The sequence below is a fragment of the Pseudomonas sp. GW821-FHT09C09 genome (genome assembly GCF_059418105.1).
Genome location: NZ_JBWKPF010000003.1, coordinates 283383 through 340093, shown reverse-complemented (window position 1 = coordinate 340093; position 56711 = coordinate 283383). Strand labels below are relative to the sequence as shown.

Genomic DNA, 56711 nt, shown 5'->3' with positions numbered 1-56711 from the left:
ACCACCACCACTTCAAACCCGGCACGGGCCAGATAGTAAGCACTGGCGGTACCGATGACGCCGCTACCCAAGACCATAACGCGCATTTTTGTATCCCTCTCGCGGCGTGCCGCGTACGTCTGTTGTTAGAGCAATGATGCGCGCAGTGTAAAAAAGATTCGCCAGTGCTTTTCACTGTATAAGCGCCTATATTTGGCGACAATTCTCGGCAAAAACCCTTTTCACGGAGGCGCATCCCCTATGCGTACCAACACTCAGACCAAACGTGAGCTGGACAAGATCGACCGCAACATCTTGCGGATCCTGCAGGCGGACGGGCGGATTTCATTCACTGAACTGGGCGAGAAGGTCGGGCTCTCCACCACGCCGTGCACCGAGCGGGTGCGGCGCCTGGAGCGCGAGGGGATCATCATGGGCTACAACGCCCGGCTGAATCCGCAGCACTTGAAGGGCAGCCTGCTGGTGTTCGTCGAGATCAGCCTCGACTACAAATCCGGCGACACGTTCGAAGAGTTCCGACGCGCCGTGCTGAAACTGCCCCACGTGCTGGAGTGCCACCTGGTGTCAGGGGATTTCGACTATCTGGTGAAGGCGCGGATTTCCGAGATGGCCTCGTACCGCAAGCTGCTGGGCGACATCCTGCTCAAGCTGCCGCACGTGCGCGAATCCAAGAGCTACATCGTGATGGAAGAAGTGAAAGAGAGTCTGAGCCTGCCGATTCCGGACTGATCGCTCAGACCAGCACCTGCCGGTTTTCGGCCATGTACTCGAACACCTGCTTCTCGACCCGTGGGTGAATCAGCTCCACCGGCCGCCGGCCGTTGGGGCACGGCAAGGTCCGGGTGGTGCCGAACAAGCGGCAGATCAGCGGCCGCTCGTCATACACCGTGCAGCCGCTCGGCCCCAGGTGCACGCAGTTGAGTTCTTCCATGGCCGCGTCCTGCTCGGCGCGGGTCTTGCGCGGCAGACGGGCCATCTCTTCGGGCGAGGTGGTCACCGGCCCGCAGCAGTCGTGACAGCCCGGCACGCACTCGAACGTGGGAATCTGCTGACGCAGGGTGCGGATTTTCTGACTGTTGCAGCTCATTGCAGCGGTAACCGGAGCGGAATAGGCGGCAATTGTGCCGCAAAAGCCGCGATCCAGACACCACAGGCCGACCAATGTTGCCCGGCCTCGGGCCTGCGGCTTATGCTCCGTCAAATTTTCTCGACACCCGCTCAGGATGACGCCCATGAATGCCCGCGCCCAAGCCTTCGCGAGCCAACCCCACGTTGCCTCTTATTACGCCGCCAGCAGCCTGCCGCAGCCCGACCATCCGGTGCTGCAAGGCGAACTGATCGCGGACGTGTGCGTGGTCGGCGGTGGTTTCTCCGGGCTGAACACCGCGCTGGAACTGGCCGAGCGCGGCTTGAGCGTCGTGCTGCTGGAAGCGCACCGGATCGGCTGGGGCGCCAGCGGCCGCAATGGCGGGCAGCTGATTCGCGGAGTCGGTCATGGCCTCGATCAGTTCGCCAACGTGATCGGCGCCGACGGCGTGCGTCAGATGAAGCTCATGGGCCTGGAAGCGGTGGAAATCGTCCGACAGCGCGTCGAGAAATTTCAGATCCCCTGCGACCTGACCTGGGGTTACTGCGACCTCGCCAACAAACCTTCCGACCTGGAAGGCTTTGCCGAAGACGCCGAAGAATTGCGCGGCCTCGGTTACCGCTACGAAACCCGCCTGCTGCAGGCCAACGAGATGCACACCGTCGTCGGCTCCAAACGCTATGTCGGTGGCTTGATCGACATGGGTTCCGGCCATCTGCATCCGCTGAACCTAGCACTCGGGGAAGCCGCGGCTGCTCAGCAACTCGGGGTGAAGCTGTTCGAGCAATCGGCAGTCACCCGCATCGACTACGGCCCCGAAGTCCGGGTACACACGGCGCAAGGCTCGGTGCGGGCGAAGACCCTGGTGCTGGGCTGCAATGCCTATCTCAACAATCTGAATCCACAACTCAGCGGCAAGGTGCTGCCGGCCGGCAGCTACATCATCGCCACCGAACCACTGAGCGAAGAACAGGCCCACGCCCTGCTGCCACAAAACATGGCGGTCTGCGACCAGCGGGTGGCGCTCGATTACTACCGGCTCTCGGCGGACCGTCGTCTGTTGTTTGGCGGCGCCTGCCATTATTCGGGACGTGATCCAAAGGACATCGGCGAGTACATGCGGCCGAAGATGCTGGAGGTGTTCCCGCAGCTCGCCTCGGCGAAGATCGATTATCAGTGGGGCGGGATGATCGGCATCGGTGCCAACCGTCTGCCGCAGATTGGCCGGCTAAGCGATCAGCCGAACGTGTATTACGCTCAGGCCTATTCCGGCCACGGCGTGAATGCCACGCACCTGGCGGGCAAGTTGCTGGCCGAGGCCATCAGCGGCCAGCACAGCGGTGGCTTCGATCTGTTTGCCAAAGTGCCACACATCACCTTCCCCGGCGGCAAGCATCTGCGCTCGCCGTTGCTGGCGTTGGGGATGTTGTGGCATCGGCTCAAAGAGCTGGTCTGATATTTTTGCAGCGCCATTGATGACGCCTTCGCGAGCAGGCTCGCTCCCACTTTGGAATGCATATCCCTGTGGGAGCGAGCCTGCTCGCGAATGGGCTTCATGAGTTCCGAAGATTCAGATCCGCCAGAACGGCTTCAACCCCTCCTCCAGCGCCTGCTCCCGGGTCAGCCCGACATCCTTGAGCTGTTCCGGTGTCAGGCCCAGCAACGCTTTGCGTGTGTGCAGACGATGCCAGAACAGACCCCAGCGGCTCAGGCCGGACGGCGCGTTGCGCAGCATCTCGTTGCGCGCCCTGTCCTGTTGCCCTGCCTCCAGTTCCTGACTGTGTAACGTCAGCCGCACATCGCTCAAGCCGTTCATTTTTGTCGCTCCTGTTTACTTGGGTAGCCAGAGATTCCATGATGCGCGGGCCGACAAAAGCATTACAGATTCAACACATCTGTATTAACTCCATACAGATTTGCTGTCTCCGGGACTGAATTGTCGATTTACGCCGCATCTGTACTGGTTTTTCGAATCACCTGCATCGAGGCAGTGCCATGACCCTGTATGTGAACCTCGCCGAGTTGCTCGGCACCCGCATCGAACAAGGCTTCTACCGTCCTGGTGATCGCCTGCCGTCGGTGCGCGCCTTGAGCGTAGAACATGGGGTCAGCCTGAGCACGGTGCAGCAGGCCTATCGAATGCTGGAAGACAGCGGCCTGGCCACGCCAAAACCCAAATCCGGGTACTTCGTGCCGGTCGGCCGCGAATTGCCGGAGCTGCCGGCCATCGGGCGTCCGGCCCAGCGTCCGGTGGAGATTTCCCAGTGGGATCAGGTGCTGGAGCTGATTCGCGCGGTGCCGCGCAAGGACGTGGTGCAACTCGGTCGCGGCATGCCGGACATCTCGTCGCCGACGATGAAACCGCTGCTGCGCGGACTGGCCCGTATCAGCCGCCGTCAGGACATGCCCGGTCTGTATTACGACAACATCCACGGCACCCTCGAACTGCGCGAACAGATCGCCCGGCTGATGCTCGATTCGGGCTGCCAGTTGAGCGCCAGCGACCTCGTCGTCACCACCGGTTGCCACGAAGCGCTGTCCACCAGCATCCACGCGATCTGCGAGCCGGGTGACATCGTCGCGGTGGACTCGCCAAGCTTTCACGGCGCCATGCAGACCCTCAAGGGGCTGGGCATGAAAGCCCTGGAAATCCCCACCGACCCGCTCACCGGCATCAGCCTCGAAGCCCTGGAACTGGCGCTGGAGCAGTGGCCGATCAAGGTCATCCAGCTCACGCCCAACTGCAACAATCCGCTCGGCTACATCATGCCGGAGTCGCGCAAACGCGCGTTGTTGACGCTGGCCCAGCGCTTCGACGTGGCGATCATCGAGGACGATGTGTATGGCGAACTTGCCTACACCTATCCACGCCCGCGCACGATCAAATCCTTCGACGAGGATGGCCGCGTGTTGCTGTGCAGCTCGTTCTCCAAGACCCTCGCGCCGGGGCTGCGTATCGGCTGGGTCGCGCCGGGTCGATACCTCGAGCGGGTGCTGCACATGAAATACATCAGCACCGGCTCCACCGCGCCACAGCCACAGATCGCCATCGCCGAGTTCCTGAAAGCCGGACACTTCGAACCGCATTTGCGGCGGATGCGCACTCAATATCAGCGCAATCGCGACGTGATGATCGACTGGGTGACCCGTTATTTCCCGGCCGGCACCCGCGCCAGCCGTCCGCAGGGCAGCTTCATGCTCTGGGTCGAACTGCCGGAGGGTTTCGATACGCTGAAACTGAATCGTGCACTGCACGATCAGGGCGTACAGATTGCCGTCGGCAGCATTTTTTCCGCGTCGGGCAAGTACCGCAATTGCCTGCGCATGAACTACGCTGCGAAGCCGACACCGCTCATCGAAGAAGCTGTGCGCAAGGTGGGTGCGGCGGCGATCAAGCTGCTCGCTGAAGCCGACTGACCTTTTTTCAGAGACCCGCGTCCATATGCCGACCCTTGCCGCCAATCGGAACGATCCTACGTGAGCTTCAGACAGCCCCTACTCGCTCTGCTGCTACTCGCCTCGTTCCTGGGCGGTTGCGCGACCCTCGACGTGCCGCGCGAGCCAAGCCAGGCATTGCCGGCCTCTGCATCGAGCTTCGGCCGCTCTATCCAGGCCCAGGCGGCGCCGTATAAAGGCCAGTCCGGCTTTCGCCTGTTGTCCAACAGCACCGAAGCCTTCACCGCCCGCGCCGAATTGATCCGCAACGCCCGGAGCAGCCTCGATTTGCAGTACTACATCGTCCACGACGGCATCAGTACGCGGATGCTGGTGGAAGAAGTGTTGAAAGCTGCCGACCGTGGCGTGCGGGTGCGCATCCTGCTGGACGACACCACCAGCGACGGCCTCGATCTGATCATCGCCACGCTGGCGGCGCATCCGAATATCCAGATCCGCCTGTTCAATCCACTGCACCTGGGCCGCAGCACCGGCGTGACCCGTGCCGCAGGCCGGCTGTTCAACCTGTCGCAGCAACACCGGCGGATGCACAACAAACTGTGGCTGGCGGACAACAGCGCCGCCATCGTCGGCGGACGCAATCTGGGTGACGAGTATTTCGATGCCGAGCCCAACCTGAACTTCACCGACATCGACATGCTCAGCGTCGGGCCGGTCGCCGAACAGCTCGGGCACAGCTTCGATCAGTACTGGAACAGCGCCCTGAGCAAGCCGATCGACGAGTTTCTCTCCAGTAAACCCTCGGCCAAAGACCTGCAGAACACCCGCACGCGCCTGGAAGAATCTCTCGAGGAAACCCGCAAACAGAACCACGCGCTCTATCAGCAGTTGATGACCTTCACCACCCACCCGCGCATGGACATCTGGCGCCGGGAGTTGATCTGGGCATGGAACCAGGCGCTGTGGGACGCCCCGAGCAAAGTGCTGGCGGACGGCGAGCCGGATCCGCAACTGCTGCTGACCACACAACTGGCACCGGAGCTGCGGGGCGTCAGCAAGGAGCTGATGATGATTTCCGCCTACTTCGTGCCGGGCCAGCCAGGGCTGGTTTACTTGACTGGCCGTGCCGATGCGGGCGTTTCGGTGAGCCTGCTGACCAACTCGCTGGAAGCCACCGACGTGCCGGCGGTGCACGGGGGTTACGCGCCCTATCGCAAGGCATTGCTGGAACATGGCGTGAAGTTGTATGAGCTGCGGCGCCAGCCCGGGGATAACTTCGGCAGCGGCCCGCACCTGTTTTACAGCAAATCGTTTCGCGGCTCGGATTCCAGCCTGCACAGCAAGGCGATGATCTTCGACGGAAAAAAAGCGTTCATCGGCTCGTTCAATTTCGACCCGCGCTCGGTGCTGTGGAACACCGAAGTCGGGGTGCTGGTGGACAGTCCCGAACTGGCTGCCCACGTTCGGGAACTGGCCTTGCAGGGCATGGCGCCAGCGCTGAGCTATGAAGCAAAACTTCAGGACGGGAAAGTCGTCTGGGTCACCGAGGACAACGGTCAGATGCACACGTTGACCAAGGAACCCGGCAGCTGGTGGCGGCGCTTCAATGCGTGGTTCAGCACCACGGTGGGACTGGAGCGGATGCTGTAGCCGTCCGCTCCAGCCGGGTCATCAGGCAGGCTCCGGCACCTTGCCGAACGCCCCTTGCCGCGACAGCAGAATCACCAGTCCGAACGCCCCGGCCGCCATGAACCAAGGCAACGCGTGCCCGCTGATCCATTGGCTGCCCGCCCCCGCCGCCAACGGGCCAATCAGGCAACCGACGCCCCACAGCTGCGCGACATGCGCATTGGCGCGCACCAGTGCGTCGTCGCGGTAGCGCTCGCCGATCAGGATCAGCGACAGGGTGAACAGCCCACCGGCACTGGCGCCGAACAGCACCCACAGCGGCCAGATCAGCAGGGTGTCGATCAGCATCGGGATCGCCAGACTCGACAGCATCAGCACCACGGCGCAACCGGCGAACAAGGTTCGCCGCGACAGGTAGTCGGCCAGCGCACCGATGGGCAATTGCAGCAGCGCGTCGCCCACCACCACGGTGCTGACCATCGCCAGCGCTATTTCCGCCGTGAAGCCCTGTTGCAGGCAGTACACCGGCAACAGGGTCAGGATCATCGCCTCGAACGCGGCGAACAACGACACCGCCCAGGCAATTGCCGGCAATTCGCGACTGAACCCCCACAGATCGCCGAAGGTCACGCTGCTGGCTTCACTGCTCGGCGCACCGCTGCGCCCCAGCAACAGAAGTGGCGCAGCGATCAAAAGGCCGACACCTACCCAGAAGCCGTAATCATGCTCGGTGCCAAGTGCGCCCAGCAGCAACGGGCCGGACAGCTGGCTGAGCGCATAACTGCTGCCATACAGCGCCACCAATCGCCCGCGCCACTGCTCGACCACCAGTTGATTGATCCAGCTCTCGCCGAGGATGAAGACAATGGTCAGGATCACCCCGATCATCAGCCGCAGCACCAGCCAGATCGGGTAGCTCGGCAGCAGCGCCAGAAAACCGATGGACAACGCCCCGCCCCAAAGGCACAGGCGCATCAGATTCGCCGTGCCGAAGCGCGCCGCCAGATGACTGGAAACCTTCGCCCCCAGCAACACGCCAATGGCCGGCATCGCCGCCATCACGCCGATGGCGAACGAACCATAACCCCAGCCCTCCAGACGCAACGACACCAGCGGCATGCTGACGCCAAGGGCCAGGCCAACACTCAAGACAGACGCCAACACGGCGAAATACGTCGCCCAACGCATGGTCCACGCTCCTGTGGATATTTTTATTCACTCAAAACCAATGTGGGAGCGAGCCTGCTCGCGATTGCGGTATCACATTCAACATTGATGTCGACTGTCACACCGCAATCGCGAGCAGGCTCGCTCCCACAGGGATCTCTGTTCGATTCGAGAGCCTGATTCACTCAGGCTCCCGTCAACGATTTACAGCTTGATCCAGGTCGCCTTCAGCTCAGTGTATTTGTCGAATGCATGCAGCGACTTGTCACGGCCGTTGCCCGACTGCTTGAAGCCGCCGAACGGCGCGGTCATGTCGCCGCCGTCGTACTGGTTGACCCACACGCTGCCGGCACGCAGGGCCTTGGCGGTGAGGTGCGCCTTGGAAATGTCCTGTGTCCAGACCGCTGCCGCCAGGCCGTAAGGCGTGTCGTTAGCGATGTTGATCGCTTCCTCGGCGGTATCGAATGCAATGACCGACAGCACCGGGCCGAAGATCTCTTCCTGAGCGATCTTCATCGCATTGCTCACGCCGTCGAAAATCGTCGGCTCGACGTAGGTGCCACCAGTTTCCTGAAGGATGCGCTTGCCGCCGGCCACCAGCTTGGCGCCGTCGGTGTGGCCTGACTCGATGTAGGACAGCACGGTGTTCATCTGCTGGGTATCGACCAGCGCACCCACGTTGGTGGCCGGATCCAGCGGGTTGCCCGGTTTCCAGGCTTTCAGCGCCTCGATCACCATCGGCAGGAATTTGTCCTTGATCGAACGCTCGACCAGCAGACGGGAGCCGGCGGTGCAGACTTCGCCCTGGTTGAAGGCGATGGCGCTGGCGGCGGATTCGGCGGCGGCTTGCAGGTCCGGCGCATCGGCAAACACGATGTTCGGGCTCTTGCCGCCGGCTTCCAGCCAGACGCGTTTCATGTTCGATTCGCCGGAGTAGATCATCAGTTGCTTGGCGATCTTGGTCGAACCGGTGAACACCAGGGTGTCGACGTCATTGTGCAGAGCGAGCGCCTTGCCGACGGTGTGGCCGTAACCCGGCAGCACGTTCAGCACACCTTTCGGTATGCCGGCCTCGACCGCCAGTTCGGCGATGCGGATGGCGGTCAGCGGGGATTTTTCCGACGGCTTGAGGATCACCGAGTTACCGGTCGACAGGGCCGGGCCGAGTTTCCAGCAGGCCATCATCAGCGGGAAGTTCCACGGCACGATGGCGCCAACCACGCCCACTGGCTCGCGGGTAACCAGACCCAGTTGGTCGTGCGGGGTGGCGGCGACTTCGTCGTAGATCTTGTCGATCGCTTCACCGCTCCAGCTCAGGGCTTGCGCGGCACCCGGCACGTCGATGTACAGCGAATCGCTGATCGGCTTGCCCATGTCGAGGGTTTCGAGCAGGGCCAGTTCTTCGGCGTGCTGCTTGAGCAGGCCGGCGAAACGGATCATGGTGGCTTTGCGCTTGGTCGGCGCCAGACGCGACCAGACGCCGGAATTGAACGTGGCGCGGGCGTTTTCCACGGCGCGCTGGGCATCGGCGGCGTCACAGCTGGCAATCTTGCCCAGCAGACGGCCATCGACCGGGCTGATGCACTCGAAGGTCTCGCCGGAGACGGCATCGGTGTACTCGCCATTGAGGTAGGCGCGGCCTTCGATCTTCAGGTCGCGGGCGCGTTGTTCCCAGTCGGCACGAGTCAGGGTGGTCATTCGAGTGTCCTCCTCTTGTTGAATACGAGCGCCGCGCGATCTTCGCCGGCGTCCTCAGGAATTCTGCCCGGCCAGCCTGTTTTCGGCCCAAGGCACCCGCCACCCTAAACCAGCGGCCGGGGTTGTTTCAATATATTTGACATAAGGCTTCTATATCGCCTTGCGGCGTTCAATTTAATCAACATAGACTTTGGCCATTTCAAGCCATCGCGCCGTCATCACAGGAGAAAACAACAATGAACATCCAGAACGTCGTCGACATCAGCCTGACCATGGACCAGGCCGATCGCTACCGCCCGGACCCGGCCAAAGTACTCAAGGGCGATCCCGAACAAGCGGTGTTCAATCAGTACGACAGCCCTTGCGGGCAAATGGGCGTCGGCGTGTGGGAAGGTGCGGTGGGTCAGTGGACGGTGAATTACACCGAACACGAATACTGCGAAATCCTCCAGGGCGTTTCGGTGCTGCGTGACGGCGAAGGCAATGCCAAGACTTTGCGTGTCGGCGACCGCTTCGTGATTCCGGCTGGCTTCCGTGGCACCTGGGAAGTGCTGGAGGCATGCCGCAAGGTCTACGTGATCTTCGAACAGAAGGCCTGAAGCCTTTCGCCAGGCAACAAAAAAGGCCCGTATCGTGAGATACGGGCCTTTTTCGTAAGTCGGGAAAAATCAATTACTTGATTTTGCCTTCCTTGTAGATCACGTGCTTGCGAACAACCGGATCATATTTCTTGATCTCGATTTTGTCCGGGGTAGTACGCTTGTTCTTGTCGGTAGTGTAGAAGTGACCAGTACCGGCGCTCGAAATCAAACGAATCAATTCACGCATGATTAGCTCCCTTAAATCTTGCCGTCGCGACGCAGCTCGGCCAGCACAACGCTGATGCCACGCTTGTCGATGATACGCATGCCTTTGGCGGAAACGCGCAGGCGTACGAAACGTTTCTCTTCTTCAACCCAGAAGCGGTGATGCTGCAGGTTCGGCAGGAAACGACGACGGGTTTTGTTGTTTGCGTGGGAAATGTTATTCCCGGTTACCGGACCCTTACCGGTAACTTGACATACTCTAGACATGCCTCAGCCCTCTAAAACCACATGCCCAACCCGGCATGGGTTGGCCGCTTAATCTCTAGTCATTGTGGCGCCAGGCGCCGCGATTCTTTAGAGGTCTTACCGGCTACACCTACAAGCGAAGGAACCGGGCCCCTAGAAAAGAGCGCTGCTTTATACCAGAAAGACCACGGAGCAACAACTTTCCGTGTGCAATGAATGGCCAAAAAGCCGCTTTTTCTGCCTGCAAGCGCCTTGGGCAGAGGCTGGCGGCAATTTTTACCATTCGTCGAAGAAAACCGATCATACCCGCATTCGAGACTTTTCCTGCCGCCACTTCCGACAAATCCTCAGTCTTCAGGCCCCGAAAATGCAAAAAGGGGATAGTCATTTGCAATCGCGACCACTAGGGTAGGCCTTTTCCAGACTGCACTTGCAGATGGGCCTTCGATCTGTAAAGGAAGCCGACCATGCGCCTCGCTGCCCTCCCCCTGCTGCTCGCCCCGCTCTTGCTGAGCCCCCTGGCCCATGCCGCCGCCCTGAGCGTGTGCACTGAGGCCAGCCCTGAAGGGTTCGACGTGGTGCAGTACAACTCGCTGACCACCACCAACGCCTCGGCCGACGTGTTGATGAATCGCCTGGTGGACTTCGATACGGCGACCGGCAAAGTGGTCCCGAGCCTGGCCGACAGCTGGGAAGTCAGCACCGACGGCCTGACTTATATATTCAAACTGCACCCGCAGGTGAAGTTCCACAGCACCGAGTACTTCAAGCCGACCCGTGAGCTGACCGCCGAAGACGTCAAATTCAGCTTCGACCGCATGCTCGACCCGGCCAACCCGTGGCACAAGGTTGCCCAGAGCGGCTTCCCGCACGCCCAGTCGATGCAGTTGCCGAGCCTGATCAAGAAGATCGACGCCCTCGACCCGCTGACCGTGCGCTTCACCCTCGATCATCCGGACTCGACGTTCCTGGCGACCCTGAGCATGGGTTTCGCCTCGATCTACTCCGCCGAATACGCCGACAAGCTGCTGAAGGCCAACGCGACCGACAAGCTCAACAGCCAGCCGATCGGCACCGGCCCGTTCGTGTTCACCCGGTTCCAGAAAGACGCCTCGATCCGCTACAAGGCCAACCCGGACTACTTTGGCGGCAAGCCTGCGGTGGATCCGTTGATCTTCGCCATCACCCCGGACGCCAACGTGCGCCTGCAAAAACTGCGGCGTAACGAGTGTCAGATCGCCCTGTCGCCAAAACCATTGGACGTACAGGCCGCGAAGGAAGAGCCGACGCTGAAAGTCGAAAAGACTGACGCGTTCATGACCGCTTTCGTTGGCATCAACAGTCAGCATCCACCATTGGACAAGCCGGAAGTACGTCAGGCGATCAACCTCGCCTTCGACAAGGCCAACTACCTGAAAGCTGTGTTCGAAGACACCGCCGAACCCGCCAATGGCCCGTACCCGCCGAATACCTGGAGCTATGCGAAGAACCTGCCGGGTTACCCGCACGACGTGGCAAAAGCCAAGGCCTTGCTGGCCAAGGCCGGCCTGAAGGATGGTTTCCAGACCACCATCTGGACGCGTCCGTCCGGCAGCTTGCTCAACCCGAACCCGAGCCTCGGCGCACAACTGCTGCAATCGGACCTGGCGGAAATCGGCATCCAGGCGGAAATCCGCGTGATCGAATGGGGCGAGCTTATCCGTCGTGCCAAGGCTGGCGAGCATGACCTGCTGTTCATGGGCTGGGCCGGTGACAACGGCGATCCGGACAACTTCCTGACCCCGCAGTTTTCCTGCGCGGCGGTGAAGTCCGGCACCAACTTCGCCCGCTACTGCAATGCCGATCTGGACAAACTGATCAGCGCCGGCAAGACCACGAGTGAACAAGGCGTGCGCACCAAACTCTATGAACAGGCGCAGGCGCAGATTCAGCAGCAGGCATTGTGGCTGCCGCTGGCACATCCGACCGCCTATGCACTGACGCGCAAGGACGTGCAGGGTTACTCGGTGAGCCCGTTCGGGCGGCAGGATTACTCCAAGGTCACCCTCAAGTAATCCGCCCCGGCTTGCAGCGACTGCAGTCGCTGCAAGCTACATCCAGCCACACTCCGCCATCGACAACGGCTCCCCATCGCCAACGACGAAGTGATCGAGCACCCGAACGTCGATCAGTTCCAAAGCCTTCTGCAATCGCTTGGTCAATAATCGATCAGCCTGACTGGGATCGGTGTTACCCGACGGATGGTTGTGGCACAGGATCACGGCCGCCGCGTTATTGGCCAGCGAGCGCTTCACCACTTCACGGGGATGCACCGCCGTGTTGTCGATTGAGCCCCGAAACAGCGTTTCAAAGGTCAACACTTGATGTTTGGAGTCCAGAAACAGACAGCCGAAAACCTCGTGCGGCTCATGGCGCAACATGGCCTTGAGGTAATCGCGGACCACCTGTGGATTCTCCAGCGCCGTTTTCTGCCGCATGCGCTCGGCCAGATGTCGCCGCCCCATCTCCAGCACAGCCTGCAGTTGGGCAAACTTCGCCGGCCCCAGGCCCAATTGCTCGCTGAACGCGCCGAGATCTGCCTCCAGCAACGCCCGCAGGCTGCCGAACTGACTCAACAAGTGTCGCGCCAGATCCACCGCGCTTTTACCGGATACGCCGGTGCGTAGAAAAATCGCCAGCAATTCGGCATCGGAAAGACTTCCCGAGCCCTGTTCCAACAGCTTCTCCCGCGGCCTTTCCGCCGCCGGCCAATCGCGAATACTCATACACATTCCTTGTCTGTGGGCGCCGCTGTTCCGTAGCGGTCGCTGTGATATCGTAGCCCATCTTTTTTGCGGGCGAATTCACCCTGGGGAGGGGGTTTCGCCACGCATGTCACCAACGAAATGAAAGGCAGACCTATGCAGCGGCTGTATCGGAAACGCATCGTTCTGGGCGTCGGCGGCGGTATCGCTGCCTACAAGAGCGCCGACCTTGTGCGCCGCCTGATCGATCAGGGCGCCGAAGTGCGCGTGGTCATGACCCGTGGCGGCAGCGAATTCATCACCCCGCTGACCATGCAGGCCCTGTCCGGCCACCCGGTTCACCTGGATCTGCTCGACCCGGCCGCCGAAGCGGCGATGGGCCACATCGAACTGGCCAAATGGGCCGATCTGGTGCTGATCGCCCCGGCCACCGCCGACCTGCTCGCCCGCCTGGCCCAAGGCATCGCCAACGACCTGCTGACCACCCTGGTGCTGGCCACCGACGCCATCGTCGCTGTCGCCCCGGCCATGAACCAGGCCATGTGGCGCGATCCGGCGACCCAGGCCAACCTGCAACTCCTTGAAAGCCGTGGCCTGAAGACCTTCGGCCCGGCCTCCGGCAGCCAGGCCTGCGGCGACGTCGGCATGGGCCGCATGATGGAAGCCACCGATCTGGCCCAGCTCGCGGCGGACTGCTTCCAGCGTCAGGCGCTGACTGGCAAGCACGTGGTGATCACCGCCGGCCCGACCCAGGAAAACATCGACCCGGTGCGCTACATCACCAACCACAGCTCCGGCAAAATGGGCTTCGCCCTGGCGGAAGCGGCGGTGGAAGCCGGCGCCCGCGTCACGCTGATCAGCGGCCCTGTGCACCTGCCGACGCCGGATCGCGTCACGCGTATCGACGTGGTCAGTGCACGCGACATGCTCGCCGCCTGCGAAGCCGCGATCCCTTGCGACATCTTCATCGCCTCGGCGGCGGTCGCGGACTACCGTCCGGAAGTCGTCGCCCCACAAAAATTGAAGAAAGACCCTACGAGCGGTGACGGCTTCGTCCTGCAAATGGTGCGCAACCCGGACATCCTGGCCACCATCGCGACCCGTCCCGACCGTCCGTTCAGTGTCGGCTTCGCCGCCGAGACCGAACACCTGCTCGACTACGCTGCACGCAAGCTGAAGGACAAGAATCTCGATCTGATCGTCGCCAACGACGTCGCCAACCCGAGCATCGGTTTCAACAGCGAAGAAAACGCCTGCAGCGTCATCGACCGTGGGCTGCACGCCACGGTTTTCGCCCAGACCAGCAAGAGCAAGATTGCTCGCCAGCTCGTCACTTTTATCGCCGAACGTCTGAACCAGGTTTAATTTACATGCACGCTTTGCAAGCCAAGATCCTCGACCCACGCATCGGTACCGAATTCCCGCTGCCGCAATACGCCACACCGGGCTCCGCCGGCCTCGACCTGCGCGCCATGCTGCAAGAGGACATCGTGATCAAGCCGGGCGAAACCGTGCTGATTCCGACCGGTCTGTCGGTCTACATCGGCGACCCGAACCTCGCCGCGCTGATCCTGCCGCGCTCGGGCATGGGCCATAAGCACGGCATCGTGCTGGGTAATCTGGTCGGCCTGATCGACTCCGATTACCAGGGCCCGCTGATGGTGTCCTGCTGGAACCGTGGCCAGACCGAATTCACCATGCCGGTCGGCGAACGTCTGGCGCAGCTGGTGCTGGTGCCGGTAGTGCAGGCGCACTTCGAAATGGTCGAAGAGTTTGTCGAAACCGAGCGTGGCGCGGGTGGTTTCGGCCACTCCGGTACCAAGTAATCAGCTAAAAACCTGTCGTGGCGAGTGCGCGTTGCTTGCCACGAAATTCAAAATGTCATCTGCAAGGTTTAGCGCCGAAAATCAAGGCATTGGCAGGCCAAAGCCACGCCGGACAAGGCGTCATGGCCCTTTCACACCACGAACTCTCTGTGAAAACCGCCGTCATACCCTTCAGTTTGAGCCTGCCGCCGAGATGAATCGTCGGTGTGTCCCGCCACTTTCGAGATGGAGCATTTCCGCAGATGAGCACCCCCGCCCAAGTCGCCCCGAAGCTTCCCGACAGCATCTTCCGCGCCTATGACATTCGCGGCACCGTGCCGGAATTCCTCAATGCCGAAACCGCCTACTGGATCGGCCGCGCCATCGGCTCCCAGAGCCTGGCCCAAGGTGAACCGAACGTGTCCGTCGGCCGTGACGGCCGCCTGTCCGGCCCCGAGCTGGTTGCCGAGCTGATCCGCGGCATCGCCGAAAGCGGCTGCCACGTCAGCGACGTCGGCCTGGTACCGACGCCTGCGCTGTACTACGCCGCCAACGTGCTGGCTGGCAAGTCCGGCGTGATGCTCACCGGCAGCCACAACCCGTCGAACTACAACGGCTTCAAGATCGTGATCGCCGGCGACACCCTCGCCAACGAACAGATCCAGGCCCTGCACGAGCGCCTCAAGACCGGCAACCTGAGCAGCGGCAAGGGCAGCGTGACCCAGGTCGAGATCCTCGACCGCTACACCACCGAAATCGTCCAGGACATCAAACTGGCCCGGCGCCTGAAAGTCGTGGTCGACTGCGGCAACGGCGCGGCCGGCGTGATCGCCCCACAGCTGATCGAAGCGCTGAACTGCGAAGTCATCCCGCTGTTCTGCGAAGTCGACGGCAACTTCCCGAACCACCACCCGGATCCGGGCAAGCCTGAAAACCTCGTCGACCTGATCGCCAAGGTCAAGGAAACCAAGGCCGACATCGGCCTGGCCTTCGACGGTGACGGCGACCGCGTCGGCGTGGTGACCAACACCGGCACCATCGTATTCCCGGATCGCCTGTTGATGCTGTTTGCCCGTGACGTGCTGGCCCGCAACCCGGGCGCGGAAATCATCTTCGACGTCAAATGCACCCGTCGCCTGATTCCGTTGATCAAGGAATACGGCGGCCAGTCGCTAATGTGGAAGACCGGTCACTCGTTGATCAAAAAGAAAATGAAACAGTCCGGCGCACTGCTGGCCGGAGAAATGAGCGGGCACATCTTTTTCAAGGAGCGCTGGTTCGGTTTCGACGACGGCATTTACAGCGCCGCACGGCTGCTGGAAATCCTCAGCAAGGAAAAATCCGACGCGGAAACGCTGTTCGCGACCTTCCCGAACGATATTTCCACGCCGGAAATCAATATCCATGTGACCGAAGAGAGCAAATTCAGCATCATTGATGCACTGCACGATGCGCAGTGGGGTCCAGGCGCCGACCTGACCACCATTGACGGCGTGCGGGTCGATTACGCCAAAGGCTGGGGCCTGGTGCGCGCGTCCAACACCACACCGGTGCTGGTGCTGCGCTTCGAGGCCGATGACGAGGCTGAATTGCAGCGCATCAAGGCTGTGTTCCATGCCCAGTTGAAACGCGTTGCACCTGATCTCCAACTACCGTTCTGATTCACCCGGAGCCCTGAATGACCCTCGAACGCGAAGCCGCCGCCCAAACCGCCAAGGTCCTGTCCGAAGCGTTGCCTTACATCCGACGTTATGTCGGCAAGACCCTGGTGATCAAATACGGCGGCAACGCGATGGAAAGCGAGGAGCTGAAAACCGGCTTCGCCCGCGACATCGTCTTGATGAAAGCCGTCGGCATCAACCCGGTCGTGGTTCACGGCGGCGGCCCGCAGATCGGTGATCTGCTCAAGCGCCTGTCGATCGAAAGCCACTTCGTCGACGGCATGCGCGTCACCGACGCGGCGACCATGGACGTGGTGGAAATGGTCCTCGGCGGTCAGGTCAACAAAAGCATCGTCAACCTGATCAACCGCCACGGCGGCAGCGCCATCGGCCTGACCGGCAAAGACGCCGGGCTGATTCGTGCGAAGAAGCTCACCGTCACCCGCCAGACCCCGGAGATGACCCAGCCGGAAATCATCGACATCGGTCAGGTGGGCGAAGTGGTCGGGATCAACACCGAACTGCTGAACCTGCTGGTCAAAGGCAACTTCATCCCGGTGATCGCGCCGATCGGCGTGGGTGAAAACGGCGAGTCGTACAACATCAACGCCGACCTGGTGGCCGGTAAAGTCGCCGAAGCGCTGAAAGCCGAGAAGCTGATGCTGCTGACCAACATTGCCGGCCTGATGGACAAGTCGGGCAAGGTACTGACCGGCCTGAGCACCCAGCAGGTCGACGACCTGATCGCCGACGGCACCATCTACGGCGGCATGCTGCCGAAGATCCGCTGCGCACTGGAAGCGGTTCAGGGCGGCGTAGGCAGCTCGCTGATCATCGACGGTCGTGTACCGAACGCGATCCTGCTGGAAATCTTCACCGACACCGGTGTGGGCACGCTGATCAGCAATCGCAAGCGTCCGTAAGCAATCGCACAAATAAAAAGACCCCGCTCAGCCTGACTGAGCGGGGTCTTTTTTTACCTGGAAGAAGCGATCAGACGCCGAACTGGGCGCGATAGGCTTCAACGGCTGGCAGATGCTGCTTGAGCTGCGGATCGTCAGCCAGGAATTCCAGCACCTGGTTCAGCGACACGATGCTGATGACCGGGATGCCGAAATCACGCTCGACTTCCTGGATTGCCGACAGCTCGCCGTTGCCGCGCTCCTGACGGTTCAGGGCGATCAGCACGCCGGCCGCCTTGGCGCCGTCCTGGGAAGCGATGATCTGCATCACTTCACGGATCGCGGTGCCGGCGGTGATCACGTCGTCGATGATCAGCACTTCACCGGTCAGCGGTGCGCCGACCAGGCTGCCGCCCTCGCCGTGGGCCTTGGCTTCCTTGCGGTTGAAGCACCATGGCAGGTCACGGTTGTGGTGTTCGGCCAGCGCCACGGCAGTGGTTGCCGCCAGCGGGATGCCTTTGTAGGCCGGGCCGAACAGCACGTCGAACGGAATACCGCTCTCGGCGATGGCTGCGGCGTAGAAACGACCCAGCTGCGCCAGTGCAGAACCCGAGTTGAACAGGCCGGCGTTGAAGAAGTAAGGACTGGTGCGTCCGGACTTCAGGGTGAACTCACCGAAGCGCAAAACGCCGCGATCGATGGCAAAACGAATGAAATCGCGCTGATACGCTTGCATGAAAAAAACCCCAAATACCACGGATTTAGCTAATTAGCTTGACGCCGTGTATCATACACGCACGCGATTTTTGGGGCCATTTATGCGGATCATCAGTGTGAACGTCAATGGTATTCAGGCTGCAGTCGAGCGCGGTTTGCTCAGTTGGCTGCAAGCACAGAATGCCGACGTCATCTGCCTGCAGGACACCCGTGCCTCCGCCTTTGAACTGGATGACCCAGCCTTCCAACTGGACGGCTACTTCCTTTATGCCTGCGATGCTGAAGTCCCTGCCCAAGGCGGCGTGGCTTTGTATTCGCGGTTGCAACCGAAGGCTGTCATCAGCGGTCTCGGTTTCGAGACGGCCGACCGCTACGGGCGCTACCTGCAAGCAGATTTCGACAAAGTCAGTATTGCCACCTTGCTGCTTCCTTCGGGGATGAACGGCGATGAGGACTTGAACCAGAAGTTCAAGCTCATGGACGACTTCGGCAAGTACCTGGACAAACAGCGGCGCAAACGTCGCGAGTACATTTATTGTGGCTCGCTGTACGTCGCGCAGCAGAAGCTCGACATCAAGAACTGGCGCGACAGCCAGCAATCTCCGGGCTTCCTGGCGCCAGAACGCGCCTGGATGGACGAGATTGTCGGCAACATGGGCTACGTCGACGCCCTGCGCGAAGTCAGCCGCGAAGGCGACCAGTACAGCTGGTGGCCGGACAACGAACAGGCCGAGATGCTGAACCTTGGCTGGCGCTTCGACTACCAGATCCTGACCCCGGGCCTGCGGCGCTTCGTGCGCAGCGCACGCCTGCCGCGTCAGCCTCGGTTCTCGCAACACGCGCCGCTGATCGTCGACTACGACTGGACGCTGACCATCTAAGCGTCGTTTCGCAGTAGAAAAAATGCCCGTATCGCAGGATACGGGCATTTTTTATGCATCAGCCTCAGTCTGAAATGTGCTTTAGACCGCAGCGAAAAACGGCAGCGCCAGGTACAACTTGATCACGATGACATTGATGATATCGATGAAGAATGCCCCCACCATCGGCACGACCAGAAACGCGATCTGCGAAGGCCCGTAACGCTGCGTCACCGCTTGCATGTTGGCAATGGCGGTCGGCGTCGCACCGAGGCCGAAACCGCAATGGCCGGCCGCCAGCACCGCCGCATCGTAGTTGCGGCCCATCACCCTGAACGTCACGAATACCGCGAACAGCGCCATGACCAGCGTCTGCACGGCCAGAATGATGAAGATCGGCAACGCCAGCGCTGCCAGGTCCCACAGCTTGAGCGACATCAGCGCAATCGCCAGAAACAGCGACAGGCTGACGTTGCCCAGCACCGAAACTTCCCGCTCGAATACCTGATACAGACCAAACGCCGAGAGCCCGTTGCGCAGCACGACGCCCACAAACAAGACACAAACGAATGTCGGCAACTCGAATGCCGTGCCATGCAACAACCCGTTAAGCAGAGTGCCGACCAGCAGACTGACCGCGATCAGTGCCAGGGTTTCGATGAACGAGAATGGCGTGATCGAGCGCTCCTTGTTCGGCTGCTCAAAACCCTTTGGCAGACGCGGCGCCTCCTGCGCGTGGCAACCCGGCACCTCGACACGCTTGATCAGCAGGCGGGCAACCGGACCACCGATCAGACCACCCAGTACCAGACCGAATGTCGCCGAGGCTATCGCCAGCTCGGAGGCCGAAGCCAGACCGTATTTCTCGCTGAATACCGTACCCCACGCGGCGCCGGTTCCGTGACCACCGGCCAGCGTGATGGAGCCAGTCAACAGCCCCATCAGCGGGTCGAGCCCCAGCATTGTGGCGAGTCCGATACCCATGGCGTTCTGCAGTATCAGGAGGCCGGCGACCGCCAATAGAAATATCCCGACTACGCGACCGCCCTTCTTCAGGCTGGCGAAGTCTGCACTCAGGCCGATAGTTGCAAAAAACGCCAGCATCAGCGGCGCCTGCAACGAGGTATCGAACCGGACTTCTATGTCGAGCGCACGCAATACCAGAAGCACCAGAGCAACCAACAGGCCACCCGCGACAGGTTCGGGAATATTGAAATTGCGCAGTACACCAACACGGGTAACAAGACCACGCCCCAGCAGAAGTACAAGGGAAGCGGCCACGAGCGTGCCGTAAAAATCGAGCTGAATCATCTGGATTATTCTTGGCTATATAGTCGGAGGCGAACTTTTCCCTGGATACGCCTCACGAATCGGCTGGCTGTTTCAACACTGGAAACACTGAAATTCAAGAGCCTTCGATGGCCTGAATATATCGAAATATTTCTGAAGGAATATGACGTGCGACAACCTTAACAAGCGCAAAGTCATGCTGCCAATGACCTTTGGCCGTATCAAGGCATTGCAGTTGTGACTAAAAATGTAAGGCTGATGAATATATAAAATTCTTCTGCCATTCATCGCAGGCAGATTATTCCTACGAGGAATTCAGGTTTATTTAGTTGCAAAAAAGCCCTGACAAGTCAGGGCCTTTAAACATGCAGAACTAATTATTCCAACATGCACATTTCGGCTGAAGGCTACTTTATCAAGCGCCAGGTAAACGGATAACGGTACGGAAAACCTTCATTGGCTTTTACGCCACCGATGATCGTCAGTACCAGCGCGCCGATGGCGAGCAGGCCGAACAACACGAACCCGATAATCAGCACCATCAGCAGGAAGCAGATCATCGAAGCAATCGCCACGGTGATCTGAAAATTCAGCGCTTCCTTGCCCTGGGCATCGATAAACGGATCCGTCTCGCGCTTCATCTGCCACAGGATCAAAGGCCCGATCAGCGTGCCGAACGGAACCCAGATCCCCAGCAAGGCGGACAAGTGACAAAACATTGCCCACTGGCGAACCTCGTGGCTCGGCTTGGGCAGCAACTCTTGCTCATCACTCATCGCGTCCTCCTTGCGGGTTACGAACCTGCTCAGTCGGCCAGTGCAGCCGTTTGCAGTTCGAAGATCTCGTTCATGCCTTTCTTGGCCAGTTCCAGCATCGCAGTCAGCTCTTCAGGCTGGAACGGCGCGCCTTCGGCGGTGCCCTGCACTTCGATGAAACCGCCGGTGCTGGTCATCACCACGTTCAGGTCAGTCTCGGCAGCGGAGTCTTCAAGATAGTCCAGATCCAGCACCGGCTCGCCCTGGTACATGCCCACGGAAACGGCACCGATCATTTGCTTGAGCGGGTCGCCGCCTTTCAGGCCACCGCGCTTCTTGATGACTTTCAGGGCATCGACCAGCGCAACCATGGCGCCGGTGATCGACGCGGTGCGGGTTCCGCCGTCAGCCTGGATCACGTCGCAGTCGACGTACAGGGTGACGTCGCCCAGCTTGGACATGTCCAGCGCAGCGCGCAGGGAGCGACCGATCAGACGCTGGATTTCCAGGGTGCGACCGCCCTGCTTGCCACGGCTCGCTTCACGCTGGTTACGCTCGCCGGTGGCGCGCGGCAGCATGCCGTACTCGGCGGTCAGCCAGCCCTGGCCCTGACCTTTGAGGAAGCGCGGCACGCCGTTCTCGACGCTGACGGTGCAGATGACTTTGGTATCGCCGAATTCGACCAGTACCGATCCCTCGGCGTGCTTGGTGTAGTTGCGGGTAATGCGGATCGAGCGGAGCTGATCGGCAGCGCGACCACTTGGACGTTTCATAGGAGATACCTGTACTGGGGACGGAAAACTGCGGAGCATTATAGAGCTGCGCACCGCGCCTGGGCACTGCCTAAAAATTCCGGCCGTCGATCCAGGGCCCTGAAACGCGCTTCGCCGACGGCCTGCAGCCCTTTGTCACACCGTGTGTTTGGGCGCATCTGCCGCACTGCGCTACAATCCTGCGCCTTTGCTGCCAGTCGGCTTAAATTCATTGATATCGAGCTGCGAAGCTTCAATTCGCGCCGATCTGTATCGCGAGGTCACCCCATGGTGCACAGCATGACCGCCTTCGCCCGCGTCGAAAAAGCCGGCGTTCAGGGCACCCTGAGCTGGGAGCTGCGCTCGGTCAACAGCCGCTACCTGGAACCCCACCTGCGCCTGCCGGAATCGTTTCGCGACCTCGAAGGCGCCGTCCGCGAAGCCCTGCGCCAGGGCCTGTCGCGCGGCAAACTGGAATGCACCCTGCGCTTCACCGAGGAAAGCACCGGCAAGCCGCTGCAAGTGGATCGCGAGCGCGCTGCACAATTGGTCGCCACTGCCGAAACCGTCGCCGGCCTGATCAAGAACCCGGCGGCGCTGAACCCGCTGGAAGTGCTGGCCTGGCCGGGCGTGCTGGTCGCCGACGCCACCGACCCGCAAGCGCTGAACGCCGAGGCGCTGGCCCTGTTCAATCAAGGCCTGAAAGACCTCAAGGCCGGCCGCGAGCGCGAAGGCGCGGAGCTGGCACGTCTGATCAACGATCGCCTGACCTCCATCGAGGAAGACGTGGTGACCCTGCGCGAACTGGTTCCGCAGATGCTCGCCACCCAGCGCCAGAAAGTCCTCGACCGCTTCGCCGACATGAAGGCCGAGATGGACCCGCAGCGCCTGGAACAGGAAATGGTCATGCTCGCGCAAAAGAGCGACGTGGCTGAAGAACTGGATCGCCTGAGCACTCACATCATCGAAGTTCGCCGGGTGCTGAAGTCCGGCGGTGCCGCCGGCCGGCGCCTGGACTTCCTGATGCAGGAGCTCAACCGCGAAGCCAACACACTGGGCTCCAAGGCCTTCGACCCGCGCAGCACTCAGGCGGCGGTCAACCTCAAGGTGTTGATCGAGCAGATGCGCGAACAAGTGCAGAATATTGAGTAAGGCAACAGACATGACCCACAGCACCGGCACCCTGTACATCATTTCCGCCCCTTCGGGCGCGGGCAAGAGCAGCCTGGTCAAGGCCCTGACCGACGCCAACCCGGAGATCCGCGTCTCGATTTCCCACACCACCCGCGCCATGCGCCCGGGCGAAGTGGACGGCGTGAACTATCACTTCGTGAGCCGCGAAGAGTTCGTGAAAATGGGCGAGCACGGCGACTTCCTCGAACGCGCCGAAGTCTTCGGCAACTTCTACGGCACCTCGCAAAGCCGTCTGCAGCAGACCCTGGACGAAGGCCACGACCTGATTCTGGAAATCGACTGGCAAGGCGCCGAGCAGGTGCGCAAGCTGATGCCGCAGGCCCGTTCGATCTTCATCCTGCCGCCATCGCTGCAGGCCCTGCACCAGCGCCTGACCAACCGCGGCCAGGACAGCGACGAAATCATTGCCGGCCGGATGCGCGAAGCCGTCAGCGAAATGAGCCACTACGTCGAGTACGACTACCTGATCATCAACGACGATTTCGCCCACGCACTGGACGATCTGAAAGCGATTTTCCGCGCCAATCAGTTGCAGCAGAAACGCCAACAGGTGCGTTTCGGCAAATTGCTGGCTGAATTGCTGGGCTGAAACAGCACTTCCCAAAACCGCTGCAAGGGCTTTACATTGGTGCTTGCAGCGCGTTGAAGAGTCTGGTCAAAAAATCAGCGCTTCCCTAATCGCTGGTGATTTTTTAAACTGTTGAGTCCGCTCGCCCAACCGGGCAGCGCGCATATTGCATTCGCTCCGAGGAATACCATGGCCCGCGTAACCGTTGAAGACTGCCTAGAACACGTGGAAAACCGCTTTGAGCTGGTCATGCTCTCTACCAAGCGTGCCCGTCAACTGGCCACCGGCGGCAAAGAGCCCCTGGTACAGTGGGAAAACGACAAACCGACCGTAGTTGCGCTGCGTGAAATCGCTGAAGGCCTGATGAGCTACGAGTTCATCGCCGAGCAGGAAATCGTCCACGAAGACCCGGTCTTCGCTGCGTTCGAGGACGAGTCCAACGAGGCCATCTAAGCCTATGCCTGGTCGACGTAGCACGGCGCGGGATCACAGCCTACGGCAGGAGTCATCATGCCGAGCATAGACGCCCTCGCCGATCGCTTATCGACCTACCTCGGCAACGACCAGGTCAACCTGGTCCGCCGAGCGTATTTCTACGCCGAACAAGCCCACGACGGCCAACGCCGCCGCAGCGGCGAGGCGTACGTCACGCATCCTCTTGCCGTGGCAAACATTCTTGCCGACATGCACATGGACCATCAGAGCCTGATGGCCGCGATGCTGCATGACGTGATCGAAGACACCGGTATCGCCAAGGAAGCGCTGCAAGCGCAGTTCGGTGAAACCGTGGCCGAACTGGTCGACGGGGTCAGCAAACTGACCCAGATGAACTTCGAGACCAAGGCCGAAGCCCAGGCTGAAAACTTCCAGAAAATGGCCATGGCCATGGCACGCGACATTCGCGTGATCCTGGTCAAGCTCGCCGACCGCCTGCACAACATGCGCACGCTGGAAGTGCTGTCCGGGGAAAAACGCCGGCGCATCGCCAAGGAAACCCTCGAGATCTACGCACCCATCGCCAACCGCCTGGGCATGCACGCGATCCGCATCGAGTTCGAAGACCTCGGTTTCAAGGCCATGCACCCGATGCGTTCCGCGCGGATCTACCAGGCGGTCAAGCGCGCCCGGGGCAACCGCAAGGAAATCGTCAACAAGATCGAAGAATCCCTCGGCCACTGCCTCGCCATCGACGGCATCCAGGGCGAAGTCAGCGGTCGCCAGAAACACCTCTACGGCATCTACAAAAAAATGCGCGGCAAGCGTCGGGCCTTCAACGAAATCATGGACGTCTACGCGTTCCGGATCATCGTCGACAAGGTCGATACCTGCTACCGCGTGCTGGGTGCTGTACATAATTTGTACAAACCGTTGCCGGGTCGCTTCAAGGATTACATCGCGATCCCCAAGGCCAACGGCTATCAGTCGCTGCACACCACGCTGTTCGGCATGCACGGTGTACCGATCGAAATCCAGATCCGCACCCGCGAAATGGAAGAGATGGCCAACAACGGCATCGCCGCCCACTGGCTGTACAAATCCAGCGGCGACGAGCAGCCGAAAGGCACTCATGCCCGCGCCCGTCAGTGGGTCAAAGGCGTGCTGGAAATGCAGCAACGTGCCGGCAACTCGCTGGAATTCATCGAGAGCGTGAAGATCGACCTGTTCCCGGACGAGGTCTACGTGTTCACGCCCAAAGGCCGGATCATGGAGCTGCCCAAAGGCTCCACGGCGGTCGACTTTGCCTATGCGGTGCACACCGACGTCGGCAACAGCTGCATCGCTTGCCGGATCAACCGTCGTCTCGCACCGCTGTCCGAACCGCTGCAAAGCGGCTCCACGGTCGAGATCGTCAGCGCCCCCGGCGCGCGGCCGAACCCGGCGTGGCTCAACTTCGTGGTCACCGGCAAGGCGCGGACCCACATCCGCCATGCGCTGAAGCTGCAACGCCGCTCCGAATCCATCAGCCTCGGCGAACGCCTGCTGAACAAGGTGCTCAACGGTTTCGACAGTGCCCTGGAACAGATTCCGGCCGAACGCGTGAAGGCGATGCTCACCGAGTACCGCCTCGAACTGATCGAAGACTTGCTGGAAGACATCGGCCTGGGCAACCGCATGGCCTATGTCGTCGCACGCCGCCTGCTCGGCGAAGGCGAGCAATTGCCAAGCCCTGAAGGCCCGCTGGCGATTCGCGGCACCGAAGGTCTGGTCCTCAGTTACGCCAAATGCTGTACGCCGATCCCGGGCGACCCGATTGTCGGTCACCTGTCGGCGGGCAAAGGCATGGTCGTGCACCTGGACAACTGCCGCAACATCAGCGAAATCCGCCACAACCCGGAAAAATGCATCCAGCTCTCGTGGGCCAAGGATGTCACCGGCGAATTCAACGTCGAACTGCGCGTCGAGCTGGAACACCAGCGCGGCCTGATCGCCCTGCTGGCCAGCAGCGTCAACGCGGCCGACGGCAATATCGAGAAAATCAGCATGGATGAGCGCGATGGTCGCATCAGCGTCGTCCAGTTGGTGGTCAGCGTCCACGACCGTGTGCACCTGGCCCGCGTGATCAAGAAACTGCGCGCACTGACCGGGGTGATCCGCATCACCCGCATGCGTGCCTGAGCCCACCATTACAAGGAGTCATACATGACCAAGACCGTTATCACCAGCGACAAGGCCCCGGCCGCCATCGGCACTTACTCCCAGGCGATCAAGGCTGGCAACACTGTCTACATGTCGGGCCAGATCCCGCTGGACCCGAAAACCATGGAACTGGTCGAAGGCTTCGAAGCCCAGACCGTCCAGGTCTTCGAGAACCTGAAAGCCGTGGCCGAAGCCGCCGGCGGTTCGTTCAAGGACATCGTCAAGCTGAACATCTTCCTCACCGACCTGAGCCACTTCGCCAAGGTCAACGAGATCATGGGCAAGTACTTCGACCAGCCGTACCCGGCCCGCGCCGCCATCGGCGTTGCCGCCCTGCCAAAGGGTTCGCAGGTTGAAATGGATGCCATTCTGGTCATCGAGTAATGCGCGCGGCGCGGCCCTTCAAGGTCGCGCCGACTGCTCTGCGGTAAAGAAAAGGTTTTGAAAGGATTCCACCATGCGCAAAGCGCTTGCTCTCTCGCTGCTCGCCATTTTCCTCGGCGGTTGCGCCAGCAACCCTGCCGACCGTGACATCAGCGGCACCTGGATCAATCAGGTCGCCATCGATGCCGCCGCCAAGGGCGGCCCCCTGCGTGAAGCGCTTCAGGCCTACGGCCCGAACCTGGAATGGGACATCAACACCAAGGCCGGCCAGGCCCGCTTCACCAACGGTTTCGAGAACGTCGAAGGACGGCTGCAGGGCGAACAGTCCGGCGCCTGGAAAGTCGACTTCTACGGCAGCTCCGGCAGCGAACTGAAACGCGACGGCGGTCAGTTGCATCAGGCTGCCAGCGAAAACGAACCCCAGCAGCTCTTCGATCGCGCGCAGATTCCGGTGCCGGAAGGCGCACCGATCGGCGCCAGCTTCGAACGTGCGCTGTACTCGGCCTACCTGGGCGGCAACTGGACCATCGCCAGCGGCCAGGGCGAAGGCGCCACTGTGCAATTCCAGGCTGACGGACAAGTCTCCGGCCTGCCGGGTGCCGACCGCTACGCCTTGTGCCTGGCGGGCGACTGCGCATCGATGAGCAGCGGCAACGACAGCATGTGGCTGCAGCAGAACGGCCAGGGCAACAACTGGATCTTCGTTCGCAAGGGCAAGGAGCTGGAAATTTTGCAGGCCGTGAACACGGCGCTGGCGGATGAACAGCCGCAGTTCAGCCCGGGTGAACGCAAGTGGTTGCTCGAGAAGCAGTAACCCGGCTTTGAAGCTTCAGAGATCCCATGTGGGAGCGAGCCTGCTCGCGATAGCAGTCTGACAATCAACATCAATGTTGAATGTTATGACCTCATCGCGAGCAGGCTCGCTCCCACATTGACTTTGTAATGCCCGCAAGTCAGCAGCGACCCTCAAGAATCGCAGCATACCCCTCGCGATAACTCGGATACGTCGGCACCCAGCCCAACGCTTTCGCCCGGGCATTGCTGCAACGCTTGCTGCCGGTTCGACGCACGCTCTCGTCTTCCGACCATTCGGTGACACCCAGATACTCACGCAACCACACCACCACTTCGGCCAGCGGTGCCGGCGCATCGTCCACGCCGATGTAGACGTCATCCAGCGCCACACCCTTGCGATCCGCCTCCAGCAGGAACGCCATCAGGCCCGCCGCGTCATCGGCATGGATGCGATTGCCATACAGCGGCGGATCGACCGCCACGCGATAGCCCCGACGCACCTGGGTCAGCAGCCATTCACGGCCCGGGCCGTAAATGCCGGTCAGGCGCACGATGCTCGCCGGGATGCCGCTGTTCAGCGCGATTTGCTCGGCCTCCAGCATCACCCGACCGGAATAACCAGCGGCAACGGTCTCGGATTTTTCATCCACCCATTCCCCGTCCTGCTGCCCGTAGACACTGCTGCTGGAAATGAACAGCAGCCGATCCGGCACCTGTCCGTAATCGTCCAGCCAGCCCAGGACATGTTGCAAACCCTGCACATAAGCCGCGCGATAACCGGCTTCATCGTGCTCGGTCGCCGCCGCGCAATACACCAGGTAATCCACGGCACCGACCGGCCAGGTCTCGGGGCAATCTTCATTGAACAAGTCACCGGCCACACCGATAACGCCTTCCGGCAAACGTGAAACATTGCGGCGCAGGCCATATACCTGAAAGCCGGCAGCCAGCAATTGCGTGGCCAGACGGCTGCCGACATCACCGCAACCGGCGATCAAAACAGAGGGCGCGGACATCAAAAATCTCCCATCGGAAAGCGACAGACTAGCCCTGGCAGGGGACGAGCGGCTAGCAATGAAGGAAAAAAAGCAACTCTATTACTTCTGTTAACAAGAATTACTTGCAATAATGCACCTCACTTTTGTTCTCGGCCTCACGAGGCCTGGAAGAGCATCACCGTTTTTCTACCTCAGGTCCGGCCAGCATGACACGCATTCAAACCCCCGCTTCGCCAACCAACCGACCTCGCGCCTGGAGCGCGGCGGCTGCCCTGCTCCTCAGCCTGATGCTGGCGCCAACCGCCGCTTTCGCTGACGCCCAGGCGCCGGCCACTCCAGCCGCCCACGAGCAGACTGCACCGACTGCCCCTGCCGCCGCGGCGGCCGCGACCGACCCGGTTCAGGCCGTGGACGCCAACGCCGAAGACGCACCTGAAGTCCTCGAAGCCGACAACACCCTGGGCATGGCCCACGACCTGTCGCCATGGGGCATGTACCAGAACGCCGACATCATCGTGAAGATGGTGATGATCGGTCTGGCCATCGCTTCGATCATCACCTGGACCATCTGGATTGCCAAAGGCTTCGAGCTGATGGGCGCCAAGCGTCGTCTGCGTGGCGAAATCGCCGCCCTGAAAAAAGCCACCACCCTTAAAGAAGCCAGCGCCACTGCGGCGAAGGAAGGCACCCTCGCCAACCTGCTGGTCCACGACGCCCTCGAAGAGATGCGTCTGTCGGTCAACTCCCGCGAGAAAGAAGGCATCAAGGAACGCGTCAGCTTCCGCCTCGAGCGCCTGGTGGCCGCCTGTGGCCGCAACATGAGCAGCGGTACCGGCGTTCTCGCCACCATCGGTTCCACCGCACCGTTCGTCGGTCTGTTCGGCACCGTGTGGGGCATCATGAACAGCTTCATCGGCATCGCCAAAACCCAGACCACCAACCTCGCCGTCGTGGCCCCGGGCATCGCTGAAGCGCTGCTGGCCACCGCGCTGGGTCTGGTCGCTGCGATTCCTGCGGTTGTGATCTACAACGTGTTCGCCCGCTCCATCGCCGGTTACAAGGCTCAGGTGTCCGATGCATCGGCAGAAGTCCTGTTGCTGGTCAGCCGCGACCTCGACCACCAGCCTGAGCGCAGCAGCTCGCAGCCGCACATGGTCAAAGTGGGGTAATCGGCCATGGGCCTGCATTTGAAAGAAGGCGCAGACGACGATCTGGCCGAGAACCACGAAATCAACGTCACGCCGTTCATCGACGTGATGCTGGTGCTGTTGATCATCTTCATGGTGGCTGCTCCGCTGGCCACCGTGGACATCAAGGTCGACCTGCCTGCCTCGACCGCCAAACCGGCGCCACGGCCAGAGAAACCGGTGTTCCTCAGCGTCAAGGCTGACCAGCGCCTGTACATCGGTGACGACGAAGTCAAAGCCGAAACCCTCGGCGCCGTGCTCGACGCCAGGACCCATGGCAAGAAAGACACCACCATCTTCTTCCAGGCCGACAAAGGCGTGGATTACGGCGACCTGATGAGCGTGATGGACAAGCTGCGCAGCGCCGGTTACCTGAAGGTTGGTCTGGTCGGCCTCGAGAGCGCAGTCAAGAAATGATCACGACGCGCCATAAGCTGACGCGTTACAGCGGTAGCCTGGCCGTGGTGCTGGGCGTTCACGCGCTGGCCATCGCGCTGGCGCTGAACTGGACCGCCCGCCCGCCCATCGAATTGCCGCCGCAGGCAATGATGGTCGAGCTGGCACCGGTTCCGGCCCCGCCACCGCCTGCACCGCCGAAAGTCGTCACGCCACCGCAGCCACCGGCTCCGGTCGAAGAACTGCCGATCCCGAAACTGGCCGAAGCACCGAAGGCAGAAATTGCCGTACCCAAGCCGAAGCCAAAACCCAAGCCAAAGCCGCAACCGCCAAAACCGGTTGAGAAGAAACCGGAGCCTGTGAAGGAAAAACCTTCCGAGGAAAAACCGGCGGAACCTCAGCAGACCCAGGCGCCGACGGAGAAATCCGCCCAGCCGGCACCGGGCCCGTCGCCAGCACAACTGGCGGCCAAGGCCAGCTGGCAAGGCACCCTGCTCGCGCATTTGCAGAAGTACAAGAAGTACCCGGCAAGCGCGCAGGCACGGGGCAAGGAAGGTTTGAACCGGCTGCGTTTCGTGGTCGATGGCGAAGGCAACGTACTGTCGTTCGAACTGGTGGGCCGCTCCGGCAACGCCGATCTGGACCGGGCCACCCTGGACATGATCCGCCGCGCCCAACCGCTGCCCAAGCCACCGGCCGACATGCTGACCAATGGCTCGATCGAAATTGTTGCGCCGTTTGTTTACTCGCTGGAACGCCGCCGCTGATCTGCACCGGCAGAACACGGCTCGATCCCGCCAGAAAGGCACCGAAAGGTGCCTTTCTCATATCTGCCAACGGCAAACCGGCATTGCCCGGTGTCGCATTGATCACTCAGTCTGATAACGTGCGTCTATCGATTGCAGCCGGTATGCTTGGCCCGCATCTTCATGGACGCTTGCTATGACCCTCACAGAATTACGCTACATCGTTACCCTCGCCCAAGAGCAGCATTTCGGCCACGCGGCCGAGCGTTGCCACGTCAGCCAGCCGACCCTGTCGGTGGGCGTGAAAAAGCTTGAAGACGAACTCGGTGTGCTGATTTTCGAGCGCAGCAAAAGCGCCGTGCGCCTGACCCCGGTCGGCGAAGGCATCGTCGCCCAGGCGCAGAAAGTGCTGGAGCAGGCCCAGGGCATCCGCGAACTGGCCCAGGCCGGCAAAAACCAGCTGACCGCCCCGCTGAAAGTCGGCGCGATCTACACCGTCGGCCCGTACCTGTTCCCGCACCTGATTCCGCAACTGCACCGGGTCGCCCCGCAGATGCCGTTGTACATCGAAGAAAACTTCACCCACGTGCTGCGCGACAAACTGCGCAACGGCGAGCTGGACGCGATCATCATCGCCCTGCCGTTCAACGAAGCCGACGTGCTGACCCTGCCCCTCTACGACGAGCCGTTCTACGTCCTGATGCCGGCCCAGCACCCGTGGACCCAGAAAGAATCCATCGACGCCGCCCTGCTCAACGACAAGAGCCTGCTGCTGCTCGGCGAAGGCCACTGCTTCCGCGATCAGGTGCTGGAAGCCTGCCCGACCCTGACCAAGGGCAACGACGGCGCCAAGCACACCACGGTCGAATCCAGCTCGCTGGAAACCATTCGCCACATGGTCGCGTCCGGCCTGGGTATCTCGATCCTGCCGCTGTCGGCGGTGGACAGCCATCACTACGCCCCGGGCGTGATCGAAGTGCGTCCGCTGTCGGCACCGGTGCCGTTCCGCACCGTGGCAATTGCCTGGCGCGCCAGCTTCCCACGACCGAAAGCCATCGAGATTCTCGCCGACTCCATTCGCCTGTGCTCGGTCGCCAAACCCGCCGCGCCGGTCACGGCCGGTTAAGCCAGCGTCATGACGGAGCTGTCGCAGGTCTCGGTCACCGCACTCAAGGGTGTCGGTGAAGCCATGGCCGAGAAACTGGCCAAGGTCGGCCTGGAGAACCTCCAGGACGTGCTGTTCCACCTGCCGCTGCGTTATCAGGATCGTACCCGCGTGGTGCCGATCGGCGCGTTGCGGCCGGGGCAGGACGCCGTGGTCGAAGGCACCGTCAGCGGCGCCGATGTGGTCATGGGCCGGCGCCGCAGCCTTGTCGTGCGTTTGCAGGACGGCACCGGCGGACTGAGCCTGCGCTTCTACCACTTCAGCAACGCGCAGAAAGAAGGCCTCAAGCGCGGCACGCGGATTCGCTGCTACGGCGAAGCCCGACCCGGCGCCTCGGGACTGGAGATCTACCACCCGGAATACCGCGCCATCAACGGCGACGAGCCGCCGCCGGTGGATGAAACCCTGACTCCGGTCTACCCGCTGACCGAAGGCCTGACCCAGGCGCGCCTGCGCCAGTTGTGCATGCAGACGCTGACCCTGCTGAAACCGGCCACCCTGCCCGACTGGCTGCCGACCGAACTGGCCCGCGACTATCAACTGGCGCCGCTGGCCGACGCGATCCGCTACCTGCACAACCCGCCCGCCGATGCCGACGTCGACGAACTCGCCCTCGGACATCACTGGGCCCAGCATCGCCTGGCGTTCGAAGAACTGCTGACCCATCAGCTATCGCAGCAGCGCCTTCGCGAAAGCATGCGCTCCCTGCGCGCGCCGGCGATGCCGAAAGCCACCAAACTGCCAGCGAAATACCTGGCCAACCTCGGCTTCAACCCGACCGGAGCTCAGCAACGAGTCGGCAATGAAATCGCCTACGACCTCAGTCAGCACGAACCGATGCTGCGGCTGATTCAGGGCGACGTCGGCGCGGGCAAAACCGTGGTCGCCGCCCTCGCCGCGCTGCAAGCGCTGGAGGCGGGTTATCAAGTCGCGCTGATGGCGCCGACCGAGATCCTCGCCGAGCAGCACTTCATCACCTTCAAGCGCTGGCTCGAACCGCTGGGCATCGACGTGGCGTGGCTGGCCGGTAAGCTCAAGGGCAAGAACCGCGTCGCCGCGCTGGAACAGATCGCCAGTGGCACGCCGATGGTGGTCGGCACCCACGCGCTGTTCCAGGACGAAGTGCAGTTCAAGAACCTCGCGCTGGTGATCATCGACGAACAACACCGCTTCGGCGTGCAGCAACGTCTGGCGTTGCGGCAGAAAGGTGTCGGCGGGCGCATGTGTCCGCATCAACTGATCATGACCGCCACGCCGATTCCGCGGACACTGGCGATGAGCGCCTACGCCGACCTCGACACCTCGATCCTCGACGAACTGCCGCCCGGTCGAACCCCGGTCAACACCGTGCTGGTCACCGATACCCGCCGCGTCGAAGTCATAGAGCGGGTGCGCAGCGCCTGCGCCGAGGGCCGTCAGGCCTATTGGGTGTGCACGCTGATCGAAGAGTCCGAAGAGCTGACCTGCCAGGCTGCCGAAACCACTTTCGAAGACCTCACCGCCGCCCTCGGCGAGTTGAAGGTCGGGCTGATCCACGGCCGCATGAAGCCCGCCGAGAAAGCCGCCGTCATGGCTGAATTCAAGGCCGGTAACCTGCAACTGCTGGTCGCCACCACCGTGATCGAAGTCGGTGTGGACGTACCCAACGCCAGCCTGATGATCATCGAAAACCCCGAGCGCCTCGGTCTCGCGCAACTGCACCAGTTGCGCGGCCGTGTCGGCCGGGGCAGCGCGGTCAGCCATTGCGTGCTGCTCTACCATCCGCCGCTGTCGCAGATCGGCCGCCAGCGCCTGGGCATCATGCGCGAGACCAACGACGGTTTCGTCATCGCCGAAAAAGACCTCGAACTGCGCGGCCCCGGCGAAATGCTCGGCACCCGCCAGACCGGCCTGCTGCAATTCAAGGTCGCCGACCTGATGCGCGACGCCGATCTGCTGCCCGCCGTGCGCGATGCCGCCCAGGCCTTGCTCGAACGCTGGCCCACCCACGTCAGCCCGTTGCTCGATCGATGGCTGCGACACGGGCAGCAATACGGCCAAGTGTGAGCACCGTCGCAGTTTCTCAAAGCTCGTTCCAACCAAGCTGGTTATACTCCAGCAATTGTTTCAAAAACGGATACAGACCATGACCGAAGCTGCTCTCGCCCCCGAATCCCCGCACGCTCCGTCTGTTATTCGGCTGCTGCTCAACAAGCTGGGCGTCGCCTACGAAGAAGTGCTCGACCACCACGGCCTCAACGCCTCGCGCAAGGTGCAGGCCGTGTTGCTGGACGACGCGGTCGGTGCGCTGATGGTGCTGTTTCCACAGAGCCAGTTGCTGGATCTCAACCGCCTCGCCGAGCTGACGGGCCGTCGCCTGACCGCCGTGTCCACCGAGCGCCTGGAAAAGATGCTCGGCAAACACAGCCTGAGCCTGCTGCCGGGCCTGCCCGCGCTGACCAGCTCACCGTGCCTCTACGAAGAAAGCCTGCTGCGCGAGCCGAAGTTGCTGATCAACTCCGGCGAGCCGGGCCTGCTGCTGGAAATCGCCAGCGAAGACTTCAAGACCATGCTGACCAAGGCCAGCGCCGCCAACTTCGGCGAAGCCCTGAGCAGCATCCGCCCGAACCTCGACCGCCCGGACGATGACCGCGAGGAAATCACCCAGGCCGTGCAGGCGTTCACCGCGCGGCGTATCCAGCAACGTCTGGAAGCGACCATCGAGATTCCGCCGCTGGCCGAAACCGCACAAAAAATCATCAAGCTGCGCGTCGACCCCAACGCCACCATCGACGACATAACCGGCGTGGTCGAAACTGATCCGGCGCTGGCCGCGCAAGTGGTGAGCTGGGCGGCGTCGCCGTATTACGCCTCGCCGGGCAAGATCCGTTCGGTGGAAGACGCGATCGTCCGCGTACTGGGCTTTGATCTGGTGATCAACCTGGCGCTGGGCCTGGCCCTCGGCAAGACCCTGAGCCTGCCCAAGGATCACCCGCAACACACCACGCCGTACTGGCAGCAGTCGATCTACACCGCCGCCGTCATCGAAGGCCTGACCCGCGCCATGCCGCGCGCCCAGCGCCCGGAAGCCGGCCTGACCTACCTCGCCGGCCTGCTGCACAACTTCGGCTACCTGCTGCTGGCCCACGTGTTCCCGCCGCACTTCTCGCTGATCTGCCGCCACCTGGAGGTCAACCCGCACCTGTGCCACAGCTATGTCGAGCAACACCTGCTGGGCATCAGCCGCGAACAGATCGGCTCCTGGCTGATGCGCTACTGGGACATGCCCGACGAACTGGCCACCGCCCTGCGCTTCCAGCACGACCCGAACTACGACGGCGCCTACGCCGAATACCCGAACCTCGTCTGCCTGGCCGTGCGCCTGCTGCGCAGTCGCGGCATCGGCTCCGGCCCGGACGAAGACATTCCGGATGCGCTGCTGGAGCGTGTTGGTTTGACTCGTGACAAGGCAAATGACGTCGTCAGCAAAGTCCTGGAAGCCGAAGTCCTCCTGCGTGAACTGGCTTCGCAGTTCAGCCAGGCTTAAAGCACTCTTCGGAACGTCTACCAGGGCCTTTTTTCTGATTGCAAATAGGGCCCTGGTTCCACAGATTTCGGTCACTTTGCCAGCAACGACAGCAAACTAGCGCCCTGCTATGATTTGACGGCAATCAGAGGAATTTCCGATGACCCATACAGATGCTGTCAGCGTTGCGAGCGAAGTTCGCAAGCTAGCCAAAGACAACAAGGTTACGGCCAGACGTGACGGCATAAGCCGTATGGCCGTTGGCATTACCCGTTTGGCTGGCGATGTCGTCGAGCTGGATGGCATCGAACAGCTGCTCGTCAACCTCAAGAGAAAAGGCGTTCTGAACAAATCTGAAATCCTGGCGCTCCAAGGGCGCTATCTTCAGGAAAGGCGCGCACAGAAACGTAGCGCATGACTTTCGATCCATTCGGCGACTTCGAAACGGCTGGATATCTTCAAAACTCGCTGCAACTGAAAGATCCCGTTGAAGTAAAAGAGTCAGAGCATCTTTCGTTCGAATTGAGTATCGAAGAGGCGCTTGCCTATCTGGCCAAGAAAAAGCCAATCGATTACCAGACTGTACTCAAGGTTCACGAAATCCTGTTCTCCGGCTTCTATCACTGGGCAGGAAAAGACCGGAACGAGCTTGTTCCCCATCTGGCAGTCTTCAAGGGCTCTCTCAACGACCCTCGCAGCACCGTCTTCGAACGCCCGGACTCCATCAAAATGTCTGTCGACTATGCGTTCAAGCTCGCAGCAGACAAGAAACGCTTCAGAGACCATCCCGGTGGAGTGATGGGCCAGCTGGCTTTCGCACACCCCTTCCTGGACGGCAATGGACGCGCGATTCTATTGGTCTTCATGGAACTCTGTTATCGAGCCGGGTTCGCCATCAACTGGTCAAGAACAAACAAAGACGACTACCTGCGGGCCCTCAGCGACGAGATCCGAGAGCCGCGCGAAAGGCATCTCGATCGCTACCTCAACCCGTTCGTAGTTGATATATCCTGTCGTGACGAATGGCCAGAGACCATCAGTGGCATCCGAGGCCTGGATGGCCTGGACAAGGAAGACATCACTTACGAGAACCTGGACAACCCGAAAGTCCAGCAGATCTACAAGGCATACCGGGCCCAGCCCATGGACGCCGAGCCTCCCGAGCCCGAAAGCTGAAGAGGCAGGCCTGTCCCGGCAAGCTACCTGAAAGCCCTATGACTTCGGCTTGGCCTTCCTCGGTTTCAAATACTTCATCAACCCCTGAAACCACATCACCAGCGCCGGGTTCCCCTTGAGCTGGATCGACTTGTCCTGAATCCCCTGCATGAACGCCAGCTGCTTGTTCTTCGCCTGCATCGTGGCAAACCCGAACGCCGCATCCTTGAACGCAATCGCAAACGCCGGCTCCGCCACCACCCCGGACTTGCTGGTAATGCGCTGGTCCTTCACCACGAAATGCCGCGCCACCTTCCCGTCCAGAGTCTGTAGCTGAAACACCAGATCCTTGTCACCCAACTGCTGCTGGAACGCAGGATTTGTCCGACTGGCCTTACCCATCAACAGACCCAGCATCCACAGAAGAAAACGAAATTTCATGCGCACAGCCTCAAAAGGAAAATGAACGGCTGGGGGAGTGTAAGGGATTCGGACGGATTCGCCACTATCTTGCACGGATAGAAGACGATGCATGGCTTTTCCCGAAAGATGACTGCCAAGTCACGACTTCACTCTTAGAACTTGATCGTTCCTACGCTCTGCGTAGGAATGCCTCCCGTAACGCTCCGCGTCACACCCTCCCCCCGTCCTACACCTGAAGAAACACATTCCTGTAGGAGCTGCCGATAGCAGTGGTTTCTTGTTCCCCTACCCCGCAAATCCTTGGGAAATATCCTTCAAACTGCGGTGCTGTCCATGAACTAGGCAGGCTGGACCATCGTCGATAGCCTCTGTGTGTCACCGCAAAATCGGTGACTCGGACGTGCAAGTCCGAAAACCGGGGCAAATCTTTCCAACTCCAAAAGGATTTACACCGATGATCGATCCAACCCTCACTGACGAAGAAGTTTCCCCCTACGAATTCCCAGACTCGAAAAAACTCCACGAAGCCGCCGAACGCGCCCTCGACCACCACTTCAAACCCAGAGCCTCACGCCCCAAACGCCTGGGCGGCCTGTTCGCCCTCTGCCCCAACGCCGACGCCGAAGCCCTCATGGCCAACGCCTCCGAAGACCTCCTGTCCATCAGCGCCATCGCCGCCAACCTGGCCGACGACCTCGACGGCCCCCGCCGCTCGATGGCACTGGGCCTGAGCAGAATGGCGGACGGCGTGCGGTTGATGGTGGAAGGCACGCTCGATCACATTGAGTTTCGAGATTACCAAGCCAAGCCGTAGCTGAAACGCGGGCGGAAAAAAGGGGACGATGCGTCCCCTTTCCTGAGCTTCGGCAACAGCAACTAGCGAAAGTCCTCTTCGCTTTTGGGTCGCGACTCCAACCCAAGAAGCGCCGCCCGGTTTATGAAGGAATAACTTCCTGAGTCGCATCGCTGCCTGAATACAACTTTGTCCTCCTTGAGCACTGTCAGAAAACTCACGAAGGCCTGACTAACGAGGTAGGTATACGCACCGCTTTTGAACTTGATGATGTTCAGGTTCACGCTGCCTTCCGACGCATCTACAACAAAAAACTTTCCCTTGGGTGGCATAGCATTCTTCGGGTAGACCATCTCGATGTTCCCCGGCACACCATAACGGTACTGAACAGAACCGGCCGTGGGCTTGCTGTTTCCCCGCGCACAAACAGAAACCGTCTTGCCGCCCTCCAGCGGGCAACTGAAGTAGATGTCTTCGTCATCCGAGCACAACGTTCCTTCCTGCCCGCCCTTCAACGGCGCCGTCTCCTGCGAAACGCGCTCCGGCGCTTTCGCGATATCAGCACAGTTGGACAGGCAAACCAGCTTCGAAAGATCCGGATCATCGCTTTCAGTGAACAGGTAAGTCGCTGAACCATCGCGGTTGCGGGCGTGATAAACGGGAACACTGACGGCCAGCCCTTTGGCCGACACCGGCACCTTGGTATCTCCGCCCGAGACGACCCAGCCTTCGACCTCCCCGCACAACGCCTCCAAAGCGACCTCACTGAACGAATCTTTCGTTGGCACGGCGAACGGCTTGGCATCACCTCGGCAGTCATAGCCATGCCAGTAGGGCCCGGTGTTCATATCAATGTCGATCGAGAAAACATAAGCGCCGTCGAGCACCACTTTGCCGCTGTCGTAAGTGAAAACCAGCCAGCGCCGCGTCTTCGATTGTGAGGAGTTTTCTTCCTCCAAGATGTAGCGCTCGCCATCGCGATACAGCCAGAAAACACTCGCCGCACCGGCCGATACCGGCCTTTCGGAGAGACGCTGCCCGGACTGTGCGTCCACCAGAAAATCGTCTTTCAGCGTAAGCGCACAGTCGCTGTCGGCACCCATGCAAGACTTGAGTGACGGGAACATCGGCCCCGCCACCGCAGAGAAAGAACACAGCAATAACGCGATCAAACCTAATCTTTTCAACTTGCCACCTGTTTCAAAGCGAGTAATCCATCACTTCTTCAAGCCGCCAGCATGGCCCACGAACAAACCGATACTCGAAGACATAATCGGTATCCGGTTTCTGCAGGATGGCGACGGCGTGATCACCCTGCTCCTCCTTGATGGTCAACGTCAGGCCCTGGGCCTCTCGCTTCGCTGCATCCGGAATGATCGGGAACTTGAGCTGATCGCCGCTGAGGCTGCTTTTTTGCATCTCGGGCTCGGGATCACCGGCCACGGTCGTGACCATTTTCAGCGGCTGCTGGACGAAGGCTTTCTGCACCTCTGCGCGTTCAGAGAAGGCTGATAGGAACGTTGAAAAGTTGGGTGAGGGGCAAGCGGCACTGGCCCTATCACCGTCGTTTTTGAGTGGCTTCTGACGGTTGCCCTGATTCAGTTTCGAATCCGAAATCATTCTTCCATCCAGATCCGCCAAGTACTTCTTGATGCTCGTCGCATCCTTGTAAGCACACTCGACTTCTACGCCCTCTTCCTGATCTATACCGTCACGGCAGTTCTGCAACTCGGGGTCTGGCGGGTCACCACGAAAGAACTGCAAAGCCAAGTGATCGCCGTCCTTGAAGAGCGGCAATTCCAGCACCGAATAGGAATCTCCTTCGAAATGCTCGTGCAGAACTTTGTGTTTTGTCAGGACAAACATGGACTTCCCCGCTCGCTCAGGGAATTTGCGCTCGAAGAAGAACACCGAGGCAATTTGTTCGCCCTCAACCTTCCACACATAATTCAGCGAAGGTTTCACCGCATTCGTGGGCGCGTAGAAAATCTCGGCATCAGGCACATGCACGTCTCTAACCTGATCCTTAAGGTTGTTCTTCAAAAAGAACACCGTGATCTTTTGATCACCCAACGAAGCAACCACCGGGGGATGCAGTTCTCCGATGGTTTGTAGGTCACTTGCCGATGCCGGCTGAGTCGACAAGCCGGCGATGATCCCGAGCACACCAAAACAACTTGAAAGCTTGTTCAATTCCGATCACTTCCCTGCTGATCAATCTTCTAAATATTTACGCCGATGGTTTCACGATGACTTAGATGCGCCGCATTTCAGCTCTTTGATCTGCTCGTTTTGAATCGGAATTACACAGGCGAGGCGCTTTTCGCCGGTAGTGCGAAGCTCTGTCAGGCTAAGCGTCACATGCAAACCATCTTCCGCGAACACATGATCCTCAAACCCCGCAGAGGCATAACCCGACCAAAACGGTTTACCGTCAAAGCTGCAAAACCGCGTAGAGGAAAGCACCTTCCAGTTACCATCCGGTGCAACAATTTGAACATTCAGGCATGGGTTTCCAAACGTAGTGATATAGCGAACCACAACATCGCCGAAACGCTGAGAAGCAGCTTTCGAAACGTTAACGACATCGACCACCTCACTAGGGCCATCAGGTGCGATAGCGTCAAGATAGACGGCACGCTCCAGACTCATTCTGGTGACGCATTTGTTGATAACCATGGTATGCGCCGCCGACCCGAATTGTGCAGCCGTGGTTTCAAGGGGGCACGTGGCGTCGCGCAACTTGATCCAGGCCCGTTGCGAGTCTCTGGCGATGACCATGAAAGCCTTCCCCTCCTCAGGCTCAGACTCCCACCCAGACTCGAACCGAGCCAACAATTTCTTGTAGCTGGCATTGAGTTTCGCGTCGGCATCTTTCCGCTCAGCTTCCACGCACTCGTCGTATTGCCAGCTCACCGTGATGACTTTGCAGTTGTCCTCAGCGAGCGCGATTGAAGCGGACAGCAGGCCTAAGGACAACGCGATAAAGCGCACAAGCATATTCAATTTTTCATTCCCTGAATGACGGATCGCTCAACTACGCGTTGAGGTATTTTCTGCGCCTTGCCGTCGGCACTCATCGCGTCGCGGTATTGGCTGTAATAGCGCAGCGCTTCGTCTTTGCGATCAAGGCGCCAGAGTGAGTCGGCGATGTTCAACATCAGAACTGTCCGTTTACGGACGGCCTCGACGCCGCGATAAAACTTCAGTGCAAGCTCATCTTTGCCGCCCTCGGCCAAGTAAAAGCCAAGGTCGTTATAGGCCTGAACATTTTGCGCCGGGGGGTGACACGCCATGTAAGACTCTGGGCTTAAAAAGACCAGACCCCATTCGATGGACTCTGCTCGGGACTGCGCTGGTTCGATACTTGAGACATGTTTCAGCAAGTCCTTTGGAGACCTCGTCTCCAGGGCGGGAGTGAGCACATCGCCGTCGCCGGCAACCCATTGATTGCCCTTCCACTGGCCGACACAAAAAGTGGCCCAACGATCAGCCAGCACACAACCGGTCTCCATGGAGATCACCGTGCAATGCTGTTGCGACACTAGCTTCTCTTCACCGTTTTCGTCCGACAACATGCCGAAGATCACCGGGTCGAGCAGCAAGGTTTTCTTGTCAGGACTCAGCATATTGGAGTGCCCATCGGCGCCAATATCGGCGCCAAAGAGCGGAAAGGTTTTCCCATTGGCGGTGAACCACGCAGTCGCCGAATCCACACCGGGCATCGTCCATTCTGTAGCCCGAAATGACACCGTGTTCCCGTCGACACCGACTATCGGCGGGTCCTCGGCAAAGGCGCTCATAGCGCTGCACAGACTGCCGATCATCAATACCCACTTAAGGCTGCCCATAGTCGATCCTTTTCACTGACGGACTTTCCGACTGCAGCTGCCTCTTCGTCACGCCATAAGCCTTGATCAGTTCTTCCCAGGAACCCTTCGAACCAAATGAGCGCTGGGTATTATCGAAGCTGTATTGCTCCAATCGCCCCGCCGTCGAGTAATAGCCGCGCCATTCAGGACAGGCACCGCAACCGCCGTAGCCACCGATCGAAACAAGACTGCCCTTGGTGCCTTTCACACAATCCATCGCCACAACCACGTTACTCAGCATCTTCGCTTTCTTACCGTCAGACGTGAGCTGTGAAACCTTGTCGATATTGCGCCGCAACACTTTGCCGCCAATGTTGATCGTCTGATCGGAGCAGACCGGGATGAGGTGGGTTTCTGCGTCATCCACCGTTACGGATCGGCAGGACGACACCATCACCACTTCAACACCGCCACATTGCATGACATCGCGTTGGGTGTAGGCGTCCTTGGGAGCGGCGAAAGCTGGAAACGAGAGCAACAGCGAAAGGCTGCCCGCGAGAAGATACTGATTCATGGAAAATTCCTTTTTGCCGTTAACCGGCCTGTTGTCCAGCCAGGCACTTTGCGTAGCCATCGGCGAATTTGGCATCGAATGACAGCTCCACCGGCTCTTCCAGTTCAGCCGAGGTATTGAGCAGCACCCGAGTGGCCGGAGTGTATTTGATCCAGCCGATGGTGCCGGTGCCGTCCGTATCAAAGAGCAACTGGGCTCGCACCATTTCACCGTCGTCTTCATCAATCAGCAGGTTGACCTTGTCCTTGCCGACATAGCGAAACGGGAAGTTGCTGCTCCTGACCATTTCGGTGAGATAGCCGTAGCAACTCCCTGCTTCGGCAGCTGCCGGAATGGCGTAGATTAGGGGCAACAGTAGAAGTGCACTCAGCATGGGCCGAATGGAAAAGCGGTTCATCCAATCATCCTTAATCAAACAACGGCGATCACAAATCCTTGAACGTCAGCAGCCGGAACTCGTTGTTCATAAACTCGAAGTAGCGTGTCCTGTAGCGGCTTTCCAGCTCATTACCCTGCGCGTCCTCTTCGGTATCGGCCGCAATGCCGGAAACAATGAGCAGACGACTGTCAGGTTGGTTCGACAGGCTGAAGGTATTGCCGTCGTACGCATTCGGCAGCCCGCCAACAACCTCCCCCGTGCGCGCATCCAGCACTTCACCGCACATGGAACTGCCGCCACAACCGACTCGGTACAGGATGTAGTGGCCGGCAAAGTTGACCTTGCCTTTAAGTGCCTGCGCACGAGCCTTATCCATCATCGAGTTGCTGTGTTCTTGCGGCACAGGCTCATGATTAGTGCCGGCGAACACTGGGGAAACGGTGTAATCCTTGAAGGCCGGGTTGGCGGCGTAAGCCACGGGCATGGCAATGGCCAAGAGACTGCCGAGTAGAACTGAACATCCTTTCATTCTGTAACTCCGTTTTTCATCGGACTAAAGGTTGTCACCTCGCCATCGCGAACGTTGAGTCCAAGAATCCGCAGAGAGCTAAACCCAAACTCATCTCGCTCATTGTTCGCCCTGCTCCCAGTTGCAGCCACTTGCCAGAGAAGCGTCGATATTCGGGTTAAGAAGGAAGCTATATTTCCTGCCGTTGGACTTCTTGGTGTAAACCATCGAAACGCTCATCGCTGCTTGGGTGACCCACTCATAGGTTCCCGTGACCTTGCCGTCGATAATCTCGGACCACGTACGGGTGTTTTGTGTGGGTGCGTCCGGGGCAAGTATTTCTTCCTGATGATCCGTCAGTACGATAGAAATCGGCGCTTTCGACTTGGCGTATTTAACGAAACCACCCGACCAATTGCTGTCGTGATCATAGAAGGTTCTGAGTTCGAACTTGATCGAGTGGGTATCATCGAAGCAGTAGTTTTCGGACGTGACCTCGCAGTGGGAGGTAAGGGGAAAAAACGCCATGAATAGAGGGAATAGCTTTTTCATCAAAAAATGCCCAATGGAACAGATCTACCTAGACCCCATGCAGACCAATGTCATCGGGCAGCAATTAAATTTTTTGATCTTATTAAGCGACTGCACCAGATAGTCAAGAGCCAGATCGTTCCACAACTCTCTTTGGAATTTTCGCAACCTTACCTGACTGCTGCATCATAGAACTATATTTTTTGTAGTTCTCCGCCGCTAATTCCTTTCGACTTAGACCCCAGTAAGCATCCGCAATATTTAAGTAGGCGACCGTTCTTTCTGGATTTTCAGAAATGACTTTTTTTAGCAGCTCAACAGATTCCGCATAGTACCCAGCCTCAGCAAACAAAAAACCAAGATCGTTAGACCAACTAACTTTATCAGGGTAGTAGTAAGCCTCAGCTATATAACTCTCAGGCGCGCACGATTCGCTATCGCCCCCATCGGCAACAAGCCCCCCCATAGATTTGATTAGTTTGTTTTTGTCATTCCCTTTAAATGCCGCTAGTGCTTGATCAGCCGTCGACGCTACAAATGACGACATGAGCTTCTGCCGATTAATTCGACCTTCTTGAATTTCAAAATTTAACTTCTGAAGATACTCAAATGCACCAGCCCCATCAAAACTCTCGAGGGATTTGGAAATCAAGTCATTCACAGGTAACACATAGGCACTCTTAAGAGACCGATCACAAGAGTCATTATTAACCGTATACACAAGCTGACTAACCGCAACTATTTTACGAGCGGCATCATATTGAAACTGAACGTTAAAATTATGTGTGACCTCATCTTCTTTTTTGGTAATTAAGCTCACAACATCTCCTACAACGTGCGAGTCCGAATTAAACGTATAAGTCTCCGCCTGAGAATCCACAACACTTATAACTTTATCGACACCTTGCAGAACCGACACTTCAAAGCCATCAAAACTACTAGGTGAATACGCATTGTTAATTTTAGCCAATGCAGAATTTGCGCTAAAAATAACTTTTCTTTCCCCCGATACATCAGCAAGCAAAACCAATTTATCGGGAAGTGATGCATTATCATTTTTTTCAACTATGAGCTTTTGAGCCCCCATTCCGGAAATCAAATTTATAGCAAGCTCTTTTTTCACTCTCTCCGGGGAAGGAAGATTTTCGCTCGGGTCTCCCCACGAAAACTGACTAGCAAAAGTGGCAAACAAAAAAATCTGTAGCCCCAAAACCTTTTTTGAACTAATCACTTATTGAGCTCCTGATAGATAGCGGTAAAATTAGTTCTACGCTCCCCATAGCTGTCAGTATGCTTGTTAACAACTTCCGTAATTTTATTGGTGGAATCCGTGTCCGGTGCGACTAGATTATTTATATTATTCACATCCCAAAATCCCATAGCCGATAAGAGCCCTATTTTCGTATCCAGCAATTGATCTGGATTAGAAACCATCTCAATGGTTTCTTCAGGAATTTTTTGTTTTAAGCGATCTTCTACCGCCTGATAGTTCGACTTCCATGTTAGCTGGATAAATCCTTTACCTTTATATTTTTTACCTTCTTCGCAGCCACCCGCAGTCAACACAAATGCACCTTGAGCCGAGTTGCAGCAATAGATACGCTTTGCTATCTCATCTTCATTGGGAAACTGAGAATAAGCCTTATTTTTTCGAACCGTATAGGCACTTTTCGCCGCGGGACTTAACGCATTATACTGCGCCATCGTAATACGCTTATACCCATACAATTCCGCTTCGGCAGGGTAGGTATTAAAATATCTTCCAAACTTAGATCTGAGAGCTTCAGCCGAATACCAAAGATCTTCCACTTTTCCTACCAACGCACTACCAACCTCAGTTTTAACTTGGGCAAAAAATTGTGCCATTTTCGGTGCGGTGTTGATTTCAAAACGATCAGCATACTTATTAAACAACCCCCTAACCTCTTCACGCTTTTCCTCAGAAGAGTCCGGAAACATTTTCTTCATTTGATCGAAAGAAATTAACTCCGAAACAGAGGAGGTAAACCCTGAGACAAACTCTATAGGATGAAAATGCCAAACCAGACTGGTTTCAGGTGAAGCCTTTCCAGATAGCTCCTCCCAGAAGATAAAGTTATCGATCCTCTCTTTCTCATGGGCTTTTAGTTTTGGCGAATGAGCCAAAATGTCATCCAGACGGCTCCATTTTGGTTGATTAGCCTTATCTTTCCACTCAGTTGGGTGCCTGGCGACAAGCTTTGACCATTGGGAGCGCGTATCAGTATCCTTCAACGCATCAGCCAACTCTGAAGCATCTATTTCTTTATTATTGTCCTTATCGATATTATCAAACAATTTCTTGAAAAAAATTGGCATATCGTTCGGATCGAGAAAACCATCAGCAGTAGCGTTCGACTCTTCAACTACTTGAAAACCGAGCTTCTCCCAATCATGCTGCGAGATTAACGGCGCGCCGGCTTTTTTTATCAATCCAGCCACACTTTGACCTTCGTCTTTGACATTAACCTCGTACCATTCTTGCGAGTCCTTATAAATTGCTATCTTGCTTAAATCGATAGCGTGCGACTCCTTGAGAATCACGTTTCCCGCCGCTGGTGGTTTTAGCCTAAGGGAAGTACCTTTTACCACGGACAAATACTTCTTCCCAGTTTTCAAACCAGCAGTATTTTTTAAAAAATCTTCAACACTTGCATCAGCAGTAAAAACCTCTACATGAACCTGAAATTTCTCGCTGACATCTCCTGCCTCAGTAATATTTTCTATTTGGCCTAGATACCCTACCGGATCTCCTGCCTTAATTCCGACACCAACATTTAAAACAGAATCAACAGCCGCCGGCTCAGTTACATTCCACTTCAACACATTGTTTTCCGGCGTATTTTCGACACACGCCCAAAATTTAGGCGGTATATTTCCAGCAGCAACCAGATCGCCACTTATCAAAGTACATTCAGCCATTCGCCTCACTGACGTGCCTAATACTAAATTAAGTACCTTCTGACTGTCGAATTCCACGACACTATTCATAATCAACTGCATAGTGCCGTGCGGAGCGCCTGCCGGTTTTCCATTGCTTGCATCTAGGGGGGCCTCATAAAGAGGAAGTTTATTAACAACTGTCCCCCTCACTTTCCCCTGCCAGTAATTAGGGCGCTCCCGTTCCGGCACCTTATCAGCAGTCCAAATTCTATCACCAGCGTTATTTTTATACGGCTCACCGCCCTTCAAATAAGCAAACCAAACCTCACCGCCTACCTCTTTTGTTTTCTGAGAACCTAGTTTCACATCACCAGAAATGATCTTGCCTTTAGCATATATACGATCGGTATCAGCAATAGGCTTTTGATCTAAAATTTCCAGCTTGGAACCTTTAGCCAACTTACCTAAAGAAACTATACTGCTGGATACAGGAAGCTCCTCGTATGCATTAAAATCACCAACCATCATCGTTACTTTGGGCTTGGGTACATCCACAGACGGCAAAGGATAGCGTTCGAAAGGCAAAAGATGCATATACAGACTAAAAAATACTAGTTTGTTTTGCTTATTCTTATTCGCACCTTCCTCTGCGTTAGGTACGGACTTATATTCGTGCCGAACCAAACAAAATGAGTTTGAATATTTTAGTTTTTTGTTATCACCGTCGGCGTCAAATATTGACTCCAAATAGTCTTTATTAAGCCGATAAGCAACCACCTCACCATCTGCAATGCAGCGTATTGGCTCATCTAATACGCATTGCGGAGCACTTGCACTGCTGATATGAATTCCGCCATGCCAGAATTTATTACTGCCAAGCAAGAAGTGACCAGAAGTTTCGTTTTCAAGGGCTTTGTATACTTCATCTGCTCCAGTGAACTGCTTACCATCTGGTTTTCTGAATGGATATTGAAAACTCATCAATGGTGCAGCCCCCGCAGCTGCCGGTGCGGGAGCTGGAGCTCCCCCCCCCGTCCGAGTCGACTCTTTAACCCTTAAGAATTTTGTAGGGACTGGCCAATACCAAGCCTTCCCAAAGGCACCGAATTTGGCAGTGGCTGGCCCAGAACTTTGTGCTCCGAAGAATTCTCCAAACTCAGAATCCAGCGTACTGTCATAACTTTCTACAATACCTGTATGGTTTAACGTCTTATTTTGATGATTTGACGTTGCATTAATCCAGAGTACGATATCTCCCCGCTTCACATTAGCTGGGCTTATTACATCATAATATTTGAGCGCTTCCTGGCTATTAAGCCCGGCGGTATTCTGATAAGGAACTTCGTAACCCGCCCCCGTCAGCAACAAGTTAACCATATGAGAACAGTCGACAATTTTTTTACCATTCTCTACGGCGTAACCATTTCCGCCCTCCTTATAGCTATAATTCGCGCTGGTGTAATTTCCAGATAAATCCAGTGGTTCAGTCATTTCTGCTTCCTGCAATAATCAATAGCAATAGCTGGCTTTAGCAATTCCAGCAGGCTGCTTATTTAGACGTTCCAAATGTGCGATAGACCCTTTGCTGCCTTTTTGAGCAGCGAGTTGGTAGCAGGCAATCGCTCTGGACATGTCCTTAGTAACCAATTCTCCAGTTTCAAAGGCTCGACCGAGTGCATTTGTTGCAAAGGCGTCTCCCATACGGGCCGCCTGCGTCAACGCTTCTTCAGCCTCTGCTGGATGCTGGCATGGAGCATCAGAGGAAACATTGTTTCCATCGCAGTAAAACAACGAAAGGCTCATCGCACCCTCAGGCAAAGTGGTCGCTGCTGCCTTGAATAGCTGTTCAACTTTATTAGTTTCTAGCTGCGGAGCCATGCCAGAAAGGCTCAAACTTGCAGCATTCAAACTAGCCTGAGGGTCACCGGAAGCTGCTGCGCATAGGTAGTTTTCCAAAGAAGCTTCAAATAACTCACCTGTGAGTCGGTACTGTTCTAGCCCCCCCAGGCCTCTGAAGGCTTCTGCACGCTGGAAGCAAAAGTTCTCTGCCTCGCTCATGTGGGCATTGCTCGCCTCTACGAGATCTTTCTCTCTGATCGACCAATCTTCAACACCCTCAAGCACCCAACACGCTTGGCGAGAAAAGTTAAAAATCTTGATGTTGCTGTTGCCCGCCCGTTTATCCACTACGTTGAAATGACTATCGTCGATCGCTTCGACCACCACGCCTTCAGTCTTGTCTGTGCCCACAAGCGACATTAGCGGAAATGGCAAACTGGAGCTCTTGACTCCCGTCGTTTGCGGTTCAAAAACCCCGTGCTCACCAACCGGTTTCAATACCAGCGACTTCACCGTCATCGCAGTCAACCGTTGCTGAGTTTCAGCATTCGCAGAGAACGCTGGCAGGAACTGGGAAAAGTCCTCAGACGGACACTCATCTGCATAAGCGCTGCCATGAAACATGCTCAGCAGCGAGGCGGTGAAAGCCGCTACGGCGAAGCCATTCCTCTTCTTCAACAAACCATTCATGTCGATCACTCAGAAAACACAAAAAAAGCCTTCGGCTTAACCTTCTCAGGCGGCGCATTCAACAACGCCTGATCCATCAAACTCCCCGCCTTATCCTTATCCGCCGCCCCCGGCAGCACCGGCGGTTTGATCCCGATGCCAGTGCCTGCTCCCGGCGAGCCCCCGGCGTTGATCTTCACCACCGGCCCAACCACCGTCACCCCACCGCCATCGAGCTTGATGAAACTGCCGCCGCCGAGAATCGTCAGCTCAGTCCCCGCCTCAATGACAATCTTGTCCCCAGCCTTGATGTGTATCTCTTTCCCGGCACTGGTCAGTTGTGCAGTCCCGAGCTTCACATGCTGGTTCTCACCAATGGTCAGGTGGTCGTCCATCCGTGCTTCGATCTTGCGGTCGCTGATGGTGGTTCGGTGTTCTTCGGCCTTCAGTTCGGTGTAGGTGTTCTTCACCACGGTGTCGTGGCGTTCGTTGCCGACGCGGATTTTCTGGTCGTGTTCGACGTTTTCATCCCAGTCACGCTGGGCGTGGATGAAGATTTGTTCGGCGCCTTTTTTGTCTTCGATGCGCAGTTCGTTGTAGCCACCGCCGCCCGGGGAGCTGAGGGTTTTGAAGACGCTGCGGGTTTTGTTCGCCGGCAAGGCGTACGGCACCGGGTTTTCCTTGTGGTACAGGCAGCCGGTGACCAGTGGCTGGTCGGGGTCGCCTTCGAGGAAGGTGACGAGGACTTCCATGCCGATGCGCGGGATCGAGATGGCGCCGTAGCGGTCGCCGGCCCAACTGCTGGAGACGCGCAGCCAGCAGCTGGTTTTATCGTCGGCCTGGCCTTCGCGGTCCCAGTGGAATTGCACCTTGATGCGGCCGTACTGGTCGCAGTGGATTTCTTCGCCCTTGGGGCCGGTGACCATGGCGGTCTGGCTGCCGAGCACGCGGGGTTTCGGGTGTTCGAGGGCCGGGCGGTAGAACACGTCCCACGGGGTGGCGAGGAAGCGGTTGCGGTAGCCCTGGTGGAAGTCGTCCTTGTTGTCGGTGGTGTCGCTGGTCACCGACTCTTCGAGGACTTGCGGTTGTTTGCCTTCGTGGAAGATTTCGGTGAACAGCCACAGGTCGTTCCACTCGCTGCGCGGGTGGTCGGACATTTCCATGAAGTGGCCGCTGACCAGTTTGGTCTGGTCGCTGCGGCCTTCGGCCTGACGGTAGTCGGCGCGGTGACGTTCGAGGGCGCGCTGGCTGAGGAACTTGCCGCGCGCGCGGTCGATGAAGCGGCCGGGGTAGTCGTAGTCTTCGAGATCCGGCTCAGTGCTCTCGCCGTCCGGTTTGTATGCGGCCTCCATTTGCAGGCGCGGTTTTTCGAAGTCGTAGTCGCGGCGGGTGGTGCGGCTGGTGCGGGTTTCCAGACGCAGCCGGAAGCCTTTGATCACCGGCTCTTCGGCGACCATGCCGCTACCCTGCACATACGCGGTCGGCTGGCCGAGGTTCGGGAACACGGTCTGGTCATCGCCGAACACCAGCAGGTGGCCTTTCTTGCTGTGCTGGAAGTGGTAGTGAATGCCCTCCTCCTCGCACAAGCGCTGGACGAAGTGCAGGTCGGTTTCGTCGTACTGCACGCAGTAGTCGCGATCCGGGCACGGCTGGCTCAGTTGAAAGCTGTAGGCGTTGCCCTTGATGCCGTGCTCGTCGAGGATCAGCGCGATGATTTTCGGCGCCGACATCTGCTGGTAGATGCGCTGGTTGGTGCGGTGATGCAGGTATTGCAGCTGCGGCACCAGCGAGACTTTGTAACGGGTCAGGCGCTTGCCGGCATCGCCCTGGGCGACGCGGTAGATCTGGCCGTGGATGCCCGAGCCTTGCGGGTCGAGGGCGAGGAACGCCTGCTTGTGCAGGAGTTTTTCCAGGTCCAGATCCGGGTTTTCGCTGACCAGTTCCAGGTCGAAACGGAACGGCTGGCTGATGCCTTCGGTGCCGGTGAACGACAGCACTTGCAGGTCGCCCACGTAGTCTTCGACCGTCAGGCTGAAGTGCGTTTCGTTAGCTGGGTTGAACATAGTGTGCTCCCTGTTCGAATGTCATCCGTTACGCCCGCAGTCGCAAACGCTGCAACCAGGACGAAGTGGCGCCCAAGGCGTCACGCAATTGGTCGGCGGAAATGTTGCGCTCTGCCGCGTCAAAGGCCAGCGCGGTGCGCAGCGCGGGCCAGCAGTGTGTCGGCAGATTTGCCGGCGCTTGCAGTTCGCGATCCAGGTGTTCGTCACGGGCCTGGGTCGAGGGCAAGCGGCGGAACGGGTGTTTGCCGCCCGCCAGTTCATAAATCACGCAGGCTACGCCGTACACGTCTGCGCTGGCCGACAACGGTTGGCCCTCAAGCAGTTCGGGGGCGGCGTAGCCCGGGGTCCAGGCGTTGAAGCGCTCGCGGCTCAGGTGCGGCAGGCCGGGCAGGATGCCCTCCTCGGCTTGCCCGAGACCGAAGTCGAACAGGCGCACGCCGTCTTCGCAGAGCATGACGTTGCTCGGTTTCATGTCACCGTGCAGCACGCCGCGACGGTGGGCGTAGGCCAGCGCGTCGAGCAGCGGCAGCGCGATGTCGCGCAGTTCTTTCCACGGCAGGCCCAGCGGCCGCTCGCAGAGCAGTTTGTCCAGGGTCAGGCCACGCATGAGTTCCATGGTGATGAAGGCCCGCTGGCAATCGGTGTCCACTTCGAACGTGTGCGGTCGCAGCACGTTGTCGTGGCGCAGGCGTCGGGTCAGGGCGAACTCGCTGTAGAGCACGGCACTGGCGTCCGGCGACTCGGCAAATTCTTCGCTGAGGATTTTCAGCGCAATGTAAGGATCGGGATCGCCGAACTGTTCGTGCAGCAGATCCCGGGCCCGGTAAACCGCACCCATGCCGCCGGCCCCGAGCAGACGCTCAAGGTGATAGCGGCCGGCGAGTACGTCCGGCAGTACACCGATGCTGGCCTTGGTCGGCGCCAGCAAAGGCTCTGCCTTGTTTTCCCTGGCGAAGGCGAAGTAGGTCAGGTTGTTGGCCTGCTCTTCGCTCATCAGCAAGTCGTCGACTGAGGATTCGATTTCAGTCATTGGCGGATCACCACGGCAGTCAAGTTGTCCCGGGCGGCACCCCGCAGGGCGCCGTCGAACAGACGTTCCAGCGCCACATGCGGCGCCGCCAGGCTGAGGGCATTGCCGAGGGCATCGCTGCTCAGGCCTTGATACAAACCATCGCTGCACAGCAGGAACACATCGCCCGGATAGACCTCAAGCTCCAGCACATCCAGGGTCAGTTGTTCCGCCGCTCCCACCGCCCGGGTCAAGGCCTGGGCCGCGGGGTGCGCCGCCGCCTGCTCGACGCTCATCTGTTGCTCGTCGATCAGTTGCTGCTGCAGCGAATGGTCCTTCGACAGCTGATACAGCCGCTGGCCGCGCCACATGTAGCAACGGCTGTCGCCGGCCCAGATGCAGGCCGCACGATTGCCTTCCACCAGCAGCGCCACGACGGTGCTGCCCATGATGCTGTCGTGACGCCCGGCAGTGACGGTCAACTCCTGCCCCAGGCGCCGGTTCAGCCAGTGCAGGCACTGGCGGATGGCTTTGAGGCGTTCGTCGAAGTCTTCGTGCTGCGGCAGTTCAGCCAGGCTGGCGACGATCAACTGGCTGGCGATATCGCCCCCCTGATGACCGCCCATGCCGTCCGCGACCACCCACAGCCCATGCTGCGGGGTGTCGAGGAAGGCATCTTCGTTGCGCGACCGCACCTTGCCCGGGTCGGTTCGCGCCGCGCTGCGCCAGGGACTGGCCACCAGCATCAGAGCTGCACCGGCATACGGAAGGTGCGCATCACGCCCATGTCGAACGGGTTCGGCGTGCGCTGGCTGGTCAGCAGGTAGTTGGCGCGCAGGCCACCCACGTCGGCTTTCAGCACCAGCACGTCGCGACCGGTCAGGTACTCGGTCTGCATCAGGTCGAACAGACGGAACAGCGACCACGGGCCGGAGTTCTTCTCGATGCCGATCGGGCGGCCGGCCATCTTGTCCATGACGAGGCTGGTGCGACCGTCTTCAGCATCGGTCGGCCATTTGAAGTTCATCGGCAGGATCGGACCGTGGCGGTATTCCATGGTCTTGTCGCCAAACTTGAACTCGGAACGGCTGACCGCCGGATCGAGGGTGTACGGCTCAAGCTTGAACTGCACGGTCGGCTCGGCCGGGTTGATCGAGAAGAAGCTCTGGCGAATGTTCAGTGCAGCCGCCATCTGGTCGAGGAAGACCTTGGACACCGGCAGGCTGCGACCGTCGATGCTGCGCATCCGGTAGTTGCCCGGATCACCGCTGACGAATGGACGCATGTAGTTGTCGAAGAAGCGGTCGATGGTGCCTTGAGCCCGGAAGAACTCGCGGAAATCGCTGATCGCCACATCGCTGGTGCTCGATGCGCTGAACGGGTAACGCTGGTTGATGGTCTTGCCATACACGCTGTACAGCTCGCTCTGATAGCGGCCGTTCAGGTATTGGTAGGCATCGTTGAGCACCAGGCGCCACGAGTCTTCGGCCAGCACGTTGAACCACACGCTCAGCGGACGCGGCAGACGACCCGACGCATTGCGCAGGTTGGTCAGCGCATCACGCTGGCCGCTCATGCGGGTCTTGGCCAGTTCGAACGCGGCCTGCTCTGGCGTGCTGGAACGGGCGAGGCCCGCCAGTTGCAGTTGCAGGTCGTTGAGTGCGGTGAAGGCCGGGGTCAGGTCAGCGGCCGGGCCGTTGTTGTCGTCGAGCAGTTTATGCAGTGGCTCGAAGCGACGTTGCAGGGCCTTCTTGGCGGTGTCCGGCAGGTTTTTCGCCACGTTCATGGCCGCAGCCTTGTCCGTCAACGCCGAAGCGAGTTTGCCGACCTTGCCCAGTTTGCCCTTCTGCCCCGCCAGCGCATCGGCGGCGTCACCGGCTTCATCCACCGGCTCAGGAGCCGCCGGGAAGCGGGTGTTTTCGCGAACTTCGGTCAGCAGCGCCAGCACCGGCGAGTTGGCCGAAGTCAGGCCCGCCAGTTGCTCGGCGCCTTCACCGGCATCGCTGATCGGCGGCAGCGCCACCTGGCCAACGGCCTCGCTCCAGTAGTTGGCGTAGTCGCGGAAGTACAGTTGCTCCAGCTCGACCATCAGGCGACGCAGATCCATGTCGCTGATGCCCGCGCCTTCGCCCAGTACCCAGTTGTCACGCAGGATGTCGGTGACCAGCGCCGAACCCTGCACCGAGAAATACTGCTGATAACCGGTCTGGGTGTAGAAACCCGGAATCACGTATTCGGTGCCGATGAACAACGAACCCTGCGGGCCGAGGTGCTGGCTGAAACGGTAGTCCGGCAGGTTGCGTGCCTGCTCGCGGAGCATGCGGTAAACCACAGCCGCCAGCGATTCACTGCGCAGAACCTGACGGGCCTGAGTCACCAGTTGCTCGTTGAGCGGATAGATAAACGGCAGCTTCAGCAGACGCTCAAGGTGCGCATTCAAACCGTTCTGCACCGCAGTGTTGCCGGTGTAGCGCTGGGACCAGTCAGTGGCGACCCAATCCTTGAGCCATGCCGCATCGCGGCGATCCTTCATGTTCAGCATCAGGTACGCGCGCAGGCTGTTGATCAGCTTTTCGCGGTCCTTCATGTTGGCGCGGATCTGGCCTTCGAGCATGGTGGCGACGCGCGGCAGCAGTTGCTTTTCAAGCTCGCGCTCGTAAGCCTCCTTGACCACCGGATTGACGTCCTGGCCCTGATACAGACCGACGCGCTCGTGGTACGCAGCGTCGCCCTTCTTCGGGAACACCTGGGTCGCGGCGTAGCTGGTGTCGAGGGTTTTCAGCGTGCCCATGGCATCGTCGCGCGGCGACAGTGCCGTGCGCTGCTGCGTCCAGTTCTGCGCCAGGTTGCGCAGGTTTTCCAGACGCTCCCAGTTGGCCGAGAAACCACCGGCCCAGAGCATACCGAACAGCACCAGCGCGCCCAGTGCACCGACGTACAACGCACGCTGACCCCAATGGATGCGGCTGCGCTCGCGCTTGTCCAGCCCGGCCAGATCGGCTTCGGGGAAAATCACCCGGCTGAGCAAGTGGTGGATGAAACGCGAACGACCACTGCGCAGGGTCGGCAGCACGCCGGCGCTCATGCCCAGACTGGCGCCGATGCCGGCGGTGGTCGAATCCATTTCCTGGGTCAGGTGCGGTGCGCTGGTCAGGTAGAAACCACGCAGTTGTGTCGCACGCTGGTAGCGGTTGCCGGTGAACGCCATGTCGACGAACAGGCACAGGCGCTCGCCGATCTGCCCCATCTGGTGCGGGAAGTCGAGGATGCGGCCACGGCGCTGGGTGTCGCGCTCGGAGTGCATGCGCATGATCACCTGGCTGTTGAGGCGACGCAGCAGCTCTTCGAACTCGCCGCGCAGCACAGCCACGTCGGTGCCGACCTGATCCTTGCGGAAACTGGTACCCAGCACCTGATCGCTTTCTTCGCGGGTCAGTTGATCGAAGAACTCGTCGAAGCCCAGCAGCTTGTCAGCCTTGCTCAGCACCAGATACACCGGCACGTCGACGTGCAGCTTCTGATACACGTCTTGCAGACGCGCGCGCACCTGGCGGGCCAGGGTGTCGATGTCCTGCTCGCTGCCACCGGTGAGGGTTTCCACCGGAATGGTCACCAGCACGCCGTTCAGCGGACGACCGCGACGACGCTTGCGCAGCAGCTCCAGCAGAGTGGTCCAGGCGCTGCCGTCGACTTCCGAATCCGGTTGGGTCAGGTAGCGGCCGGCGGTGTCGATCAGCACACCGTGGTCGGCGAAGTACCAGTCGCAGTGGCGGGTGCCGTGGGTATCACGGGTCAGCTTGCGGTCGATCTTGTTGATCGGGAATTCCAGCCCGGAGAAATCCAGCAGGCTGGTCTTGCCGCTGGCCTGCGGGCCGATCAGCAAGTACCACGGCAAGTCACTGCGCCAGCGCTCGCTGCGGCCGCGATACAGGCTCGAAGTCTTGAGGGTTTTCAGGGCGTCCTTGAAACGCTCCTTCAACTCTTTCTGCTCTTCTTCGATCAGGTCGTCGCGACGGATACGGTCCTGGCCGTCTTCGGTTTCCTCGACGGCTTTCTTGCGGATACCGGCGCGCCAGCTGACGAAGACCATGGTCAGGCCCCAGATCAGGAACAGCACGGCGATGGTCAGCAAGCGCGAGGTCGAACTCTCCCAGAACTTGTAGTCGTCCACTGCCAACAATGGGCCGACAAACCACACCAGCAGCGCCACGAACAGCACCAGCAGCAAGGTCCAGACCCAGGTCTGGCGCAGGAAGGCGCCGACTTTCTTGAAAAACTTTTTCATCACACGTCCCTGTTTACGGCTGCGACTGCGGCTGGACCGCGGCCGGATCAAGCGGCTGATAAGGTTGCAGAACGGTGTCGCGCTGCTCGCCCAAGACCCAGGCGAAGCCCGAATACATCATCACCAGGCAGACGAAGGTGAACAGCACCACCATCCACGCCGGCACGATGCGCACCAGATTGCGGCGCTGATCGTTGAGGCCTTCCCACTGCGGCGACAATTCACGCGGCACGTCGCCACGCAACTGACGGATCTGCCGGTACAGGGCGTCGCGGATGCCTTCGAGTTCCAGCATGCCGCGGGCCTGCACGCGGTACTTGCCCTCGAAACCGAGGGACAGGCACAGGTACATCAGCTCCAGCATCGGCAGGTGCTTGACCGGGTTTTTCGACAGACGATCGAGCAGCTGGAAGAACTTCTCGCCGCCGAAGGTTTCGTTGTGGAAGCTGCTTAGCAGGCTCATCTGCGACCACTCGCTTTCGTTGCCCCACGGCGTGGTCACGACGGCTTCGTCGACCACAGTGCAGAGCACGTAACGGGCGGCCATCACCTGGCTGCTTTCGGCGCCGTTGTGCAGGGCGCGCACTTCGAACAGTTTGAGCCCGGCGGTCAGGCGCTCGTTCAGCGCGTAGAGGTCTTCGCGGGTTTCGCTGTGCTTGAGGCGCACCACTTCCGACAGC

General features: G+C 59.2%; 55 protein-coding genes and 1 pseudogene (2 of these 56 cut by a window edge). 26 read left to right on the top strand and 30 right to left on the bottom strand.

Annotation, left to right across the window (positions count from 1 at the left end):
* Positions 1 to 86 carry the 5' portion of a D-amino acid dehydrogenase gene (gene dadA, locus AC07NR_RS11250; protein ID WP_085731396.1) on the bottom strand. The gene continues 1219 nt to the left of window position 1, outside the view, so the window shows 86 of its 1305 coding nt (coding positions 1–86); it begins with the start codon at positions 84 to 86; its stop codon lies beyond the left edge, outside the window.
* 154 nt (positions 87 to 240) lie between these two features.
* On the opposite strand from dadA, the gene AC07NR_RS11245 reads away from it, so the two are divergent.
* Entirely contained in the window at positions 241 to 729 is a 489-nt protein-coding gene (locus AC07NR_RS11245; protein WP_003177284.1) for an Lrp/AsnC ligand binding domain-containing protein, read from the top strand.
* Positions 730 to 733: 4 nt separating this feature from the next.
* On the opposite strand, the gene AC07NR_RS11240 is transcribed toward AC07NR_RS11245, so the two are convergent.
* Positions 734 to 1087 (bottom strand): YkgJ family cysteine cluster protein, encoded by a 354-nt coding sequence (locus AC07NR_RS11240; protein WP_119426798.1) that lies wholly within the window; start codon positions 1085 to 1087, stop codon positions 734 to 736.
* Between the two features lie 145 nt (positions 1088 to 1232).
* Between AC07NR_RS11240 and AC07NR_RS11235 the strand changes: the two genes are divergently transcribed.
* Positions 1233 to 2543: an NAD(P)/FAD-dependent oxidoreductase gene (locus AC07NR_RS11235; RefSeq protein WP_495078579.1), complete on the top strand. Its 1311-nt coding sequence runs from the start codon at positions 1233 to 1235 to the stop codon at positions 2541 to 2543.
* A gap of 114 nt (positions 2544 to 2657) precedes the next feature.
* Here AC07NR_RS11235 and AC07NR_RS11230 read toward each other — a convergent pair whose 3' ends face one another.
* Positions 2658 to 2903, bottom strand: coding sequence for a DUF1127 domain-containing protein (locus AC07NR_RS11230; protein WP_119426800.1), 246 nt, complete (start codon positions 2901 to 2903; stop codon positions 2658 to 2660).
* Positions 2904 to 3082: 179 nt separating this feature from the next.
* Between AC07NR_RS11230 and AC07NR_RS11225 the strand changes: the two genes are divergently transcribed.
* Both AC07NR_RS11225 and AC07NR_RS11220 read left to right on the top strand, forming a co-directional pair.
* A complete protein-coding gene (locus tag AC07NR_RS11225; RefSeq protein WP_114886319.1) occupies positions 3083 to 4504 on the top strand; it encodes an aminotransferase-like domain-containing protein in 1422 nt (473 codons plus the stop codon).
* 60 nt (positions 4505 to 4564) lie between these two features.
* Positions 4565 to 6133, top strand: a complete 1569-nt coding sequence (locus AC07NR_RS11220) for a phospholipase D family protein (protein ID WP_495078578.1) — start codon at positions 4565 to 4567, stop codon at positions 6131 to 6133.
* Between the two features lie 21 nt (positions 6134 to 6154).
* Here AC07NR_RS11220 and AC07NR_RS11215 read toward each other — a convergent pair whose 3' ends face one another.
* On the bottom strand, positions 6155 to 7300 hold the full coding sequence (locus tag AC07NR_RS11215) for an MFS transporter (protein WP_248739843.1): 1146 nt from the start codon (positions 7298 to 7300) through the stop codon (positions 6155 to 6157).
* 183 nt (positions 7301 to 7483) lie between these two features.
* A complete protein-coding gene (locus AC07NR_RS11210; protein ID WP_085708877.1) occupies positions 7484 to 8977 on the bottom strand; it encodes an aldehyde dehydrogenase in 1494 nt (497 codons plus the stop codon).
* A gap of 236 nt (positions 8978 to 9213) precedes the next feature.
* On the opposite strand from AC07NR_RS11210, the gene AC07NR_RS11205 reads away from it, so the two are divergent.
* Entirely contained in the window at positions 9214 to 9576 is a 363-nt protein-coding gene (locus AC07NR_RS11205) for a cupin domain-containing protein (protein WP_248739842.1), read from the top strand.
* Between the two features lie 73 nt (positions 9577 to 9649).
* On the opposite strand, the gene rpmG is transcribed toward AC07NR_RS11205, so the two are convergent.
* Both rpmG and rpmB read right to left on the bottom strand, forming a co-directional pair.
* A complete protein-coding gene (gene rpmG / locus AC07NR_RS11200) occupies positions 9650 to 9805 on the bottom strand; it encodes a 50S ribosomal protein L33 (RefSeq protein WP_003177274.1) in 156 nt (51 codons plus the stop codon).
* An 11-nt stretch (positions 9806 to 9816) separates the two neighbouring features.
* Complete coding sequence (gene rpmB / locus AC07NR_RS11195; protein WP_003229474.1) at positions 9817 to 10050, bottom strand: 50S ribosomal protein L28; 234 nt, start codon at positions 10048 to 10050, stop codon at positions 9817 to 9819.
* A gap of 446 nt (positions 10051 to 10496) precedes the next feature.
* On the opposite strand from rpmB, the gene AC07NR_RS11190 reads away from it, so the two are divergent.
* Positions 10497 to 12083, top strand: coding sequence for an ABC transporter substrate-binding protein (locus AC07NR_RS11190; RefSeq protein WP_495078577.1), 1587 nt, complete (start codon positions 10497 to 10499; stop codon positions 12081 to 12083).
* Between the two features lie 36 nt (positions 12084 to 12119).
* Here AC07NR_RS11190 and radC read toward each other — a convergent pair whose 3' ends face one another.
* On the bottom strand, positions 12120 to 12794 hold the full coding sequence (gene radC / locus AC07NR_RS11185) for a RadC family protein (protein ID WP_248739840.1): 675 nt from the start codon (positions 12792 to 12794) through the stop codon (positions 12120 to 12122).
* 135 nt (positions 12795 to 12929) lie between these two features.
* Between radC and coaBC the strand changes: the two genes are divergently transcribed.
* The 4 genes and pseudogenes from coaBC (at position 12930) to argB (ending at position 17162) form a co-directional block, all read left to right on the top strand.
* Positions 12930 to 14138 (top strand): bifunctional phosphopantothenoylcysteine decarboxylase/phosphopantothenate--cysteine ligase CoaBC, encoded by a 1209-nt coding sequence (gene coaBC, locus AC07NR_RS11180; RefSeq protein ID WP_085708873.1) that lies wholly within the window; start codon positions 12930 to 12932, stop codon positions 14136 to 14138.
* A gap of 5 nt (positions 14139 to 14143) precedes the next feature.
* Positions 14144 to 14599 (top strand): dUTP diphosphatase, encoded by a 456-nt coding sequence (dut, locus tag AC07NR_RS11175; RefSeq protein WP_007954445.1) that lies wholly within the window; start codon positions 14144 to 14146, stop codon positions 14597 to 14599.
* 236 nt (positions 14600 to 14835) lie between these two features.
* Positions 14836 to 16239, top strand: a pseudogene (locus AC07NR_RS11170) (phosphomannomutase/phosphoglucomutase); the annotation flags it as partial.
* Between the two features lie 17 nt (positions 16240 to 16256).
* Positions 16257 to 17162, top strand: coding sequence for an acetylglutamate kinase (gene argB, locus AC07NR_RS11165; RefSeq protein WP_065258175.1), 906 nt, complete (start codon positions 16257 to 16259; stop codon positions 17160 to 17162).
* 70 nt (positions 17163 to 17232) lie between these two features.
* Here the strand turns inward: argB and pyrE are convergent, their stop codons facing one another.
* Positions 17233 to 17877 (bottom strand): orotate phosphoribosyltransferase, encoded by a 645-nt coding sequence (pyrE, locus tag AC07NR_RS11160; RefSeq protein ID WP_007954442.1) that lies wholly within the window; start codon positions 17875 to 17877, stop codon positions 17233 to 17235.
* An 82-nt stretch (positions 17878 to 17959) separates the two neighbouring features.
* Between pyrE and crc the strand changes: the two genes are divergently transcribed.
* Positions 17960 to 18739 (top strand): catabolite repression control protein Crc, encoded by a 780-nt coding sequence (crc, locus tag AC07NR_RS11155; RefSeq protein WP_007920349.1) that lies wholly within the window; start codon positions 17960 to 17962, stop codon positions 18737 to 18739.
* An 81-nt stretch (positions 18740 to 18820) separates the two neighbouring features.
* Here the strand turns inward: crc and gltS are convergent, their stop codons facing one another.
* The 3 genes from gltS to rph all read right to left on the bottom strand — a co-directional run bounded on the left by gltS (position 18821) and on the right by rph (position 21536).
* Positions 18821 to 20029, bottom strand: coding sequence for a sodium/glutamate symporter (gene gltS / locus AC07NR_RS11150; protein ID WP_495078576.1), 1209 nt, complete (start codon positions 20027 to 20029; stop codon positions 18821 to 18823).
* 386 nt (positions 20030 to 20415) lie between these two features.
* The gene (locus tag AC07NR_RS11145; RefSeq protein WP_085708869.1) at positions 20416 to 20784 is read right to left on the bottom strand and encodes a DUF4870 domain-containing protein; all 369 of its coding nucleotides are present in this window, start codon (positions 20782 to 20784) and stop codon (positions 20416 to 20418) included.
* A gap of 29 nt (positions 20785 to 20813) precedes the next feature.
* On the bottom strand, positions 20814 to 21536 hold the full coding sequence (rph, locus tag AC07NR_RS11140) for a ribonuclease PH (RefSeq protein WP_085708868.1): 723 nt from the start codon (positions 21534 to 21536) through the stop codon (positions 20814 to 20816).
* A 267-nt stretch (positions 21537 to 21803) separates the two neighbouring features.
* Here rph and AC07NR_RS11135 point away from each other — a divergent pair, with 267 nt between their 5' ends.
* The 6 genes from AC07NR_RS11135 (at position 21804) to AC07NR_RS11110 (ending at position 27112) form a co-directional block, all read left to right on the top strand.
* Complete coding sequence (locus AC07NR_RS11135; protein WP_495078575.1) at positions 21804 to 22667, top strand: YicC/YloC family endoribonuclease; 864 nt, start codon at positions 21804 to 21806, stop codon at positions 22665 to 22667.
* Positions 22668 to 22677: 10 nt separating this feature from the next.
* Complete coding sequence (gene gmk, locus AC07NR_RS11130) at positions 22678 to 23298, top strand: guanylate kinase (RefSeq protein ID WP_085708867.1); 621 nt, start codon at positions 22678 to 22680, stop codon at positions 23296 to 23298.
* A 168-nt stretch (positions 23299 to 23466) separates the two neighbouring features.
* Entirely contained in the window at positions 23467 to 23730 is a 264-nt protein-coding gene (rpoZ, locus tag AC07NR_RS11125) for a DNA-directed RNA polymerase subunit omega (protein ID WP_495078574.1), read from the top strand.
* A 57-nt stretch (positions 23731 to 23787) separates the two neighbouring features.
* Positions 23788 to 25893, top strand: a complete 2106-nt coding sequence (gene spoT, locus AC07NR_RS11120) for a bifunctional GTP diphosphokinase/guanosine-3',5'-bis pyrophosphate 3'-pyrophosphohydrolase (RefSeq protein WP_007954439.1) — start codon at positions 23788 to 23790, stop codon at positions 25891 to 25893.
* A 24-nt stretch (positions 25894 to 25917) separates the two neighbouring features.
* Entirely contained in the window at positions 25918 to 26298 is a 381-nt protein-coding gene (locus AC07NR_RS11115; protein WP_003229509.1) for a RidA family protein, read from the top strand.
* A 73-nt stretch (positions 26299 to 26371) separates the two neighbouring features.
* On the top strand, positions 26372 to 27112 hold the full coding sequence (locus AC07NR_RS11110) for a putative periplasmic lipoprotein (RefSeq protein WP_114886331.1): 741 nt from the start codon (positions 26372 to 26374) through the stop codon (positions 27110 to 27112).
* 139 nt (positions 27113 to 27251) lie between these two features.
* Here the strand turns inward: AC07NR_RS11110 and AC07NR_RS11105 are convergent, their stop codons facing one another.
* The gene (locus AC07NR_RS11105; RefSeq protein ID WP_495078573.1) at positions 27252 to 28109 is read right to left on the bottom strand and encodes an SDR family oxidoreductase; all 858 of its coding nucleotides are present in this window, start codon (positions 28107 to 28109) and stop codon (positions 27252 to 27254) included.
* Positions 28110 to 28297: 188 nt separating this feature from the next.
* Here AC07NR_RS11105 and exbB point away from each other — a divergent pair, with 188 nt between their 5' ends.
* The 8 genes from exbB (at position 28298) to AC07NR_RS11065 (ending at position 36266) form a co-directional block, all read left to right on the top strand.
* Complete coding sequence (gene exbB / locus AC07NR_RS11100) at positions 28298 to 29260, top strand: tonB-system energizer ExbB (protein ID WP_495078572.1); 963 nt, start codon at positions 28298 to 28300, stop codon at positions 29258 to 29260.
* Between the two features lie 6 nt (positions 29261 to 29266).
* The gene (gene exbD / locus AC07NR_RS11095) at positions 29267 to 29695 is read left to right on the top strand and encodes a TonB system transport protein ExbD (protein WP_085708863.1); all 429 of its coding nucleotides are present in this window, start codon (positions 29267 to 29269) and stop codon (positions 29693 to 29695) included.
* The gene (locus AC07NR_RS11090; protein ID WP_085708862.1) at positions 29692 to 30441 is read left to right on the top strand and encodes an energy transducer TonB family protein; all 750 of its coding nucleotides are present in this window, start codon (positions 29692 to 29694) and stop codon (positions 30439 to 30441) included. Before exbD ends, AC07NR_RS11090 begins: the two co-directional genes overlap by 4 nt.
* A 175-nt stretch (positions 30442 to 30616) precedes the next feature.
* Positions 30617 to 31546: a hydrogen peroxide-inducible genes activator gene (locus AC07NR_RS11085; protein ID WP_064379831.1), complete on the top strand. Its 930-nt coding sequence runs from the start codon at positions 30617 to 30619 to the stop codon at positions 31544 to 31546.
* A 9-nt stretch (positions 31547 to 31555) separates the two neighbouring features.
* Positions 31556 to 33631 (top strand): ATP-dependent DNA helicase RecG, encoded by a 2076-nt coding sequence (recG, locus tag AC07NR_RS11080; protein WP_011336566.1) that lies wholly within the window; start codon positions 31556 to 31558, stop codon positions 33629 to 33631.
* Positions 33632 to 33710: 79 nt separating this feature from the next.
* Positions 33711 to 35111 (top strand): aminoacyl-tRNA deacylase and HDOD domain-containing protein, encoded by a 1401-nt coding sequence (locus AC07NR_RS11075; protein WP_114886341.1) that lies wholly within the window; start codon positions 33711 to 33713, stop codon positions 35109 to 35111.
* 139 nt (positions 35112 to 35250) lie between these two features.
* Positions 35251 to 35508, top strand: a complete 258-nt coding sequence (locus tag AC07NR_RS11070; RefSeq protein WP_495078571.1) for a hypothetical protein — start codon at positions 35251 to 35253, stop codon at positions 35506 to 35508.
* The gene (locus AC07NR_RS11065) at positions 35505 to 36266 is read left to right on the top strand and encodes a Fic/DOC family protein (protein WP_495078570.1); all 762 of its coding nucleotides are present in this window, start codon (positions 35505 to 35507) and stop codon (positions 36264 to 36266) included. The genes AC07NR_RS11070 and AC07NR_RS11065 overlap by 4 nt, the downstream gene beginning before the upstream one ends.
* 36 nt (positions 36267 to 36302) lie before the next feature.
* Here the strand turns inward: AC07NR_RS11065 and AC07NR_RS11060 are convergent, their stop codons facing one another.
* Positions 36303 to 36686: an SCP2 sterol-binding domain-containing protein gene (locus tag AC07NR_RS11060; protein WP_039765176.1), complete on the bottom strand. Its 384-nt coding sequence runs from the start codon at positions 36684 to 36686 to the stop codon at positions 36303 to 36305.
* A gap of 436 nt (positions 36687 to 37122) precedes the next feature.
* Here AC07NR_RS11060 and AC07NR_RS11055 point away from each other — a divergent pair, with 436 nt between their 5' ends.
* Positions 37123 to 37482: a DUF6124 family protein gene (locus AC07NR_RS11055; protein ID WP_192552574.1), complete on the top strand. Its 360-nt coding sequence runs from the start codon at positions 37123 to 37125 to the stop codon at positions 37480 to 37482.
* Positions 37483 to 37544: 62 nt separating this feature from the next.
* On the opposite strand, the gene AC07NR_RS11050 is transcribed toward AC07NR_RS11055, so the two are convergent.
* The 16 genes from AC07NR_RS11050 to icmH form a co-directional block, all read right to left on the bottom strand.
* Positions 37545 to 38633, bottom strand: a complete 1089-nt coding sequence (locus AC07NR_RS11050; RefSeq protein WP_495078569.1) for a hypothetical protein — start codon at positions 38631 to 38633, stop codon at positions 37545 to 37547.
* Between the two features lie 28 nt (positions 38634 to 38661).
* Positions 38662 to 39654: a hypothetical protein gene (locus AC07NR_RS11045; RefSeq protein WP_495078568.1), complete on the bottom strand. Its 993-nt coding sequence runs from the start codon at positions 39652 to 39654 to the stop codon at positions 38662 to 38664.
* 51 nt (positions 39655 to 39705) lie between these two features.
* Positions 39706 to 40461: a lysozyme inhibitor LprI family protein gene (locus AC07NR_RS11040; protein WP_495078756.1), complete on the bottom strand. Its 756-nt coding sequence runs from the start codon at positions 40459 to 40461 to the stop codon at positions 39706 to 39708.
* A gap of 2 nt (positions 40462 to 40463) precedes the next feature.
* Complete coding sequence (locus AC07NR_RS11035) at positions 40464 to 41312, bottom strand: tetratricopeptide repeat protein (protein WP_495078567.1); 849 nt, start codon at positions 41310 to 41312, stop codon at positions 40464 to 40466.
* The gene (locus tag AC07NR_RS11030; RefSeq protein ID WP_192552577.1) at positions 41299 to 41847 is read right to left on the bottom strand and encodes a hypothetical protein; all 549 of its coding nucleotides are present in this window, start codon (positions 41845 to 41847) and stop codon (positions 41299 to 41301) included. Before AC07NR_RS11030 ends, AC07NR_RS11035 begins: the two co-directional genes overlap by 14 nt.
* Positions 41848 to 41866: 19 nt before the next feature.
* Positions 41867 to 42244 carry a hypothetical protein gene (locus AC07NR_RS11025; protein WP_495078566.1) on the bottom strand — a complete coding sequence of 126 codons (378 nt, stop codon included), beginning with the start codon at positions 42242 to 42244 and terminating at the stop codon, positions 41867 to 41869.
* Between the two features lie 28 nt (positions 42245 to 42272).
* On the bottom strand, positions 42273 to 42755 hold the full coding sequence (locus AC07NR_RS11020) for a hypothetical protein (protein ID WP_495078565.1): 483 nt from the start codon (positions 42753 to 42755) through the stop codon (positions 42273 to 42275).
* Positions 42756 to 42854: 99 nt separating this feature from the next.
* A complete protein-coding gene (locus AC07NR_RS11015; protein ID WP_495078564.1) occupies positions 42855 to 43286 on the bottom strand; it encodes a hypothetical protein in 432 nt (143 codons plus the stop codon).
* A gap of 103 nt (positions 43287 to 43389) precedes the next feature.
* Positions 43390 to 44496, bottom strand: coding sequence for a tetratricopeptide repeat protein (locus tag AC07NR_RS11010; RefSeq protein WP_495078563.1), 1107 nt, complete (start codon positions 44494 to 44496; stop codon positions 43390 to 43392).
* Positions 44493 to 47657, bottom strand: coding sequence for a hypothetical protein (locus tag AC07NR_RS11005; protein ID WP_495078562.1), 3165 nt, complete (start codon positions 47655 to 47657; stop codon positions 44493 to 44495). Before AC07NR_RS11005 ends, AC07NR_RS11010 begins: the two co-directional genes overlap by 4 nt.
* Positions 47658 to 47675: 18 nt before the next feature.
* Positions 47676 to 48695, bottom strand: coding sequence for a tetratricopeptide repeat protein (locus AC07NR_RS11000; RefSeq protein ID WP_495078561.1), 1020 nt, complete (start codon positions 48693 to 48695; stop codon positions 47676 to 47678).
* Positions 48696 to 48700: 5 nt separating this feature from the next.
* The gene (locus AC07NR_RS10995; RefSeq protein ID WP_495078560.1) at positions 48701 to 50737 is read right to left on the bottom strand and encodes a type VI secretion system Vgr family protein; all 2037 of its coding nucleotides are present in this window, start codon (positions 50735 to 50737) and stop codon (positions 48701 to 48703) included.
* 28 nt (positions 50738 to 50765) lie between these two features.
* On the bottom strand, positions 50766 to 51767 hold the full coding sequence (locus AC07NR_RS10990; RefSeq protein ID WP_495078559.1) for a serine/threonine-protein kinase: 1002 nt from the start codon (positions 51765 to 51767) through the stop codon (positions 50766 to 50768).
* On the bottom strand, positions 51764 to 52492 hold the full coding sequence (locus AC07NR_RS10985) for a PP2C family protein-serine/threonine phosphatase (protein WP_039765158.1): 729 nt from the start codon (positions 52490 to 52492) through the stop codon (positions 51764 to 51766). Before AC07NR_RS10985 ends, AC07NR_RS10990 begins: the two co-directional genes overlap by 4 nt.
* Positions 52492 to 56031, bottom strand: a complete 3540-nt coding sequence (gene tssM / locus AC07NR_RS10980) for a type VI secretion system membrane subunit TssM (protein ID WP_495078558.1) — start codon at positions 56029 to 56031, stop codon at positions 52492 to 52494. The genes AC07NR_RS10985 and tssM overlap by 1 nt, the downstream gene beginning before the upstream one ends.
* Before the next feature lie 13 nt (positions 56032 to 56044).
* Positions 56045 to 56711: the 3' portion of a type IVB secretion system protein IcmH/DotU gene (gene icmH, locus AC07NR_RS10975; protein ID WP_085708839.1), read on the bottom strand. 209 nt of this gene lie beyond the right edge of the window; only the last 667 of its 876 coding nucleotides appear in the window; its start codon lies off the right edge, out of view — the gene reads right to left on this strand; the stop codon is at positions 56045 to 56047.

Bases quoted from the DNA above. Each gene is read 5' to 3' on its own strand.
- AC07NR_RS11245 (WP_003177284.1), top strand. From the start codon at position 241: ATGCGTACCAACACTCAGACCAAACGTGAGCTGGACAAGATCGACCGC.
- AC07NR_RS11240 (WP_119426798.1), bottom strand. From the start codon at position 1,087: ATGAGCTGCAACAGTCAGAAAATCCGCACCCTGCGTCAGCAGATTCCC.
- AC07NR_RS11235 (WP_495078579.1), top strand. From the start codon at position 1,233: ATGAATGCCCGCGCCCAAGCCTTCGCGAGCCAACCCCACGTTGCCTCT.
- AC07NR_RS11230 (WP_119426800.1), bottom strand. From the start codon at position 2,903: ATGAACGGCTTGAGCGATGTGCGGCTGACGTTACACAGTCAGGAACTG.
- AC07NR_RS11225 (WP_114886319.1), top strand. From the start codon at position 3,083: ATGACCCTGTATGTGAACCTCGCCGAGTTGCTCGGCACCCGCATCGAA.
- AC07NR_RS11215 (WP_248739843.1), bottom strand. From the start codon at position 7,300: ATGCGTTGGGCGACGTATTTCGCCGTGTTGGCGTCTGTCTTGAGTGTT.
- AC07NR_RS11210 (WP_085708877.1), bottom strand. From the start codon at position 8,977: ATGACCACCCTGACTCGTGCCGACTGGGAACAACGCGCCCGCGACCTG.
- AC07NR_RS11205 (WP_248739842.1), top strand. From the start codon at position 9,214: ATGAACATCCAGAACGTCGTCGACATCAGCCTGACCATGGACCAGGCC.
- rpmG (WP_003177274.1), bottom strand. From the start codon at position 9,805: ATGCGTGAATTGATTCGTTTGATTTCGAGCGCCGGTACTGGTCACTTC.
- rpmB (WP_003229474.1), bottom strand. From the start codon at position 10,050: ATGTCTAGAGTATGTCAAGTTACCGGTAAGGGTCCGGTAACCGGGAAT.
- AC07NR_RS11190 (WP_495078577.1), top strand. From the start codon at position 10,497: ATGCGCCTCGCTGCCCTCCCCCTGCTGCTCGCCCCGCTCTTGCTGAGC.
- radC (WP_248739840.1), bottom strand. From the start codon at position 12,794: ATGAGTATTCGCGATTGGCCGGCGGCGGAAAGGCCGCGGGAGAAGCTG.
- coaBC (WP_085708873.1), top strand. From the start codon at position 12,930: ATGCAGCGGCTGTATCGGAAACGCATCGTTCTGGGCGTCGGCGGCGGT.
- dut (WP_007954445.1), top strand. From the start codon at position 14,144: ATGCACGCTTTGCAAGCCAAGATCCTCGACCCACGCATCGGTACCGAA.
- argB (WP_065258175.1), top strand. From the start codon at position 16,257: ATGACCCTCGAACGCGAAGCCGCCGCCCAAACCGCCAAGGTCCTGTCC.
- pyrE (WP_007954442.1), bottom strand. From the start codon at position 17,877: ATGCAAGCGTATCAGCGCGATTTCATTCGTTTTGCCATCGATCGCGGC.
- crc (WP_007920349.1), top strand. From the start codon at position 17,960: ATGCGGATCATCAGTGTGAACGTCAATGGTATTCAGGCTGCAGTCGAG.
- gltS (WP_495078576.1), bottom strand. From the start codon at position 20,029: ATGATTCAGCTCGATTTTTACGGCACGCTCGTGGCCGCTTCCCTTGTA.
- AC07NR_RS11145 (WP_085708869.1), bottom strand. From the start codon at position 20,784: ATGAGTGATGAGCAAGAGTTGCTGCCCAAGCCGAGCCACGAGGTTCGC.
- rph (WP_085708868.1), bottom strand. From the start codon at position 21,536: ATGAAACGTCCAAGTGGTCGCGCTGCCGATCAGCTCCGCTCGATCCGC.
- AC07NR_RS11135 (WP_495078575.1), top strand. From the start codon at position 21,804: ATGGTGCACAGCATGACCGCCTTCGCCCGCGTCGAAAAAGCCGGCGTT.
- gmk (WP_085708867.1), top strand. From the start codon at position 22,678: ATGACCCACAGCACCGGCACCCTGTACATCATTTCCGCCCCTTCGGGC.
- rpoZ (WP_495078574.1), top strand. From the start codon at position 23,467: ATGGCCCGCGTAACCGTTGAAGACTGCCTAGAACACGTGGAAAACCGC.
- spoT (WP_007954439.1), top strand. From the start codon at position 23,788: ATGCCGAGCATAGACGCCCTCGCCGATCGCTTATCGACCTACCTCGGC.
- AC07NR_RS11115 (WP_003229509.1), top strand. From the start codon at position 25,918: ATGACCAAGACCGTTATCACCAGCGACAAGGCCCCGGCCGCCATCGGC.
- AC07NR_RS11110 (WP_114886331.1), top strand. From the start codon at position 26,372: ATGCGCAAAGCGCTTGCTCTCTCGCTGCTCGCCATTTTCCTCGGCGGT.
- AC07NR_RS11105 (WP_495078573.1), bottom strand. From the start codon at position 28,109: ATGTCCGCGCCCTCTGTTTTGATCGCCGGTTGCGGTGATGTCGGCAGC.
- exbB (WP_495078572.1), top strand. From the start codon at position 28,298: ATGACACGCATTCAAACCCCCGCTTCGCCAACCAACCGACCTCGCGCC.
- exbD (WP_085708863.1), top strand. From the start codon at position 29,267: ATGGGCCTGCATTTGAAAGAAGGCGCAGACGACGATCTGGCCGAGAAC.
- AC07NR_RS11090 (WP_085708862.1), top strand. From the start codon at position 29,692: ATGATCACGACGCGCCATAAGCTGACGCGTTACAGCGGTAGCCTGGCC.
- AC07NR_RS11085 (WP_064379831.1), top strand. From the start codon at position 30,617: ATGACCCTCACAGAATTACGCTACATCGTTACCCTCGCCCAAGAGCAG.
- recG (WP_011336566.1), top strand. From the start codon at position 31,556: ATGACGGAGCTGTCGCAGGTCTCGGTCACCGCACTCAAGGGTGTCGGT.
- AC07NR_RS11075 (WP_114886341.1), top strand. From the start codon at position 33,711: ATGACCGAAGCTGCTCTCGCCCCCGAATCCCCGCACGCTCCGTCTGTT.
- AC07NR_RS11070 (WP_495078571.1), top strand. From the start codon at position 35,251: ATGACCCATACAGATGCTGTCAGCGTTGCGAGCGAAGTTCGCAAGCTA.
- AC07NR_RS11065 (WP_495078570.1), top strand. From the start codon at position 35,505: ATGACTTTCGATCCATTCGGCGACTTCGAAACGGCTGGATATCTTCAA.
- AC07NR_RS11060 (WP_039765176.1), bottom strand. From the start codon at position 36,686: ATGAAATTTCGTTTTCTTCTGTGGATGCTGGGTCTGTTGATGGGTAAG.
- AC07NR_RS11055 (WP_192552574.1), top strand. From the start codon at position 37,123: ATGATCGATCCAACCCTCACTGACGAAGAAGTTTCCCCCTACGAATTC.
- AC07NR_RS11040 (WP_495078756.1), bottom strand. From the start codon at position 40,461: ATGCTTGTGCGCTTTATCGCGTTGTCCTTAGGCCTGCTGTCCGCTTCA.
- AC07NR_RS11035 (WP_495078567.1), bottom strand. From the start codon at position 41,312: ATGGGCAGCCTTAAGTGGGTATTGATGATCGGCAGTCTGTGCAGCGCT.
- AC07NR_RS11030 (WP_192552577.1), bottom strand. From the start codon at position 41,847: ATGAATCAGTATCTTCTCGCGGGCAGCCTTTCGCTGTTGCTCTCGTTT.
- AC07NR_RS11025 (WP_495078566.1), bottom strand. From the start codon at position 42,244: ATGAACCGCTTTTCCATTCGGCCCATGCTGAGTGCACTTCTACTGTTG.
- AC07NR_RS11020 (WP_495078565.1), bottom strand. From the start codon at position 42,755: ATGAAAGGATGTTCAGTTCTACTCGGCAGTCTCTTGGCCATTGCCATG.
- AC07NR_RS11015 (WP_495078564.1), bottom strand. From the start codon at position 43,286: ATGAAAAAGCTATTCCCTCTATTCATGGCGTTTTTTCCCCTTACCTCC.
- AC07NR_RS11005 (WP_495078562.1), bottom strand. From the start codon at position 47,657: ATGACTGAACCACTGGATTTATCTGGAAATTACACCAGCGCGAATTAT.
- AC07NR_RS11000 (WP_495078561.1), bottom strand. From the start codon at position 48,695: ATGAATGGTTTGTTGAAGAAGAGGAATGGCTTCGCCGTAGCGGCTTTC.
- AC07NR_RS10995 (WP_495078560.1), bottom strand. From the start codon at position 50,737: ATGTTCAACCCAGCTAACGAAACGCACTTCAGCCTGACGGTCGAAGAC.
- AC07NR_RS10990 (WP_495078559.1), bottom strand. From the start codon at position 51,767: ATGACTGAAATCGAATCCTCAGTCGACGACTTGCTGATGAGCGAAGAG.
- AC07NR_RS10985 (WP_039765158.1), bottom strand. From the start codon at position 52,492: ATGCTGGTGGCCAGTCCCTGGCGCAGCGCGGCGCGAACCGACCCGGGC.
- tssM (WP_495078558.1), bottom strand. From the start codon at position 56,031: ATGAAAAAGTTTTTCAAGAAAGTCGGCGCCTTCCTGCGCCAGACCTGG.